48 protein-coding genes and 1 pseudogene (2 of these 49 only partly in view) are annotated in these 57,369 nt (G+C 70.4%); 21 read left to right on the top strand and 28 right to left on the bottom strand.

The genetic code is table 11. From position 1 onward, the window contains the following. The 5 genes from mmuM to argF form a co-directional block, all read left to right on the top strand. On the top strand, positions 1–13 hold the 3' end of the coding sequence (gene mmuM, locus ABTX18_RS28000) for a homocysteine S-methyltransferase (RefSeq protein ID WP_352125531.1). The gene continues 968 nt to the left of window position 1, outside the view; the window shows 13 of its 981 coding nt (coding positions 969–981); its start codon lies off the left edge, out of view; its stop codon occupies positions 11–13. 43 nt (positions 14–56) lie between these two features. Continuing rightward, the gene (locus ABTX18_RS27995; RefSeq protein ID WP_352125530.1) at positions 57–1,577 is read left to right on the top strand and encodes a 3' terminal RNA ribose 2'-O-methyltransferase Hen1; all 1,521 of its coding nucleotides are present in this window, start codon (positions 57–59) and stop codon (positions 1,575–1,577) included. After that, positions 1,574–4,186, top strand: a complete 2,613-nt coding sequence (locus ABTX18_RS27990) for a polynucleotide kinase-phosphatase (protein WP_352125529.1) — start codon at positions 1,574–1,576, stop codon at positions 4,184–4,186. The genes ABTX18_RS27995 and ABTX18_RS27990 overlap by 4 nt, the downstream gene beginning before the upstream one ends. Positions 4,187–4,287: 101 nt before the next feature. Then, positions 4,288–5,520 carry an arginine deiminase gene (locus tag ABTX18_RS27985; RefSeq protein ID WP_352125528.1) on the top strand — a complete coding sequence of 411 codons (1,233 nt, stop codon included), beginning with the start codon at positions 4,288–4,290 and terminating at the stop codon, positions 5,518–5,520. 110 nt (positions 5,521–5,630) lie between these two features. Continuing rightward, positions 5,631–6,635 (top strand): ornithine carbamoyltransferase, encoded by a 1,005-nt coding sequence (argF, locus tag ABTX18_RS27980; protein WP_352125527.1) that lies wholly within the window; start codon positions 5,631–5,633, stop codon positions 6,633–6,635. Positions 6,636–6,671: 36 nt separating this feature from the next. On the opposite strand, the gene ABTX18_RS27975 is transcribed toward argF, so the two are convergent. Next, complete coding sequence (locus ABTX18_RS27975; RefSeq protein WP_352125526.1) at positions 6,672–7,130, bottom strand: ATP-binding protein; 459 nt, start codon at positions 7,128–7,130, stop codon at positions 6,672–6,674. 261 nt (positions 7,131–7,391) lie between these two features. On the opposite strand from ABTX18_RS27975, the gene ABTX18_RS27970 reads away from it, so the two are divergent. Together ABTX18_RS27970 and ABTX18_RS27965 are read left to right on the top strand one after the other, a co-directional pair. After that, positions 7,392–8,219, top strand: a complete 828-nt coding sequence (locus tag ABTX18_RS27970) for an enoyl-CoA hydratase family protein (protein WP_352125525.1) — start codon at positions 7,392–7,394, stop codon at positions 8,217–8,219. Continuing rightward, positions 8,204–10,525 carry a bifunctional salicylyl-CoA 5-hydroxylase/oxidoreductase gene (locus ABTX18_RS27965; protein WP_352125524.1) on the top strand — a complete coding sequence of 774 codons (2,322 nt, stop codon included), beginning with the start codon at positions 8,204–8,206 and terminating at the stop codon, positions 10,523–10,525. Before ABTX18_RS27970 ends, ABTX18_RS27965 begins: the two co-directional genes overlap by 16 nt. 22 nt (positions 10,526–10,547) lie before the next feature. On the opposite strand, the gene ABTX18_RS27960 is transcribed toward ABTX18_RS27965, so the two are convergent. The 3 genes from ABTX18_RS27960 to ABTX18_RS27950 are packed head-to-tail and all read right to left on the bottom strand — an operon-like array spanning position 10,548 to position 13,884. Further along, a complete protein-coding gene (locus tag ABTX18_RS27960; RefSeq protein ID WP_352125523.1) occupies positions 10,548–11,384 on the bottom strand; it encodes a GNAT family N-acetyltransferase in 837 nt (278 codons plus the stop codon). Between the two features lie 42 nt (positions 11,385–11,426). Beyond that, the gene (locus ABTX18_RS27955; RefSeq protein ID WP_352125522.1) at positions 11,427–12,242 is read right to left on the bottom strand and encodes a PaaX family transcriptional regulator; all 816 of its coding nucleotides are present in this window, start codon (positions 12,240–12,242) and stop codon (positions 11,427–11,429) included. A gap of 4 nt (positions 12,243–12,246) precedes the next feature. Then, the gene (locus ABTX18_RS27950) at positions 12,247–13,884 is read right to left on the bottom strand and encodes an AMP-binding protein (protein ID WP_352125521.1); all 1,638 of its coding nucleotides are present in this window, start codon (positions 13,882–13,884) and stop codon (positions 12,247–12,249) included. Between the two features lie 119 nt (positions 13,885–14,003). Here ABTX18_RS27950 and ABTX18_RS27945 point away from each other — a divergent pair, with 119 nt between their 5' ends. After that, positions 14,004–15,131 (top strand): acyl-CoA dehydrogenase family protein, encoded by a 1,128-nt coding sequence (locus ABTX18_RS27945; RefSeq protein ID WP_352125520.1) that lies wholly within the window; start codon positions 14,004–14,006, stop codon positions 15,129–15,131. Then, positions 15,128–15,529: a RidA family protein gene (locus ABTX18_RS27940; RefSeq protein WP_352125519.1), complete on the top strand. Its 402-nt coding sequence runs from the start codon at positions 15,128–15,130 to the stop codon at positions 15,527–15,529. Before ABTX18_RS27945 ends, ABTX18_RS27940 begins: the two co-directional genes overlap by 4 nt. Positions 15,530–15,790: 261 nt before the next feature. Here the strand turns inward: ABTX18_RS27940 and ABTX18_RS27935 are convergent, their stop codons facing one another. From ABTX18_RS27935 to ABTX18_RS27915, 5 genes are read right to left on the bottom strand one after another with little or no spacing between them, the layout of a single operon-like run. Beyond that, positions 15,791–16,924, bottom strand: a complete 1,134-nt coding sequence (locus ABTX18_RS27935; protein WP_352125518.1) for an FAD-dependent monooxygenase — start codon at positions 16,922–16,924, stop codon at positions 15,791–15,793. Between the two features lie 50 nt (positions 16,925–16,974). Then, positions 16,975–17,544 (bottom strand): GTP-binding protein, encoded by a 570-nt coding sequence (locus tag ABTX18_RS27930; RefSeq protein WP_352125517.1) that lies wholly within the window; start codon positions 17,542–17,544, stop codon positions 16,975–16,977. 6 nt (positions 17,545–17,550) lie between these two features. Further along, complete coding sequence (locus ABTX18_RS27925) at positions 17,551–17,973, bottom strand: DUF742 domain-containing protein (RefSeq protein WP_503061216.1); 423 nt, start codon at positions 17,971–17,973, stop codon at positions 17,551–17,553. Continuing rightward, positions 17,970–18,407 (bottom strand): roadblock/LC7 domain-containing protein, encoded by a 438-nt coding sequence (locus tag ABTX18_RS27920; RefSeq protein WP_352125516.1) that lies wholly within the window; start codon positions 18,405–18,407, stop codon positions 17,970–17,972. The genes ABTX18_RS27925 and ABTX18_RS27920 overlap by 4 nt, the downstream gene beginning before the upstream one ends. Continuing rightward, positions 18,404–21,274 (bottom strand): nitrate- and nitrite sensing domain-containing protein, encoded by a 2,871-nt coding sequence (locus tag ABTX18_RS27915; protein WP_352125515.1) that lies wholly within the window; start codon positions 21,272–21,274, stop codon positions 18,404–18,406. The genes ABTX18_RS27920 and ABTX18_RS27915 overlap by 4 nt, the downstream gene beginning before the upstream one ends. Before the next feature lie 403 nt (positions 21,275–21,677). Between ABTX18_RS27915 and ABTX18_RS27910 the strand changes: the two genes are divergently transcribed. The 6 genes from ABTX18_RS27910 to mnhG are packed head-to-tail and all read left to right on the top strand — an operon-like array spanning position 21,678 to position 28,197. Further along, positions 21,678–24,596: a Na+/H+ antiporter subunit A gene (locus tag ABTX18_RS27910; protein WP_352125514.1), complete on the top strand. Its 2,919-nt coding sequence runs from the start codon at positions 21,678–21,680 to the stop codon at positions 24,594–24,596. After that, entirely contained in the window at positions 24,593–25,240 is a 648-nt protein-coding gene (locus tag ABTX18_RS27905; RefSeq protein WP_352125513.1) for a Na(+)/H(+) antiporter subunit C, read from the top strand. The genes ABTX18_RS27910 and ABTX18_RS27905 overlap by 4 nt, the downstream gene beginning before the upstream one ends. Next, a complete protein-coding gene (locus ABTX18_RS27900; protein ID WP_352125512.1) occupies positions 25,237–26,892 on the top strand; it encodes a Na+/H+ antiporter subunit D in 1,656 nt (551 codons plus the stop codon). Before ABTX18_RS27905 ends, ABTX18_RS27900 begins: the two co-directional genes overlap by 4 nt. Next, positions 26,889–27,533: a Na+/H+ antiporter subunit E gene (locus ABTX18_RS27895; protein WP_352125511.1), complete on the top strand. Its 645-nt coding sequence runs from the start codon at positions 26,889–26,891 to the stop codon at positions 27,531–27,533. The genes ABTX18_RS27900 and ABTX18_RS27895 overlap by 4 nt, the downstream gene beginning before the upstream one ends. Then, entirely contained in the window at positions 27,530–27,847 is a 318-nt protein-coding gene (locus ABTX18_RS27890) for an MrpF/PhaF family protein (RefSeq protein ID WP_352125510.1), read from the top strand. Before ABTX18_RS27895 ends, ABTX18_RS27890 begins: the two co-directional genes overlap by 4 nt. After that, a complete protein-coding gene (gene mnhG, locus ABTX18_RS27885; protein ID WP_352125509.1) occupies positions 27,844–28,197 on the top strand; it encodes a monovalent cation/H(+) antiporter subunit G in 354 nt (117 codons plus the stop codon). Before ABTX18_RS27890 ends, mnhG begins: the two co-directional genes overlap by 4 nt. A 69-nt stretch (positions 28,198–28,266) precedes the next feature. On the opposite strand, the gene ABTX18_RS27880 is transcribed toward mnhG, so the two are convergent. From ABTX18_RS27880 to ABTX18_RS27845, 8 genes are all read right to left on the bottom strand, one after another. After that, on the bottom strand, positions 28,267–29,058 hold the full coding sequence (locus ABTX18_RS27880) for an ABC transporter permease (RefSeq protein ID WP_352125508.1): 792 nt from the start codon (positions 29,056–29,058) through the stop codon (positions 28,267–28,269). Beyond that, complete coding sequence (locus ABTX18_RS27875; protein WP_352125507.1) at positions 29,055–30,047, bottom strand: ATP-binding cassette domain-containing protein; 993 nt, start codon at positions 30,045–30,047, stop codon at positions 29,055–29,057. Before ABTX18_RS27875 ends, ABTX18_RS27880 begins: the two co-directional genes overlap by 4 nt. A gap of 90 nt (positions 30,048–30,137) precedes the next feature. Continuing rightward, positions 30,138–30,983: a DUF4097 family beta strand repeat-containing protein gene (locus ABTX18_RS27870; protein WP_352125506.1), complete on the bottom strand. Its 846-nt coding sequence runs from the start codon at positions 30,981–30,983 to the stop codon at positions 30,138–30,140. Between the two features lie 83 nt (positions 30,984–31,066). Further along, on the bottom strand, positions 31,067–31,582 hold the full coding sequence (locus ABTX18_RS27865; protein WP_352125505.1) for a hypothetical protein: 516 nt from the start codon (positions 31,580–31,582) through the stop codon (positions 31,067–31,069). 519 nt (positions 31,583–32,101) lie between these two features. Then, positions 32,102–32,227, bottom strand: a complete 126-nt coding sequence (locus ABTX18_RS27860) for a hypothetical protein (protein WP_352125504.1) — start codon at positions 32,225–32,227, stop codon at positions 32,102–32,104. A 180-nt stretch (positions 32,228–32,407) separates the two neighbouring features. Further along, entirely contained in the window at positions 32,408–33,664 is a 1,257-nt protein-coding gene (locus ABTX18_RS27855; RefSeq protein ID WP_352125503.1) for an arginine deiminase, read from the bottom strand. 44 nt (positions 33,665–33,708) lie between these two features. Next, positions 33,709–35,148 (bottom strand): basic amino acid/polyamine antiporter, encoded by a 1,440-nt coding sequence (locus ABTX18_RS27850; RefSeq protein ID WP_352125502.1) that lies wholly within the window; start codon positions 35,146–35,148, stop codon positions 33,709–33,711. Positions 35,149–35,403: 255 nt separating this feature from the next. Next, complete coding sequence (locus ABTX18_RS27845) at positions 35,404–35,529, bottom strand: hypothetical protein (RefSeq protein ID WP_352125501.1); 126 nt, start codon at positions 35,527–35,529, stop codon at positions 35,404–35,406. 161 nt (positions 35,530–35,690) lie between these two features. Between ABTX18_RS27845 and ABTX18_RS27840 the strand changes: the two genes are divergently transcribed. Together ABTX18_RS27840 and ABTX18_RS27835 are read left to right on the top strand one after the other, a co-directional pair. Then, a complete protein-coding gene (locus tag ABTX18_RS27840; protein ID WP_352125500.1) occupies positions 35,691–35,939 on the top strand; it encodes a LysR substrate-binding domain-containing protein in 249 nt (82 codons plus the stop codon). Positions 35,940–36,125: 186 nt separating this feature from the next. Continuing rightward, the gene (locus tag ABTX18_RS27835) at positions 36,126–36,770 is read left to right on the top strand and encodes a LysE family translocator (RefSeq protein ID WP_352125499.1); all 645 of its coding nucleotides are present in this window, start codon (positions 36,126–36,128) and stop codon (positions 36,768–36,770) included. Positions 36,771–36,973: 203 nt separating this feature from the next. Here the strand turns inward: ABTX18_RS27835 and ABTX18_RS27830 are convergent, their stop codons facing one another. Together ABTX18_RS27830 and ABTX18_RS27825 are read right to left on the bottom strand one after the other, a co-directional pair. Then, positions 36,974–37,498: an SMI1/KNR4 family protein gene (locus ABTX18_RS27830; RefSeq protein ID WP_352125498.1), complete on the bottom strand. Its 525-nt coding sequence runs from the start codon at positions 37,496–37,498 to the stop codon at positions 36,974–36,976. Positions 37,499–37,526: 28 nt separating this feature from the next. Beyond that, positions 37,527–37,976, bottom strand: coding sequence for a DNA/RNA non-specific endonuclease (locus ABTX18_RS27825; RefSeq protein ID WP_352125497.1), 450 nt, complete (start codon positions 37,974–37,976; stop codon positions 37,527–37,529). Here ABTX18_RS27825 and ABTX18_RS27820 point away from each other — a divergent pair. Continuing rightward, positions 37,966–38,199: pseudogene (locus ABTX18_RS27820) on the top strand (ISAzo13-like element transposase-related protein); the annotation flags it as partial. The gene ABTX18_RS27825 and the pseudogene ABTX18_RS27820 sit on opposite strands and share 11 nt — an antisense overlap. Positions 38,200–38,568: 369 nt before the next feature. Here the strand turns inward: ABTX18_RS27820 and ABTX18_RS27815 are convergent. The 3 genes from ABTX18_RS27815 to nhaA form a co-directional block, all read right to left on the bottom strand. After that, the gene (locus ABTX18_RS27815) at positions 38,569–40,269 is read right to left on the bottom strand and encodes an FG-GAP repeat domain-containing protein (RefSeq protein ID WP_352125496.1); all 1,701 of its coding nucleotides are present in this window, start codon (positions 40,267–40,269) and stop codon (positions 38,569–38,571) included. A 323-nt stretch (positions 40,270–40,592) separates the two neighbouring features. Continuing rightward, positions 40,593–42,098, bottom strand: coding sequence for an RHS repeat domain-containing protein (locus ABTX18_RS27810; protein ID WP_352125495.1), 1,506 nt, complete (start codon positions 42,096–42,098; stop codon positions 40,593–40,595). A gap of 225 nt (positions 42,099–42,323) precedes the next feature. Next, complete coding sequence (gene nhaA, locus ABTX18_RS27805; protein ID WP_352125494.1) at positions 42,324–43,640, bottom strand: Na+/H+ antiporter NhaA; 1,317 nt, start codon at positions 43,638–43,640, stop codon at positions 42,324–42,326. Positions 43,641–44,125: 485 nt separating this feature from the next. Between nhaA and ABTX18_RS27800 the strand changes: the two genes are divergently transcribed. Beyond that, on the top strand, positions 44,126–44,311 hold the full coding sequence (locus ABTX18_RS27800) for a hypothetical protein (RefSeq protein WP_352125493.1): 186 nt from the start codon (positions 44,126–44,128) through the stop codon (positions 44,309–44,311). 1,050 nt (positions 44,312–45,361) lie between these two features. Here ABTX18_RS27800 and ABTX18_RS27795 read toward each other — a convergent pair. Further along, positions 45,362–46,891, bottom strand: coding sequence for a helix-turn-helix domain-containing protein (locus ABTX18_RS27795; protein ID WP_352125492.1), 1,530 nt, complete (start codon positions 46,889–46,891; stop codon positions 45,362–45,364). Positions 46,892–47,193: 302 nt separating this feature from the next. On the opposite strand from ABTX18_RS27795, the gene ABTX18_RS27790 reads away from it, so the two are divergent. Then, positions 47,194–50,313 carry an ATP-binding protein gene (locus ABTX18_RS27790; protein ID WP_352125491.1) on the top strand — a complete coding sequence of 1,040 codons (3,120 nt, stop codon included), beginning with the start codon at positions 47,194–47,196 and terminating at the stop codon, positions 50,311–50,313. On the opposite strand, the gene ABTX18_RS27785 is transcribed toward ABTX18_RS27790, so the two are convergent. Both ABTX18_RS27785 and ABTX18_RS27780 read right to left on the bottom strand, forming a co-directional pair. Continuing rightward, the gene (locus ABTX18_RS27785; protein WP_352125490.1) at positions 50,294–51,085 is read right to left on the bottom strand and encodes an ABC transporter permease; all 792 of its coding nucleotides are present in this window, start codon (positions 51,083–51,085) and stop codon (positions 50,294–50,296) included. The genes ABTX18_RS27790 and ABTX18_RS27785 overlap by 20 nt on opposite strands. Further along, positions 51,082–52,059 (bottom strand): ATP-binding cassette domain-containing protein, encoded by a 978-nt coding sequence (locus tag ABTX18_RS27780; RefSeq protein WP_352125489.1) that lies wholly within the window; start codon positions 52,057–52,059, stop codon positions 51,082–51,084. The genes ABTX18_RS27785 and ABTX18_RS27780 overlap by 4 nt, the downstream gene beginning before the upstream one ends. Positions 52,060–52,479: 420 nt before the next feature. Here ABTX18_RS27780 and acnA point away from each other — a divergent pair, with 420 nt between their 5' ends. Further along, positions 52,480–55,197 (top strand): aconitate hydratase AcnA, encoded by a 2,718-nt coding sequence (gene acnA / locus ABTX18_RS27775; RefSeq protein WP_352125488.1) that lies wholly within the window; start codon positions 52,480–52,482, stop codon positions 55,195–55,197. An 85-nt stretch (positions 55,198–55,282) separates the two neighbouring features. On the opposite strand, the gene ABTX18_RS27770 is transcribed toward acnA, so the two are convergent. From ABTX18_RS27770 to ABTX18_RS27760, 3 genes are all read right to left on the bottom strand, one after another. After that, a complete protein-coding gene (locus tag ABTX18_RS27770) occupies positions 55,283–56,206 on the bottom strand; it encodes an FG-GAP repeat domain-containing protein (RefSeq protein ID WP_352125487.1) in 924 nt (307 codons plus the stop codon). A 116-nt stretch (positions 56,207–56,322) separates the two neighbouring features. Continuing rightward, the gene (locus ABTX18_RS27765; protein ID WP_352125486.1) at positions 56,323–57,174 is read right to left on the bottom strand and encodes an FG-GAP repeat domain-containing protein; all 852 of its coding nucleotides are present in this window, start codon (positions 57,172–57,174) and stop codon (positions 56,323–56,325) included. 173 nt (positions 57,175–57,347) lie between these two features. Further along, on the bottom strand, positions 57,348–57,369 hold the end of the coding sequence (locus tag ABTX18_RS27760) for an FUSC family protein (RefSeq protein ID WP_352125485.1). The gene runs 2,006 nt beyond the window's last position; only the last 22 of its 2,028 coding nucleotides appear in the window; its start codon lies beyond the right edge, outside the window — the gene reads right to left on this strand; the stop codon is at positions 57,348–57,350.

The following is a 57,369-nucleotide window of genomic DNA, read 5'->3' as shown; positions in this document are numbered from 1 at the left end:
CACGGGGCGGTGAAAATGCCTGGTGAGGGCGAGGGAAGCTGATCATACTCGGACGTGTGTTCCTGACGATCAGTACGACCGGCACCCCGGAGCGTCCCGCCACCGATCTCGGTTTCCTGCTGCACAAGCACCCCGAGAAGGCGCAGACGTTCTCCACCTCGCACGGCACCGCGCATGTCTTCTATCCCGAGGCGTCCGCGGAGCAGTGCACGGCAGCGCTGCTGCTGGAGGTGGATCCCGTGGCTCTGGTGCGGCGCGGCAAGGGCAAGGGCCGCGGCGGCGCGCCAGACGCGGCGCTCGCGCAGTACGTCAACGACCGCCCCTACGCGGCGTCCTCGCTGCTCTCCGTCGCGATGAGCACCGTCTTCAAGTCCGCGCTGAGCGGCACCTGCAAGTCGATGCCCGAGCGAGTGGCGGCGCCGATGCCGCTGCGGATCGAGGTGCCCGCCCTGCCGGCCCGTGGTGGTGCCGAGCTGGTGCGCAAGTTGTTCGGTCCGCTCGGCTGGTCGCGGGTGGACGCGGTGGCCGTACCACTGGACGAGCAGTTCCCCGAGTGGGGGGACTCGCGGTACGTACGGCTCGTGCTGGAGGGCGAGTTGAGGCTCGCGGACGCGTTGCGTCAGCTGTACGTCCTGCTGCCGGTGCTCGATGACGCCAAGCACTACTGGGTGGCTCCGGACGAGGTGGACAAGCTGCTGCGGGCCGGTGAGGGCTGGCTGGCCGACCACCCCGAGCAGAAGCTGATCACCAGCCGGTATCTGTCGCGGCGCTGGGGGCTGACCCGGCAGGCGATGCAGAGGCTGGAGCTGGTGAGGCTCGCCGAGTCCGACGACCTCGACGTCGAGAGCATCGACAACGCGGTGGACGAGACGGCCGACACCGAGGAGCGGCCGGTGCCGCTCGCCGAACAGCGCAGGACCGCGATCCTGGCGGCGCTGACCGCTGCCGGGGCGAGCCGGGTGCTCGACCTGGGCTGCGGCCAGGGCCAGTTGGTGCAGGCGCTGCTGAAGGACGTGCGCTTCACCGAGATCGTCGGGGTGGACGTCTCGATGCGCGCGCTGACGATCGCCTCGCGCCGGCTGAAGCTGGACCGGATGGGGGAGCGCCAGGCCGCGCGGGTGACGCTCCGGCAGGGCTCGCTCACCTACACGGACAAGCAGCTCAAGGGGTACGACGCGGCGGTGCTGAGCGAGGTCGTCGAGCACCTCGACCTGCCACGGCTGCCGGCCCTGGAGTACGCGGTGTTCGGCGTGGCCCGCCCCCGTACCGTGCTCGTGACCACGCCGAACGTCGAGTACAACGTCCGCTGGGAGACCCTCCCGGCCGGGCACGTCCGGCACGGCGACCATCGCTTCGAATGGACCCGGGCGGAATTTGGGGACTGGGCGGGCGCAGTGGCCCGCAGACACGGGTACGGGGTGGAGTTCGTCCCGGTGGGCCCCGATGACCCGGAGGTGGGCCCGCCCACCCAAATGGCCGTGTTCACCATGACCGCGGCCGACGTGACGGAGAAGCCCACCGAGAACGACCGGACCAGCGAGACCGACAGGACCGAGAAGGAGGCGAAAGCCGCATGACCAGCACCAGCTCCAGCACCGGTTCGAGTGACAGCGACAGCACCAGCACCAGCGACCGCGGCGGGCGTGTCCTGCCGGTGACCGACCTCTCCCTCGTCGTCCTCATCGGGGCGAGCGGCTCGGGCAAGTCCACCTTCGCCCGCAAGCACTTCAAGCCGACCGAGATCATCTCCTCCGACTTCTGCCGCGGTCTGGTCGCCGACGACGAGAACGACCAGAGCGCGAGCCGGGACGCCTTCGACGTCCTGCACTACATCGCGGGCAAGCGCCTGGCCGCCGGACGGCTGACCGTCGTCGACGCCACCAGCGTCCAGCCGGAGAGCCGCCGCCAGCTGGTGCAGCTGGCCCGGGAGCACGACGTGCTGCCCATCGCCGTCGTGCTCGACCTGCCCGAAGAGGTCTGCCTCGCCCGCAACGCGGAACGCCCGGACCGTGCCGGCATGCCCCGTCACGTCATCCAGCGCCACCGCCGCGAGCTGCGCCGCTCGCTGCGCGGTCTGGAGCGCGAGGGATTCCGCAAGGTCCACATCCTGCGCACCGAGGAGGAGGCCGAGCGCGCCGAAGTGGTCCTGGAGCGCCGCTACAACGACCTCCGCCACCTCACCGGCCCCTTCGACATCATCGGCGACATCCACGGCTGCAGCTCCGAGCTGGAGACCCTGCTCGGCAAGCTCGGCTATGTGGAGGGCTCGCACCCCGAGGGGCGTACGGCGGTGTTCGTCGGCGACCTCGTCGACCGCGGGCCCGACAGCCCCGGCGTGCTGCGCCGCGTCATGTCCATGGTCTCGGACGGCAACGCGCTCTGCGTTCCCGGCAACCACGAGAACAAACTCGGCCGTTACCTCAAGGGCCGCAAGGTACAGCAGACCCACGGACTCGCCGAGACGATCGAGCAGCTGGAGCGGGAGGACGCCAAGGACCCGCAATTCCGCGAGCGGGTGCGGCAGTTCATCGACGGGCTCGTCAGCCACTACGTGCTGGACGACGGAAAGCTGGTCGTCTGCCACGCCGGTCTGCCCGAGAAGTACCACGGACGCACCTCCGGACGGGTCCGCTCGCACGCACTGTACGGCGACACGACCGGCGAGACCGACGAGTTCGGCCTGCCGGTGCGCTACCCGTGGGCGGAGGACTACCGCGGCCGTGCCACCGTGGTCTACGGCCACACCCCCGTCCCCACCACCTCCTGGATCAACAACACCATCTGCCTGGACACCGGGGCCGTGTTCGGCGGGAAGATGACCGCGCTGCGCTGGCCGGAGCGCGAGCTCGTCGACGTACCGGCCGAGCAGGTCTGGTACGAGCCGGTGAAGCCGCTGGTCACCGAGGCGCCGGGCGGCCGCGAGGGACGGCCGCTGGACCTCGCCGATGTGCAGGGCCGCCGCGTCGTGGAGACCCGGCACATGGGCCGGATAGCGGTGCGCGAGGAGAACGCGGCGGCCGCGCTGGAGGTCATGAGCCGGTTCGCCGTCGACCCCCGCCTGCTCGCCTACCTCCCGCCGACCATGGCGCCGACGGCCACCTCGCACGAGGAGGGCTATCTGGAGCACCCGGCCGAGGCGTTCGCGCAGTACCGGACGGACGGTGTGGCCCAGGTCGTGTGCGAGGAGAAGCACATGGGCTCCCGGGCCGTGGCCCTCGTCTGCCGGGACGCGGACGCGGCACGGGAGCGCTTCGGGACCGGCGACTTCGGCAAGGACGGCCCGACCGGCGCGCTGCACACCCGCACCGGACGGCCGTTCCTGGACGACCCCGCGCTCACCGAGGCCGTGCTGGGCCGGCTGCGTGCGGCCGTCACCGCCGCCGGGCTGTGGGAGGAGTGGGACACCGACTGGATGCTGCTCGACGCCGAGCTGATGCCCTGGTCCCTGAAGGCCGCCGGGCTGCTCCGCTCGCAGTACGCGGCGGTCGGCGCGGCGTCGGGCGCCGTCTTCCCCACGGCCACCGGTGCGCTCGCGGCGGCCGCGGCACGCGGGATCGACGTCGGCGCGCTCGCCGACCGGCAGCGGGGGCGGGCCGAGGACGCGGCCGCGTTCACCGAGGCCTACCGCCGATACTGCTGGAGCACGGAAGGGCTGGACGGGGTGCGCCTCGCGCCCTTCCAGATCCTCGCCGTACAGGGCCGCTCGCTCGCCTCCGTACCCCATGACGAGCAACTGGCCTGGCTGGACCGGCTGGTGGAGCACGACCCCACCGGTCTGCTCCAGGTCACCCGGCGGCTCGTCGTCGACACCGCCGACGAGGCCTCGGTCCGCTCCGGCGTCGACTGGTGGCTGGAGATGACCGGCCGCGGCGGCGAGGGCATGGTCGTCAAGCCCCTCGGCGCTCTCGTCAGGGACGGCAAGGACCGTCTCGTGCAGCCCGGGATCAAGGTGCGTGGCCGGGAGTACCTGCGGATCATCTACGGCCCCGAGTACACCCGCCCGGAGAACCTGGACCGGCTGCGGGGGCGTTTCCTCGGCCACAAGCGGTCGCTCGCCCTGCGCGAGTACGCCCTGGGCCTCGAAGCGCTGGACCGGCTGGCCGAAGGGGAGCCGCTGTGGCGGGTCCACGAGGCGGTGTTCGCGGTCCTCGCGCTGGAGTCGGAGCCGGTGGACCCTCGGCTGTAACGCATGCTGCCGGGCCGGAACCGGACGCGGTTGCGGCCCGGCAGCAGAACCGGCTGGCGATTCGCCGGGTGAACGGTGTCCCGCGCGGTGAGGATGAGGGCATGGGATTCCATGTCGACTCCGAGGCCGGGCGGCTGCGCCGCGTCATCCTGCACCGCCCCGATCTGGAGCTGAAACGGCTCACCCCGGGCAACAAGGACGCACTGCTCTTCGACGACGTGCTCTGGGTGCGCCGGGCCCGCCAGGAGCACGACGGATTCGCGGACGTGCTGCGCGACCGCGGGGTGGAGGTGCACCTCTTCGGAGACCTCCTCCGGGAGTCGCTGGAGATTCCCGTGGCCCGCCGGCTCGTGCTCGACCGGGTCTTCGAGGAGAAGGAGTACGGGCCGCTGGCCACCGAGCACCTGCGGGCCGCCTTCGAGGAACTGTCCACGGCCGACCTCTGCGAGGCGCTGGTCGGCGGGATGACCAAACGGGAGTTCCTGGAGCGGTTCCACGAGCCGACGTCCGTGCGCTTCCACGTCATGGACCTGGACGACTTCCTGCTCGGACCGCTGCCCAACCACCTCTTCACCCGCGACACCTCGGCCTGGATCTACGACGGCGTCTCCATCAACGCCATGCGGTGGCCTGCCCGGCAGCGCGAGACCGTTCACTTCGAGGCGATCTACCGCCACCACCCGCTCTTCACGGGGCCGGAGGCCGGGGCCTTCCACCACTGGTCGGAGGGGCAGGACGACTACCCCTCCACCATCGAGGGCGGCGACGTCCTCGTCATCGGCCGGGGAGCCGTGCTCATCGGGATGAGCGAACGCACCACCCCGCAGGCGGTGGAGATGCTGGCCCGCGGCCTCTTCGACGCCGGCTCGGCACGGACGATCGTGGCACTGGACATGCCCAAGAGCCGTGCGTTCATGCACCTCGACACGGTGATGACGATGGTCGACGGGGACACCTTCACCAAGTACGCGGGCCTGGGGATGCTCCGCTCGTACACCATCGAACCCGGCGACGGGCCGCGCGATCTCAAGGTCACCGACCATCCGCCCGAGCACATGCACCGCGCCATCGCCGAGGCGCTGGGACTGGACGCGATCCGCGTCCTGACCGCCACCCAGGACGTGCACGCGGCGGCGCGGGAGCAGTGGGACGACGGCTGCAACGTCCTGGCCGTCGAGCCGGGCGTCGTCGTCGCCTACGAGCGCAACGCGACCACCAACACCCATCTGCGCAAGGAGGGCATCGAGGTCATCGAGATCCGCGGCAGCGAACTGGGCCGGGGCCGCGGCGGCCCCCGCTGCATGAGCTGCCCGGTGGTCCGGGACCCGGTGTAGCCGGGTGGGGCCGGAGTAGCCCTCGCGGATGCACTGTATAGCGATGCATTGTGTCGTATAGACTTCCAGGGTTATCGTGTGCGTCCCCGTCCGACCCAGGAGCAGTCACCATGGCCATAGACCTCGCAGGCCGCCACTTCCTCAAGGAGCTGGACTTCACGGCCGAGGAGTTCCGCGGCCTGATCGCCCTGGCCGCCGAGCTCAAGGCCGCGAAGAAGGCGGGGGCCGAGGTCCAGCGGCTCCGCGGCAAGAACATCGCGCTGATCTTCGAGAAGACCTCGACCCGCACCCGCTGCGCGTTCGAGGTGGCCGCCGCCGATCAGGGTGCCTCCACCACGTACCTCGACCCCTCCGGCTCCCAGATGGGGCACAAGGAGTCCGTGAAGGACACCGCCCGGGTCCTCGGCCGGATGTTCGACGGGATCGAGTACCGGGGCGACAGCCAGGAAGCCGTCGAGGAGCTGGCCGCCCATGGCGGTGTGCCCGTGTTCAACGGGCTGACCGACGACTGGCACCCCACCCAGATGCTCGCCGACGTCCTCACGATGACCGAGCACAGCGAGAAGCCGCTGGAGCGCATCGCCTTCGCCTACCTCGGCGACGCCCGGTTCAACATGGGCAACTCCTACCTCGTCACCGGCGCCCTGCTGGGCATGGACGTACGGATCGTCGCGCCGAAGGCCTACTGGCCCGCCGAACCGGTCGTCGACCGGGCCCGCGAGCTCGCCGCCGTCAGCGGGGCCACGGTCACGCTCACCGAGGACATCGCCGACGGCGTGCGCGGCGCCGACTTCGTCGCCACGGACGTCTGGGTCTCGATGGGTGAGCCCAAGGAGGTCTGGGACGAGCGCATCGCCGCCCTCGCGCCGTACGCCGTCACCATGGACGTCCTGCGGGCCACCGGAAACGACGGCGTGAAGTTCCTGCACTGCCTCCCCGCCTTCCACGACCTCGGGACCAAGGTCGGGCGCGAGATCCACGCCCGGCACGGCCTGACGGAGCTTGAGGTCAGCGACGAGGTCTTCGAGTCCAAGCACTCCGTCGTCTTCGACGAGGCGGAGAACCGGATGCACACGATCAAGGCCGTGCTGGTGGCGACCCTGGCCGCGCCCTGAAAGGGCCGCTTCTGATGTGCGGCGGTGTACGCCCGGTTACGGCCGCAGCCGCTGGTGACCGGCCGCCACGGCCGCCGGCTGACCGGTCGCCGGCAGGGTGAACCACACCGCTTTGCCGCGCTCCGTCGTGCGGTGACCGCAGGACGAACTGAGGGTACGGATCAGCAGCAGGCCCCGGCCGTGCTCCTGCCATGGATCGGGCATGGAGTCCGGCTCCGGGCGGGACAGATCGCCCGGCGGGGCCGGGTCGCCGTCATGCACCTCCACCTGGCAACCGGTCGGCAGGAGCTCCACCACCAGCTCGACGGGATGGTCGCCGGGGGTGTGCTCCACGGCGTTGGCGACCAGTTCCGCGGTCAGCAGTTCGGCGGTGTCGCTGTCGGCGTCGAGGTCCGCCAGCACCGTACGGATCAGCGCCCGGGCGATCGGCACAGCGGCTGCCGAATGCGGCAGCGCGATGCGCCAGACGGCGGGTGCGGGGGCATCGGACGGCACGGGGCTTCCGTTCGGAGAGCGGGGAGAGTCCTGGTTTTGCTGGGAATTCTGGACTCGCTGAAAAATTATCGGAGCTCAAAACTTCTTCCTTCAACCATACGAATCCGCACGACCCGGGCAAGGGCCTGCCGACCGGTACGAAGGGGACGTTCGTCACTACGGCCTTACCTCGCCCTTATCGCGTACTCGTGACGGGAGTCACGGGCGAGTGATAAATTCGGGGTCAGGCAGCAGCCCGACGGCCGAAGGGGACCACCCTCGATGAGTCCGTTTCCCAGCTCCGCGTCCCGCACGGAGCACTGGCGCCATCTGCGGGTCACCATGCAGGACGGCGTCGCCACCGTGACCCTCGCCCGGCCCGACAAGCTGAACGCGCTGACCTTCGGCGCCTACGCGGACCTGCGCGACCTCCTGGCCGAACTGTCCCGGGAGCGCTCCGTGCGGGCCCTGGTGCTGGCCGGTGAGGGGCGCGGATTCTGTTCGGGCGGCGATGTGGACGAGATCATCGGCGCCACACTCGCGATGGACACCGCCCAGCTGCTGGACTTCAACCGGATGACCGGACAGGTCGTACGGGCGCTGCGCGAGTGCCCGTTCCCCGTCGTCGCGGCCGTCCACGGGGTCGCCGCCGGAGCGGGCGCCGTGCTCGCCCTGGCCGCCGACTTCCGGGTCGCCGACCCCTCCGCCAGGTTCGCCTTCCTCTTCACCCGCGTCGGGCTCTCCGGCGGCGACATGGGCGCGGCCTATCTGCTGCCCCGGGTCGTCGGTCTCGGCCACGCCACCCGGCTCCTGATGCTGGGCGACCCCGTCCGCGCCCCCGAGGCCGAACGGATCGGGCTGATCAGCGAACTGGCCGACGAGGGCCTGGCCGACGAGCGGGCCACCGCCCTCGCCCGGCGCCTCGCGGACGGTCCCGCGCTCGCCCTCGCCCAGACCAAGGCACTGCTCACCGCCGAGCTCGACATGCCGCTGGCCGCCTCCGTGGAGATGGACGCCGCCACGCAGGCCCTGCTGATGCACGGCGAGGACTACGCCGAATTCCACGCCGCCTTCACCGAGAAACGGCCGCCGAAATGGCAGGGCCGGTGATCCCGCGCACGTTCCCCGACAGCGGGGCGGACCCGCTCCGCCGCATCGCCGTCATCGGCGGCGGACCGGGTGGGCTCTACGCCGCAGCCCTGCTGAAGCGGCTGGGCCCGGAGCGCGAGATCACCCTCTGGGAACGGAACGCACCCGAGGACACCTTCGGCTTCGGGGTCGTCCTCTCCGACGAGACCCTGGGCGGCATCGAGCACGCCGACCCCGCCGTCCACGCCGCGCTCCAGCGCGAGTTCGTCCGCTGGGACGACGTCGACATCGTCCACCGGGGCCATACCCAGACCTCCGGCGGCCACGGCTTCGCCGCGCTCGGCCGCCGCCGGCTCCTGGAGATCCTGCACGAGCGCTGCACCGGCCTGGGGGTGCGCCTCCGCTTCCGCACACAGGCGCCGCCCGCCGCCGAACTGGCCGCCACCCACGACCTGGTGATCGCGGCTGACGGCGTGCACAGCCGGACCCGCGACGCCTACGCGGAGAGCTTCGGGCCCCGCGTCACCACGCACCGCTGCCGGTACATCTGGCTCGCCGCCGACTTCGCCCTGGACGCCTTCCGCTTCGAGACCGCGGAGACCGCGTACGGCGTGATGCAACTGCACGCCTACCCCTTCTCCGCCGACGCCTCGACCGTCATCGTGGAAATGCGCGAAGAGGTCTGGCGCGCGGCCGGATTCGACACCTGCGACGCCGCCCAGTCGACCCGGCACTGCGCCAAGATCTTCGCCGACGCCCTCGGCCACCGGCCGCTGCGCTCCAACAACTCCTCCTGGCTCACCTTCCGTACCGTCGTCAACGAGCGCTGGTCACATGGGAACACCGTCCTCATCGGCGATGCCGCCCACACCGCGCACTTCTCCATCGGCTCCGGCACCAAACTCGCGGTCGAGGACGCCCTCGCCCTCGCCGCCTGCATCGAGGAACAACCCACGCTGCCCGCCGCCCTCGCCGCGTACGAGAGCGAGCGCCGGCCCGTCGTCGAATCGACCCAGCGCGCCGCCGCGGCGAGCCTGCGCTGGTTCGAGGACCTGGGGACGTACGTCGACCAGCCGCCCCGCCAGTTCGCCTTCAACCTCCTCACCCGCAGCCGCCGCGTCACCCACGACAACCTGCGGCTGCGCGACGCCTCGTTCACCGCCGCCGTCGAGGAGGAGTTCGGCTGCGCACCCGGGACGCCGCCCATGTTCACCCCGCTGCGGCTGAGGAGCCTGGAGCTGCGCAACCGCGTCATCGTCTCGCCCATGGACATGTACTCGGCCACCGACGGCCTGCCGGGCGACTTCCATCTCGTCCACCTGGGCGCGCGGGCGCTCGGCGGCGCCGGGCTGGTCATGACGGAGATGGTGTGCGTGAGCGCCGAGGGCCGCATCACCCCCGGCTGCACCGGCCTCTACACCGACGAGCAGCAGGCCGCCTGGACCAGGATCACCGACTTCGTGCACTCAGGGTCACCGGGCACCGCGATCGGCGTCCAGCTCGGTCACTCCGGCCGCAAGGGCTCCACCAAGCTGATGTGGGAGGGCATCGACCAGCCGCTCGACGACGGCAACTGGCCGCTCACCGCCGCCTCCCCGCTTCCGTACGCACCAGGCGTCAACCAGATCCCGCACGCCCTGGACCGCGCCGGTCTGGATACCGTCCGCGAGCAGTTCGCGTCCGCCGCCGCACGCGCCGACGCCTGCGGATTCGACCTCCTGGAACTGCACTGCGCGCACGGCTATCTGCTCTCCGGCTTCCTCTCCCCGCTCACCAACCACCGCACCGACGCGTACGGCGGCAGCCTGGCGGGCCGGCTCCGCTTCCCGCTGGAGGTCTTCGACGCCGCCCGCGAACGGTGGCCCGACGACCGGCCGATGACCGTCCGGATCTCCGCCACGGACTGGGCCGAGGGCGGCACGACGGGCGAGGACGCCATCGAGATCGCCCGCGCCTTCGTCGCGCACGGAGCCGACGCCATCGACGTCTCCACCGGCCAGGTCGTCCCCTTCGAGCGGCCGGAGTACGGGCGCTCCTACCAGACCCCGTACGCCGACCGGATCCGCAACACCCTGTGCGTTCCCGTCATCGCCGTCGGCGCGATCTCGTCCTGGGACGATGTCAACTCCCTGCTGCTCGCGGGCCGCGCCGACCTCTGCGCCCTGGCCCGCCCGCACCTGTACGACCCGCACTGGACGCTCCACGCGGCGGCGGACCAGGGCTACACGGGACCGGGTGCGCCCTGGCCGCTCCCGTACCGCGCGGGCAGCCGGACCCCGCCGACGGGACGCACGGACGCACCGAAGCCGCGGCTCACCCTGGGCTGAGTGGCAGCCACGGGCGCGCCGCTCACTCGCCCGCGCCCTCCGCGCTGACCACCAGCCGGTCCGAGACCGGGCGGTAGCCGATGCGCGTGTACACGCCGTTGCTCGTCGGGTTGGCGAGATCGGCGAACAGCACCACCTCGTCCGCCCCCGCGCTCCGGGCTGCCCGGCTGACCTCTGCGGTCACCGCTGCCGCGTAGCCGCGGCCGCGGTGCTCTGGCGGGGTGTAGACGGGGGCGACGCGCGCGGTTCCCGCGATCCGCAGTGAGATGCCCGCCATCGACACGGGGACGCCGTCGTGCTCCCAGAGCGTCAGCCGGCCCTCCGCCGTCCGCTCGTCGACCGCCCGCGCATGACGTTCGACGCGCCCGGCCGGGCTGCCGATGTCGACGGCGAACGCGGCGTACCAGCGCAGCAGCATGTCCCGGTCCGCAGCAGTCGCGGCCCTCGCCCGGCCACCGGGAGCGGGCGACGGCGGAACCAGCTCGCCCAGCCGGTAGAGCCGGTTCTCCTCGATGACACGGTGCCCCGGCCAGTGGGCCGCCACCGCCCCGGCCGTGGCACGGTCCGCGTTGACACGCGTGAGCCGGCGAGCGGCCATCAACGGAGCCACCGCCTCCGGGGCGAGCCCGTTCAACGACGCGGGATGAGGCGGCGTGTGGATCAGGGTCCCCGCCACCTCGCCGTCGGCACCACGCCACCAGCCCAGCACCGGATCGTGGTCGCCGAAGGAGTGCGGGCCGTGGCGGCGCAGGGCCGCGGTGACGGTCAGCACGACGGTGTTCTCCGTCGGACGGCTGGTGAGCCAGGGTCCCGCCGCGTCGAGGAAGACATCGACGTCATCAGTGAAGGTCCAGGTCATGCGTCCGCATTGTGCCGCGCGCGACTGCCGCGGGGCACGCGGTTATCCGCGCACGAACGCCGCCCCGGCGTCCCGCAGCCGCTCGTGCAGCAGCCCGAACACCTCCGCCGACCTGCCGCCCGGCCACGTCGGGGGCAGCAGCTCCTTCGGCAGCCCCGGGTCCGCGTACGGCACCTGCCGCCAGGAGTCCAGCGCCAGCAGGTAGTCCCGGTACGCCGTCTCCGGGGCCGGCGGCTCGTCCGGGCGGGCCTCCCAGGACCGCAGCACCGGTTCGTGCCGCTCCAGGAAGCCGTCGTGCAGCCGGGCCAGGGCGTCCAGGTCCCACCAGCGCGCCACCGAATCGCCGGTGGCCGCGAAACCCAGATGATCGCCGCGGAACAGCTCGACGTACGGGGCGAGCCCGAGGCGTTCGAGGGTGTGCCGGGTCTCCTCGTGCAGCGCGGCCGGCGCGATCCACACCCCGGGGGCGGCCGTACCGAAGCCGAGCCCGGAGAGCCGTGAGCGCAGCAGATGCCGCTTGTGGCGTTCGGCCTCCGGTACGGAGAACACGGCGAGCACCCAGCCGTCCTCGATGCGCGGGTCCGGATGCCGGTAGATCCGCCGGTCCCCGTCGTCCAGCAGCTGACGGGCGTCGCCCGAGAGCGCGTACCCGGCCGCCCCGCCCGGTGTCCGGGCCGCGACGAGGAGTCCGCGCCGCTTCAGCCGGGAGACCGAGGACCGCACGGCGGGGGCCTCGACGCCGACGGCGCCGAGCAGCCGGACGAGTTCCGCCACCGGCATCGGGGCGTCGTCCGGGGTGCGGCCGTACGCACCGTAGAGGGTGACGATCAGCGAGCGGGGGGTGTGCGGTTCGATCATCTGATCATTCTCGGTGCGTGTCGCCGGATTCCGCACCGCCTTCGTCCTCGCGGAGCCGGAACCGCTGCAGCTTGCCGGTCGCGGTACGGGGGAGTGCGGGCAGGAAGGTGATGAGGCGGGGGCATTTGTGCGGGGCCAGTTCGGAGCGCATGAAGGTGCGCAGCGCGTCGGCCGTCAGGGCGGAGCCCTCCCGGCGCACCACGTACGCCGCCACGATCCGGCCGCGCAGCTCGTCCGCACGGCCCACCACCGCCGCCTCCGCCACCTCGGGGTGGCGCAGCAGGGCGTCCTCGACCTCGGGTCCCGCGATGTTGTAGCCGGAGGAGATGATCATGTCGTCTGCGCGGGCGACGTAGCGGAAGTAGCCGTCGGCGTCGCGCACATAAGTGTCGCCGGTGAGGTTCCAGCCGTGCTGTACGTAGTCCCGCTGCCGCTCGTCCGCGAGGTAGCGGCAGCCGACCGGCCCGCGCACCGCGAGGAGTCCCGGCTCGCCGTCCGGCACGGGCTCACCGTCGAGGTCCACCACCCGGGCCTGCCAGCCGGGAACGGGGACGCCGGTGGTGCCGGGGCGTATCGCCTCGTCGGCGGCGGAGACGAAGATGTGGAGCAGCTCGGTGGCGCCGATGCCGTTGATGATCCGCAGACCGGTGCGCTCGTACCAGGAGTGCCAGGTCGCCACGGGAAGGTTCTCCCCCGCCGATACGCAGCGGCGCAGCGCGGAGAGGTCGTGCCCGTCGAGCTGGTCGAGCATCACCCGGTAGGCGGTCGGGGCGGTGAACAGCACCGAGACCCGGTGCGCGGCCAGGGCGGGCAGCAGTTGCTTCGGGCCCGCCTGTTCCAGCAGCAGCGCCGACGCACCGGCCCGCAGCGGGAAGACGACCAGACCGCCGAGCCCGAAGGTGAAGCCGAGCGGCGGACTGCCGGCGAAGACGTCGTCGGGCACCGGCCGCAGGACGTGCCGCGAGAAGGTGTCCGCGATGGCGAGCACATCGCGGTGCAGGTGCATGCAGCCCTTCGGCCGGCCGGTGGTCCCCGAGGTGAACGCGATCAGCGCCACGTCGTCCGCCGCGGTGTCCACGGCCCGGTACGGGCCCGGCCGGCCCTCGGCCAGCCGCAGCAGGTCGTCGGGTGCGTCCCCGCCGTACGCCGTGATCCGCAGCCCCGGCACCTCCGCCTTCACCAGGTCGTCGACGGACCGCACATCGCACAGCGCATGGCTGATCCGGGCGATCGAGCAGATCGTGGCGAGTTCGGCCGCCCGCTGCTGGGCCAGAACGGTGACGGCGATCGCCCCGGCCTTCAGCACCGCCAGCCAGCAGGCGGCGAGACGGGGCGTGGTGGGGCCGCGCAGCAGCACCCGGTTGCCGGGCACGACCCCCAGGTCCGAGGTGAGGACATGGGCGATCCGGTCGACGAGGTCCCGCAGCTCCCCGTAGCTCATCATCCCGCCGTCGGGCGTACGGAACGCGGGCCGTTCGGGGCCGAAGCGCTCGGTTGTGCGGTCCAGGAGCTCGGCGGCGCAGTTGAGCCGGTCCGGATAGTGCAGCTCCGGCAGGTCGAAGACCAGTTCCGGCCACTGGCCGGCGGGTGGCAGATGTTCCCTGGCGAAGCTGTCGATGTGCGCTGAGGTACTCGGGTCCATCAAGGATCGCCCCCTTGTCGCCCTTGGAGCGTATCGTTTGGGTGACGGCAGTCAACAGTCCGCGATAAAATCAGCGTCCTGAGGGACGGCACCGGGACTTCGACCAGAGAGGCGCCGGTATGACGGCATTCTCGCTCGATCCGGCACAGACCGCCTGGTGCGAGGAGCTGCGCACCCTGGCCGGCGAGCGGCTCCGCCCGCTCGCGGAGAAGGGCGAGCCCGGGCACGTCAACCGCCCCCTGATCGCCGCGCTCGGAGAGCTCGGCCTGCTCGAGCGACTGCTCGGCTCCGGCGCGTTCGACCTGTGCCTGCTGCGCGAATCGCTCGCCCGCGCCTGCACGGAGGCCGAGACCGCCCTGGCGCTCCAGGGCCTGGGGACGTACCCCGTCGTGCAGGCGGGCACCCCCGCCCTCCGGGGGCGCTGGCTCCCCGAGGTCCGCGCGGGCCGTGCCGTCGCCGCCTTCGCGCTCAGCGAGCCGGGGGCCGGCTCCGACGCCGCAGCCCTGGCACTCGAGGCCCGGCCCGTGCCCGACGGCTGGCGGCTGACCGGCGAGAAGTGCTGGATCTCCAACGCCCCGGAGGCGGACTTCTACACCGTCTTCGCCCGGACGACCGAGGGCGCCGGAGCGCGCGGCGTCACCGCGTTCCTGGTGCCGGCCGACCGGCCCGGGCTGACCGGCACCCCGCTGGACATGCTCTCCCCGCACCCGATCGGCGCCCTCCGCTTCGACGGCGTCCCGGTCACCCCCGACGACGTGCTCGGCGAACCGGACCGCGGCTTCCGGGTCGCCATGAACACCCTCAACCTCTTCCGGCCCAGCGTCGGCGCCTTCGCCCTCGGCATGGCCCGCGCCGCGCTCGACGCCACCGTGGAGCACACCGCCACCCGCACCGCGTTCGGCGGACCCCTGGGCGACCTGCAGGCCGTCTCCCACCAGGTCGCGGAGATGGCCACCCGCACGGAGGCCGCCCGGCTGCTGGTGTACGCGGCGGCCGCGGCGTACGACGCGGGGGAGCCCGGCGTCCCACGCCGGGCCGCGATGGCGAAGCTGTACGCCACCGAGACCGCGCAGTTCGTCGTTGATACCGCCGTCCAGCTGCACGGCGCCCGCGCCCTGCGCCGCGGCCATCTGCTCGAACACCTCTACCGCGAGGTCCGCGCGCCCCGCATCTACGAGGGGGCCAGCGAGGTCCAGCGCACCATCATCGCCAAGGATCTGTACGCGAACCGGGAGCCGTCCGCATGAGTCCCCTCCACCGGGTCAACCCCGCCGAACTCTCCCCGCCCACGGGCTTCTCGCACGCGGTCACCGCCGTCGGGAGCCATCTGGTCTTCCTCGCCGGGCAGACCGCGCTGGACCACCGGGGCGACATCACCGGGAGCACCCTGCCCGAGCAGTTCGCCACCGCCCTCGGTAACCTCCTCACCGCCCTGCGCGCGGCGGGCGGCTCCCCGGCCGATCTGGCCCGGGTCACGGTCTATGCCACCGATGTCGCCGACTACCGGGCCAACGCGCCCGAACTGGGCCGGATCTGGCGCCGGCTGGCGGGCCGCGACTACCCGGCGATGGCCGTCATCGGCGCGGCGCGGCTCTGGGACGAACAGGCGCTCGTCGAGATCGACGGCGTGGCGGTCCTGCCCTGACACCGCGAACGCCGGTCCCGCCACGACACGGCGAACGCCCCGTGCGGCCCGTGGCGGTCCTGCCCTGACACCGCGAACGCCGGTCCCGCCACGACACGGCGAACGCCCCGTGCGGCCCGTGGCGGTCCTGCCCTGACACGGCGAACGCCCCGTGCGGCCCGTGGCGGTCCCGCCACGACCCGGGTAACCCAGGGCTAACCCCCCGTGCGGCCCGTGAACCCGGGCCGCACGGGGCGTGGGTCGCTCGGAGCGGTCAGCGCCTCAGTACGGCTGCACCAGCACGTGCGCGGCGCCCGGGATACCGACCTTCAGCAGCTCGTCCTCCTCGGGCGTCGTCTCCCCGCCCGTCTCCTGCTTCAGCACGGCACGCGACATGGCCTGCACCCACATGGCGCGGGGGCGGCGGCGCGCCTCCCAGGCGTCGAGCGCGGCCGGGACGGCCGCCTCGGCGTCCAGCGACTCGGCCAGCACCAGCGCGTCCTCCACGGCCATCGCCGCACCCTGCGCGATGTGCGGGGTGCTCGCGTGCGCGGCGTCACCGGCCAGGACCACCCGGCCGACGTGCCACGGCTCCTCGACGGTCACCTGGGAGATCCGCGAGTACACCACCGCATCCGGTCCGGTGACCGCGGCCAGCGCCTCGGCGACCGGGCCGGAGAACATCGGCAGCCGCTCCTTGAGCTGCTCGTGTGCCTTCTGAGGGTCGGGCCGGAAGTCCTCGGGCTCGGCGAACACCGCGCCCAGGTACATCAGCTCGTCCGTGATCGGCGTGAGCAGCGCCTTGGCGGCCTGCCCGGCGGTGCCCATCACGACGCCGCGCACGTGCTCCTGACGGGGCACGGTGACCCGCCAGTTGGCGAAGCCGGTGTACTCGGGGACGTAGCGGTCGCCGTACAGCCGGGTGCGCAGCGGCGAGCCGATGCCGTCGAAGCCGACGACCAGGTCCCAGCGCGCGGCTGAACCGTCGGACAGGGTGACGTCCACGCCCTCGCCGTCGTCGGCGAGTTCCGTGATGGTCGCGCCGAAGCGGATCGTCGCCCCGGCCGCCGTGGCCGCGGCGCCGAGGATCTGGGAGAGCGCGGCGCGCGGGATGCCGTTGTTGGACGGGGCGTCGCCCATGCGGGGCTGCGGGATCTCGGCCAGGACGTTGCCGGCCGGGTCCGCGATGGTCAGGACCTCCCACTCGAAGCCCGCCTTGATGCAGTCGTCGAGGACGCCGATCTCCCGCATCACGTGCAGGGCGTTGGACGGCTGGATGATGCCGACGCCCAGGGCCTCCAGCTCGTCGCGGAGTTCGGCGACCTCGACGGTGTGGCCGCGCCGGGCCAGGGCGGTGGCGAGCGTCAGCCCGCCGATGCCGCCGCCGTGGATCAGGACGCGCAGAGGTGCTGCCATATCGGTTCTCTCCTGTGCGGAAGTGGTGCGAAGTAGCGGGGGAGGGGCGATCAGCCGGCCGCTACGGGCAGGCTCATCAGGTGGTCCACCAGGGCCAGCAGCACGTCACGGCCGAACGGCCGCTCGCGTACGTCGCCGACCAGCAGGGGGACATGCGGGTCGAGGTCGAGAGCGGCTCTGATCTCGTCCGGGGTGCGGCTGTTGTGGCCGTGGAAACAGTTGATCGCCACGACGAACGGGATGTCCCGGCTCTCGAAGAAGTCGATCGACGCGAAGCTGGTCTCCAGCCGCCGGGTGTCGGCGATCACGACGCCGCCGAGCGCCCCGTTGACCAGGTCGTTCCACATGAACCAGAAGCGCTCCTGGCCCGGGGTGCCGAACAGGTAGACGACGAGCTCCTGGCTGACCGTGATCCGGCCGAAGTCCAGGGCCACGGTCGTCGTGTCCTTCTGACCGACACCGGCCAGGTCGTCGACGCCGATGCTGGCCTTGGTCAGGAACTCCTCGGTGCGCAGGGGTGCGACCTCGCTGACCGCGCCCACGAGGGTGGTCTTGCCGACGCCGAAACCGCCGGCGACGAGTATCTTCACGGCGGCGGGGGCCGCCTGACTGATGGTCATCTTGGCTCAGAGTCTCCCGAGTCCGTCGCGGAGGGCGGCCAGCATTCCCATGTCGGCGCCACCGGCCGCCCGGGCCACCGAAAGGGGCGCGCGGGCGAGCAGCAGGCCCTGGGAGACCAGGTCCGCCAGCAGGATCTTGGTCACCGAGACCGGGAGGTTGAGGTCCGCGGAGACCTCGGCGACAGCGGCGGGGCGCCGGCAGCGGTCCAGGATCATCCGGTGCTCCGGCTGGAGCCTGCCCGGACGGTCCGCCGCGCCGTGCCCGTCCCGCGGGTCGTGCGCGGTCGTCAGCACGGTGATGAGGGTGAAGTCGTCCCGCTCGGGAGCGGTCCGGCCACGGGTGATGGTGTACGGGCGCACCATCGTGCCCGCCCCGTCCTCCCCGTCCTCGTACTCGTACGGTTCCTCGTCCTCCCAGGGCGGGGTCACGCGTGCGGCCCGTCCCCGCCGCCGAAGGCGTTGAAGTCCCCCCGCACCGGGGTGCTGAGCTTCTGGCCGACCTGCTGGACGAGGTTGTGCATGGCGAGCGACATGATCTCGGCGTCGACCTCCTGGGAGGCGACGACGGCCAGGTGCGTGCCCTGGGCGGCGGAGATGATGAAGAGCCAGAGATCCGCCAGCTCGACGATCACCTGGTGCACGCCGCCGCCGTTGAAGAGCTGGCCGACACCGCGGGCCAGGCTCTGCTGACCTGTGCAGATGGCGGCCAGCCGCTCGGCGTCGGACCGTTCGACCGTGCGCGAGTGGCTCACCACCAGACCGTCGTCGGACAGCAGCACGGCGTTCAGGGTCTCGGCCACCGAGTCCACCAGACCGTCGAGCAGCCAGTCGAGGTCCTGGTGAGTGGCGGTTGTCCGTGTCATGACCGTTCTTCTCTCGTGGGGAGGATTGCGGGAGGAGTCGGCGGCTCGTCGGTCGCGCGGGCGGCGCGGGACCGGCGCTGGAAGGCTCCGATGGCGGCGCCGGCGCGGCGCGGGGCCGGCCGGGCCGGCGGGTTCGCCGACCTGTGCGGCGGCTGGACCGCGGCAGGCCCGGAGGCCGGGTCGATCCGCAGTTCGTCCGCGAGGCTCGCCTGTCGTACCCGGCGGGGCAACGGTGGTTCCGCGGCGGGTGCTGCCGGTAGCGCGGGCCGTCCCGGCCCGCTCTCCCGGCCGGTCGTGCCCGCCACCGGGGGTGCCGGATGGTCGGGTTCGGCCACCGGCAGCCGGCCCGGGTGTCCGGTGGCGGGCTCCGGCTGCCGGGGCCCGGGCACCGGCAGACCGGTCCGGCCGGGGACGCCCGCCGCGTACGGCCCCGGGTACGGCTGGTGCGGAGTGATGTACGGCTCCTCGGGCGTCTGGTAGGGCTGGTGCGGTACCGGGTACTGGCCCTCGGCCTTCATGTACGGCTGCTCGGCGTCGGCGTACGTGTCCTGACGGGAGCCGCCGTACGCGGTGTCGCCGGGGCCGCCGTACGCGTTCTGTTCCGTGCCGCCGTACGGGGACGGTGCCGCCGTGGGCGCGGCCGAGCCGTACGTACTGCCCGGCGCGCTGTCGGCGTACGGGGTGTAGGGAGTCACCGGATCGCCGAACGGGTGCTCGACGGGGTCCGGCTGCGGCTGCTCCTCCCGGTCGGGGAAGGGCTCGTCCGCCACCGTGTAGGGCGCACCGGGGGCCTCAGCCTCGAACGGGGCGCCCGAGGCGTACAGCGCCGTGACCCCGGCGAGTGCCTGGCCGCGGCCGCGGCTGGGCAGTGCGTCCGCGTCGGGCGTCGGCGCGGGTTCCGGGACCGGTGCGGCGCCCGCCTCCTCGGGGGAGGGCACGGCCACCGGACCGGAGTGCGGACCGGGGACGGTGAGCGCGTCGGGGACGAGCACGACGACGCGGGTGCCGCCGAAGGCCGACTGGCGGAACTCCACCCGCAGGCCGTGCTGACCGGCGAGGCGCGCGATCACGTACAGACCGAGCCGGATGTCGTCGGAGTGCGCCAGCACGTCCATCCGGGGCGGCCTGCTCATCAGCTCGTTGGCCTCGGCGAGCTGGTCCTCGTCCATGCCGAGCCCGCGGTCCTCGACCTCGATGGCCAGGCCCCGGCTGACCCGGGCCGCCCTGACCTCGACGGGGCTGGGCGGCTTGGAGAAGGTGAGGGCGTTCTCGATCAGCTCCGCGAGCACATGGGAGACCGGGCCGACGGCCCGCTCCGCGAGCCACGGCGCGCCGTCCAGGTCCAGCACCACGCGCCGGTAGTCCTGCACCTCGCCCTGGGCGGAGCGCATGACGTCCAGCAGCGGTACGGGCTTGCGCCAGCGCCGGTGCGGGGAGCCGCCCGCGAGGATCACCAGGTTCTCCTCGTAGCGCCGCAGGCGCGCGGTGAGGTGGTCGAGGTCGAAGAGACCCTCCAGCACCTCGGGGTCCTCGTGCTTGCGCTCCAGCTCGTCCAGCTTCTTCAGCTGCTGGCCGATCAACTGCTGGGTGCGGCGCGCGATGCGCTGCAGCAGCCGCTCGAAGCCGCGGTGCTGGTCGGCCTGTTTGACGGCCGCCTGCAGGGCACTGGTGCGGGCCAGGTCGAGGGCGTTGCCCAGCTGCGTCAGCTCGTCGGCCTTCCCGCCCTCCTCGCGGCCCTGACCGATGGCACGGGCCTCGGCCTCGACATCGATGCGTTCGCCCTTGCCGAGCCGCTCGACGACGTCGGGCAGCGCCTTCTCGAGCTCCTCGGCACGCTCCTGGAGCCGGCCGATCCGGCGGCGCAGATTGCGGGTGAGGCGCCAGGTGATCCAGATGACCGCGATGACGGCGAGCAGACCGACCACCGTAGTGAGGACGACCCTGATCAGCAGCGAGATGACGCTGTCCTTGCCGTTCGCGACGACGAGGTCGGTGCGGTGCTCCATCAGCTTCATCAGCTGCGGTGTGAGCTCGTCCATCGCGCCACGCCAGGTCTTCTCCTCGGCGCCGAGGCTGACGAAGCCGGCCTTGTCCGCTTCGGCGGGGCGCAGGACCTGGTTCTCCACCTGGGTCTTGGTCTTCCACGCCGAACTGGCGGAGATCTCCTCCCACATGGCCTTCTCGTCCGCCGGAAGGAAGGGGACGACCTTGGCGGCGTACTGGAAGGACTGGCCGGAAACGGCCTGGCGGACCTGCTGGAGGTCCTCCCTGCTCAGCTTGCCCCGGGACCAGCCGCGGGCCAGCAGGGCGTCCGTGCGCGAGATCATCTCCTTGGCCCAGAACAGGTCGACCAGGGGCTGCGAGAGTGTGGTGATCTCGCCGTTGTCCACATGGCTGAGCGCGGTGAAGAGCTTCAGGTCGACGGCGATCAGGTCCGTGTAGTAGCGGTACACGGCCTTCTGCTGATCGTTGTCGCCCTCGTCGACCAGGGAGCGCTGGGCCGGGAGTTGGGTGATCGCCGTACGTGCCTGGACGACCGCGTCCCGGACCTCGCCCGGGGCGTCGTCGGTGGCGATGTCGGAGAGGGACTGGAACGTGGTGATCGCTGCGTCGGTGAGCTTGCGCTGCTTGCGCAGCGCCTCGGTGGCACCTCCGTGGCGGGCCAGAGCTTCGGCGCTCAGCCGCCGCTCCTCCTGCAGGTTGTAGTACACGATGTTGGACGGCTGGCCGGCTTTCTGGGCCAACTGCCCCTGGGCCGCTTGCCTCTGGAAGTCGAGCAGAGTCTGACCACTGGTGACGGCCCAGAGGGCGGCCAGTGCTACGCCGGGGACGATGGCCAGTACGAGCAGGGCCGTCCGCAGCGACATTGTGGTCGAGCCGCTCCGCCTTGACGCGCGCGTGCGCAGGGCATGCTCCTTGACGATGGAGCCAGCCTCGCGACTGGCCAAATCCGTTGGAAACTTCGACAGATAGATATTAGTCACACTGCAAAAATGAAAAGGAAGCGGGCTCACATGTGCATCACCGATCACGCACAGAACCATCATCAACGCGCGGAGCTGTCCGGAAAGTGACGTTACGGTGCCGGCCGCAGGGAGCGGACGCGGCGGCTCGGGGCGATACGGGTGGTGCCACGGCCTCCTGCGGACAAGGCGGATGACGGCGCATCACGGTCCCTACGGCGCGCCCTACGGGTGAAGCGGGGGCGGCGATATATCTGTACTTAGTGCCCCTTGCCCGTTCTGTCGCCACTCCCTCCGCACCGACCGTATGACCGCACTCGTCATCTGCCACTTCGTCCTGGCCACGTGCGCACGCCCGCTGGTGCGGCGCCTGGGCGCGCGCGCCTTCGTGGTTCTCGCGCTGCCCCCGGCCGCCACCACCTGCTGGGCGTTCGCCCAGTGGGGCACGGCCGCCTCCGGCGCCTCGGTCACCTGGTCGTGGACCTGGATCCCCGCGTACGACGTCTCCGTCGCCCTGCGCCTGGACGCCCTCGCCGAACTCATGGTGCTGCTCGCCGCGGGCGTCGGCACGCTCGTCCTGCTCTACTGCGCCTCCTACTTCAGCGACGACACTCCGCAACTGGCGGGATTCGCGGGGAACCTGCTTGCCTTCGCCGGAGCCATGCTCGCCCTCGTCCTCAGCGACGACCTGATCACGCTCTACGTGTTCTGGGAGCTGACCACCGTCTTCTCCTACCTGCTGATCGGATACGACAGCGAGCAGCGCCACAGCCGCCGCTCCGCACTCCAGGCGCTCACCGTCACCACCCTCGGCGGACTCGCCATGCTGATCGGCTTCCTGATCATCGGTCAGGCGTCCGGCACCTACCGCGTCTCCGCGATCGTCGCCGACCCGCCGCACGCGAGCCTCGCCGTCTGCGTGGCCGTGGTGCTCATCCTGTGCGGGGCCCTGACGAAATCGGCGATCTGGCCGTTCAGCCTCTGGCTCCCGAACGCCATGGCGGCACCCACCCCCGTCAGCGCCTATCTGCACGCCGCGGCCATGGTCAAGGCCGGCGTCTACCTGATCGCCCGGCTCGCGCCGGGCTTCGCCGACGTACCCGTATGGCGCCCCGTCGTGATGATCCTGGGTGGCGCGACGATGCTGCTCGGCGGCTGGCGGGCCCTGCGGCTCAACGACCTGAAACTCGTCCTCGCCTACGGCACCGTCAGCCAGCTCGGCTTCCTCACGCTGCTCGCCGGAGTCGGCAACCGTGACGCGGCGCTGGCCGCCGCCGTCATGATCCTGGCCCACGCCCTGTTCAAGGCGCCGCTGTTCCTCGTCACCGGCATCGTCGACCACGCGGCCGGCACCCGTGACCTGCGCAGGCTCTCCGGCGTCGGGCGGTCGCTGCCGCACGTCTGCGCCGTCGCCGTGACCGCCGCCGCCTCCATGGCCGCACTGCCCCCGCTGCTCGGCTTCGCCGCGAAGGAGGCCGCCTTCGACGCACTGCTGCACGGCGACACCGCCGACCGCTGGGCGCTGGCCATCGCGGTGGCGGGGTCGACGCTGACCGTCGCGTACACCGTCCGGTTCGTCTGGGGCGCCTTCTGGCGCAAGCCCGGTACCGCCGACACCCTGGTCCACCGGGTCGGCTGGGTCTTCCTCGCCCCGCCCGCGCTGCTGGCCGCCTGCGGGCTGGCCCTGGGCCCCGGCGTCGGCTGGACCGACCGGCTGCTGAGCGCGTACGCGGACGCCTTCCCCGCCCCCGCCCACCCCTTCCACCTCGCTCTCTGGCACGGATGGGGCACCGCCCTGCTCCTGTCGGCCGTCGCCACGGCCGGCGGTGCGGTGCTCTTCGCCGCGCGCGGCCGGGTCACCCGGATCTCCCGGGGGATCGCCTGGCCCACCGCGGACAGCGTCTTCAACCAGTCGCTGCTGGGACTGGAACGGCTTTCCCTCCAGATCACCGGGTTCGTCCAGCGAGGCTCCCTGTCGGTCTACCTCGCCACCACCCTGCTCGTGGTGCTCGCCGGCCAGCTCACCGTGCTCGGCGTCGACCGGCCCTGGCGCGGGGCCGCGGCCCCGCGGCTCTGGGACGTACCGCTGCAGGGAGCCCTCGCCGTGCTGACCTCCGCGGCGGCGCTGTTCTGTCTGACCGTCAGCCGGCGCATGAAGGCCGTGGTGCTGGCCGGGCTCACCGGATACGGCACCGCGCTGCTCTTCGTCATCCAGGGCGCACCCGACCTGGCGCTCACGCAGTTCTGCGTGGAGACCGTCTCGATGATCGTGTTCGTGCTGGTGCTGCGGCGGATGCCGGTGCACTTCCAGGAGTCGGTGAGCACCTGGCGGCGGACCGTCCGCATCCCGGTGGCGCTGGCCGCGGCGGCCACCGTGAGCGTCGTGGTGTGGGTCGCGGCGGCCGCGCGCACCGCGAAGCCGGCGGGCGCCGCCATGGTCGAGGAGACCGCGCACCACGGCCTCAAGGACGTGGTGGCCACCATCCTGGTCGACCTCCGGGCCTGGGACACGATGGGGGAGTCCGCCGTCCTCGCCGCAGCCGCGATCGGCGTGACGAGCCTCATCTACCTCCACCGCCGCGCCGAGGGAACGGCGGCGCCGCTGGAGAAACGGGGACGCACCGCCTGGTCGATGACCACGCCCCCGCTGACGGGAGTGCCGCCGGGCGACGAAGGGGGGCCCGAGCGCGGCTGGCTGGCGGCCGGTGCCACCCTGGCGCCCGAACACCGCTCCCTCGTCTTCGAGGTGGTGGCCCGGCTGCTCTTCCACCCCATCCTGGTGCTCTCGCTGTATCTGCTGTTCTGCGCCGAGAACATGCCCGGCGGCGGATTCGTCGCCGGACTGGTCGCCGGGGTCGCCCTGATCACCCGCTACCTGGCGGGCGGCCGCTTCGAACTCGCCGAGGCCGCGCCCCTGCAACCCGGACTGTTCACCGGACTCGGCCTGTTCATGTCCACCGGAGTGGCGCTGCTCGGCCTCACCGACGGAACGGTCCTGCACGCCTGGACCCATCACGGACACCTGCCGCTGATCGGCGACTACCACCTCGGCACCCCGGTGATCTTCGACTGCGGGGTCTATCTCCTGGTCCTCGGCGTCGTGCTCGACATCGTCCGGGCCCTCGGCGCCAAGGTCGACCGGCAGATCGAGCGGGCGGCCGCCGTCCAGGCGGCGGCCGGGCACACGGCCGGACCCGCGCCCGGCACGGGAGGCGCCACCCCGTGACCGTCAGCGCCTCGCTCCTCGCCACCGCCGCGGTCCTGTGCGCGGTCGGCGGCATCCTCATGCTCACCCGGCCCCTGACCCGGATCCTGCTCGGCGCGGTGATCGCCGGCAACGGCATCAACCTGCTCGTCCTGTCCGCCACCGGAACGGCCGGCCGAGAGCCCCTGCTGTACGGCGTCGAACTGGGCCGGGTCACCGACCCGCTGCCCCAGGCCATCGCCCTCACCGCGATCGTCATCACGCTGGCCACCACCGCGTTCCTCCTCGCCATGGCCTACCGCAGCCACCAGCTGACCGGCACCGACGAGGTGCACGACGACGACGAGGACCGGCGCATCGTGCTGCGCGCCGAGGTGCTGGGGGAGCGCGACGAACTGCGCGAACAGTTCCGCGCCGAGTCCGGCCGCACGCCCGAGGAACGCCGCCGCTACCGCGAGGACCTCCGCCGGCTCCGCGCCAGACTGCGCGCCGACCGCGCCCTCCAGGCCCGCGGCAGGGACGCGAGCGGCGACCTGTGGCACGACGTCCTGGGCGCGGACCCGGACGACTACGCGGACGCACGACGCCAGAACTCCACCGACGCCGGCGAAGCCCCCAACACCCCCGAAGCCACCGACGACGCGAACCGAGGAGACACCGGGTGAACGCACTCGTCCCCCTGCCGGTGCTGCTGCCGCTCTGCGCCACCGGCCTGAGCCTCGCCTTCGGCACCCGGCTCAAACGGTTCCAGCGCTTCATCAGCGTCGCCGTGCTCACCGCCGTACTGGGGCTCTCGATCGCCCTGATGATCGCCGCCGACCGGAACGGCCCGCTCAGCGTGCACCTCGGCGACTTCGCACCGCCGCTCGGCATCACCCTGGTCGCCGACCGGCTCTCCGGCCTGATGCTCACCGTCTCCTCGGCCGTGACCCTCTGCGTCCTCGTCTACTCCCTGGGCCAGGGCATGGCCGACCGGGACGAGGAGACACCGGTCGCCGTCTTCCACCCCGCCTATCTGATCCTGGTCGCCGGGGTCTCCTGCACCTTCCTCGCCGGCGACCTCGTCAACCTGTACGTCGGCTTCGAGATCATGCTGGTCGCCAGCTTCGTCCTGCTCACCCTCGGCGGCACCGGCCCCCGGATCCGGGCGGGTTCCACGTACGTGATCATCTCCCTGTTCTCGTCCATGCTCTTCCTCACCGCCATCGCCATGACGTACGCGGCCACCGGCACCGCCAACTTCGCCCAGCTCGCCGGCCGCCTCGCCGGGCTCCCGCTGGGCGTCCAGACCCTGATCCAGGCGACGCTGCTCACCGTCTTCGCCATCAAGGCCGCCGTCTTCCCCCTCGCGGCCTGGCTACCCGACTCCTACCCGACCGCGCCGGCGCCCGTCACCGCCGTGTTCGCCGGGCTGCTCACCAAGGTCGGCGTCTACTGCATGCTGCGCACCGAGACCCTGCTCTTCCCCGGCAACCGGCTCGGCGACCTGCTGTTGGCCGTGGCCCTCGCCTCGATGACCGTCGGCATCCTGGGCGCCGTCGCCCAGACCGACCTCAAGAGGCTGCTCTCCTTCACCCTCATCAGCCACATCGGCTACATGGTCTTCGGGATCGGCCTCGCCACCCGGCAGGCGTACAGCGGCGCCATCGTCTACGTCGTCCACCACATCACCGTCCAGACCACGCTGTTCCTGGTGGCCGGACTGATCGAACGGCGGGGCGGCACCACCGAACTCACCCGGCTCGGCGGCATCGCCCGCGCCGCTCCGCTGCTGGCCGTCCTCTTCTTCGTGCCCGCGATGAACCTGGCCGGCATTCCGCCGCTCTCCGGCTTCATCGGCAAGCTCGGACTCATGCGGGCCGGTGTCGCCGACGGCAGCGTCTGGGCCTGGGTGCTCGTCACCGGATCGGCGGTGACGAGCCTGCTCACGCTGTACGTGATGGCCAAGGTCTGGAACCTGGCGTTCTGGCGGGCAGCACCCCCCGGCCAGGCCGCGCACGGCACGGTCCTGGAGTCCGACGAGGACAGCGACGACGACGACAGCGACGCGGGCCCCGACCGGATGCACGGCACCGGCGACGAAGGAGTACGCCCCCGCCACGAGCCGGCCGGGCGCGCGGTCGCGGCCACCTTGCACGGCCATGCCGTCACGACGACGACCACGCTTCCGTACCCGATGATCTGGGCCACCGCGGCGACGGTCACGCTCGGCCTCTCCTTCACCGTGTTCGCCGGACCGCTGACCTCGTACACCGACCGCGCGGCCGCCGAACTCCTCGCGCGCGCCCCCTACACCGAGGCGGTGCTCGGCCGGTGAAACGCCTGATCAGGTTCTCCTGCCGGAACAAGGACCTGCCCCCGTTCAGCTGCGAGTTCGCCGGCCGCCGGCCGCGCGTGCTCGACCTCCCGCTGCTCGCCTGGCTCACCCTCATCTGGGTACTGCTCTGGTCCAGCCTGAACTGGGCCAACGTACTGACCGGCGCCGTGCTCGCGGCGGCCGTCTGTCTGGCGTTTCCCCTGCCGAAGGTCGATCTGGGGCTCCGGCTGCACCCCTGGGGCATCCTGCGGCTGGCCACCCATCTGCTCTACGACATGTACACCTCCGGCGTGAGGGTCACCCGGCAGATCTTCGGAGACCGCCCGCACCGCGCCGCCGTCATCGCCGTACCGCTGCGCTGCCGTTCCGACCTGATGCTCGCCGCGACCGCCGTCGCGGTGTCGAACGTGCCGGGCGGATCGATCGTCGAGGTGCGCCGCGCCACCGCCACCGTCTTCCTGCACGTCCTCGACGCCGACCGGCCCGCCGCGCTGGACGCGGCCCGGCAGTCCGTCTGGCGCATGGAGGAGCTGACCGTCCGGGCCTTCGGCACCCGCGACGAGATCGACCGTGTCACCGGACCGCCGCCGTCCGCACCGCACAACGGTGAGCGGCCGGGCCACCAGGAGGAGGGCACATGAGCGTGCCGGAGACCGTCGACCGGGTCCTGCTGACCACGGCCGTCGTGCTGATCGTGGTCGCCGGGGCATGCCTGCTGATCCGTATCCGGCGCGGCCCCTCCATGCTGGACCGGGCGATCGCCCTGGACGTCTGCGCGGCGCTCATCATCGCGGGGCTCGGCGCCAAGTCGGCCTTCGCACGGGACCCGTTCTACTTCCCGATCATGCTGGTGCTCGCCTTCCTCGGCTTCACCGGTTCGGTCGGCATCGCGCGCTTCATCGCGGTGCGCGACCGGCCGACGGGCCGCCCGCCAAACGACAAGGAGGTGCGATGAGCGTCTGGTTCCAGATCCTCGACACGCTGGGCGCCGCCGTGCTGCTGATCGGCGCGGCCATCTGCCTGCTCGGCGTGATCGGCATGCTGCGGCTCCCGGACGTGCTGTCCCGCAGCCACGCCGCGACCAAGCCGCAGTCCCTCGGCATGCTCCTCGTGCTGGCCGGAGTCGCGCTGCGGCTGCGCAGCGGCATGGACCTCGCGACGCTGGCCCTGATCGGCTTCTTCCAGATGATGACAGGCCCGGTGGCCGCGCACCTGGTCGCCCGCTCCGCGTACCGCACGGGCCAGATCGACCACAGCGAACTGCTCTTCGACGAACTGGACGAGCAGCTCACCGAGGAGAGGTGAGACACGTGCGCGTGCCGCGGCCCGTCCGGGCCGCGGCACGCGCACGTGTCTCACCTCTTCCGCCGCTCGCTACTTCGGGTCGTTGTTGAACTTCGAGGTGGACCAGAGGTAGCCGAGGACGGTGAGGGCCACGCACCAGGCGACGGCGAGCCAACCGTTGTGGCCGATCTCGGTGCCGAGGAGGAGTCCGCGCAGGGTTTCGATGGCGGGGGTGAAGGGCTGGTACTCGGCGATCGGCTGGAACCAGCCGGGCATGGTGTCGACCGGGATGAAGGCGCTGGACAGCAGGGGCAGCAGGATCATGGGCAGTGCGTTGTTGCTGGCCGCCTCGGCGTTCGGGCTGATGAGGCCCATGCCGACGGCGATCCAGGTGAACGCGGTGGCGAAGAGGACGAGCAGTCCGAAGGCGGCGAGCCATTCGAGGACGGTGGCGTCGGTGGACCGGAAGCCGATGGCGACGCCGACCGCCCCGACGAGGATGACACTGGCGATGCACTGCAGGACACTGCCGACGACGTGTCCGACGAGGACGGAGCCGCGGTGGATGGCCATGGTGCGGAAGCGGGCGATGATGCCCTCGGTCATGTCGTTGGAGACGGAGACCGCGGTGCCGATGGTGGTGCTGCCGATCGTCATCAGTACGAGTCCGGGGACGATGTAGGCGATGTAGTCGGAGCGGTCCGCGCTGCCGCCGCCGATGCCGGCGCTCATGACGTCGCCGAAGATGTAGACGAACAGCAGGAGCAGCATGATCGGGGTGAGGAGCAGGTTCAGGGTGAGGGAGGGGTAGCGCCGGGCGTGGAGGAGGTTGCGGCGCAGCATCGTCGACGAGTCGCGGACGGTGTGGGCGAAGGTGCTCATCGGGCTGTCTCCTTGGACGGGGCGGTCTGGCTCGGCACGCTGGAGCCGGTGAGGGCGAAGAACACGTCGTCGAGGTCGGGGGTGTGGACGGTGAGTTCGTCGGCTTCGATGCCGGTGGCGTCGAGCCAGTCGAGGATGGCGCGCAGTTCGCGCTGGCTGCCGTCGCTGGGGATCTGCAGCGACAGGGCCTCGTCGTCCCGGGTTCCCTCGCGCAGGGCGATGGCGGCGGAGCGGTAGGCGTCGGGGTCGGTGAAGCGGAGGCGGACGTGTCCGCCGGGGATGAGGCGCTTCAGTTCCTCCGCGGTGCCTTCGGCGGCGATTTTGCCGTCGTTGAGTACGGCGATGCGGTCGGCGAGTTCGTCGGCTTCTTCGAGGTATTGGGTGGTGAGGAGGACGGTGACGCCGTCGGTGACGAGTGCGCGGATGATGCCCCACATGGTGTGGCGTGAGCGGGGGTCGAGGCCGGTGGTGGGTTCGTCGAGGAAGATGATTCTGGGGTTCCCGACGAGGGTCATGGCGATGTCGAGGCGGCGTTTCATGCCGCCGGAGTAGGTGGAGGCGGGCTTCGATGCGCTGTCGGTGAGGTCGAAGCGTTCGAGGAGTTCGGCAGCGACGCGCCTGCCTTCTTGCTTGGGCAGGTGGTGGAGGTCGGCCATGAGGAGCATGTTCTCCTCGCCGGTGATGAGGTTGTCGACGGCGGAGAACTGTCCGGTGACGCCGATGGCTGCGCGTACGGCTTGGGGGTCGGTGGCCAGGTTGTGGCCGCCGACGTGCAGGTCGCCGGCGTCGGCGGTGACGAGGGTGGAGAGGATCTTCACGGCGGTGGTCTTGCCGGCACCGTTCGGACCGAGCAGCGCGAAGACGGTACCTGCGGGGATGCGCAGGTCGATGGCGTCGAGGACGACCTTGTCGCCGTAGGACTTGCGCAAGCCGACTGCGGAGACGGCGTCCGGCAACGAGCGACCGGCGGCCTTTCTGGGTGTGGGCATGACAGACGAAGGCATGGAGCCCTCCCGTTCGAAGACTGAAAGCGGCTGGTGTCTGGTGGCTGGGCGAGCTGCGGGCTGCTGCTGCGGAGGTCAGGCCTTGGCGCGGCGGATGTCGATGTTGCCGAACCGGGTGCGGGCCTGGACCTTGACGGTGTCCTCGGCCTTGTCGGGTGCTTCGGAGGCGGTGAGGGTGTTGCGTACCTGGCCGGAGCCGGAGTTGACGTCGAGCCAGGCGGCCGTGCCCTCGCGGACGCCGACCTCGATGGCTCCGTAGCTCGTCTCCAACTGCACGGTGCCACGGGCGACTTCGCCGACGCGCAGGGTGCCGTGCGCGGTCTTGGCGGTGACCGATTCCTCGGCGCGGGTGATGTCGATGTCGCCGTTGGATCCGCTCACCCGCAGCTCGCCGGTGACGGAGCCGACGGTCGTGGTGCCGTGCGAGTTCTTCAGGACGGCGGGGCCGTCGACCAGGCCGACGCGCAGGCTGCCGGAGCTGGTGGTGATCTCGGCCTTGCCCTCGACCCGGTCCACGGTGATCGAGCCGTGCGACGCGGTCAGATTCAGCGGGCCGGTGGAGTCCAGGCGGACGTCGCCGGACGAGGTCTTCACCCGGACCTCGCCGAGCCGGCCCTCACCGAGCACCTGCGCCCAGGAGCCGGTCATGTCGATGCGTGAGTCCGTCGGCAGCTCGACCGTCACGTCGACGGTGCCGGTCCGGCCGATCAGGTAGCGCTGCTTGGGCGTCCGGATGGTCAGTACGCCGCCGGCGCACGTGACCTCGGTCTGCTCGGCCGCCCGGATGTCCTGGTCCTTCTTCGGGTCACGGGGCCGCACGTCGACGACGGTGTCCTGGCGGTCGCCCGCGGTGAACTGGATGGATCCGGCCTCCACATGGGCCGTGACCGAGATCGCTTCGAGGGTGTTGAAAGAAGGCATGGCTGTCCCGTCCTCGTGGGTCGTGGTGGCGTCCCCGCTGGTGGGGTGCGGTGTGGGATGAAGTCGTGCGGACCGGGGTGCGGCTAGCGCACCCAGCCCGTGTAGCCCTGTCCGAGCGTCTGGCTCTTCTCCGTCGTGCGCCGCCCGGCGCCGTCGACCGCGGCCGATACGGCCCGCACCAGCCACGCGTTGACCGACAGGCCCTCGCGGGTGGCGGCCTCCTCGGTGCGGGCCTTCAGGTGGGCCGGCAGCCGCAGATTGACGCGGGCGGTGCCCCCCTCGTCGCCCTCCGCCGGGGCCGGGCTCCCGAGCGGTTCGGCGGGCGCGGAGGCCGGCTCCGCAGCGCTACCGCCGGAGGGCGGCAGCGTCACGACGAAGTCGGGGTCGAGCCCGCGCAACCGTACGTCGACCGAACCGGGGGCGAGCTCGCGGGTGATCTCGTCCATCGCGGCGGAGAGCACGTTGAGCAGAGTCAGCCGGGTCGCCGACTCCAGCGGAGCGGTGAGCCTTTCCGCCAGCTCGCGGGCGTCGTCGCCGCCGGCCTCGGCAGCCACCGCGAGTTCGCGGCGGAGGGTGTCGACATACGGGGTGAGGTCCATGACGCCATCATGGCATCACAGTGGCACCATGTGCAAGCACCCTGGCGCAACCTCTGAGCAGTCTCCGCATGACATGCCCCTGACCTGGGGAAACGTGACGGCGTCATCCGGGTGAGGGTGGCATCGGTAGGTCTGGCATCCCTGCGATGACGCCATTTGGCGCCACGTGACGCCATGTGACGCCATGTGGTGCCACGTCCAGGTGTCAGCGCCTGGCCGGTCTTGACGAGGCGTTCACGGAGGTTCACCCGCGCTTCGCGTGCGGCCGGGTTCACGTTCCCCAGCGATGACTCCGCGCTCCGGGAACTCACATCCGTGCACGCGCTGGGAGACGGCAAGTGAACACCCTGGTCATCGCCAGTGGCGCCGACGGCATCGGCAAAGCACTCGCCGAGCTCTGCGTCGGCCGGGGCGACACGGTCGTCGTCATCGGCCGGAACCCCATGAAGGGCCGCCGCTTCCTCGACGCGGCACGCGCGGCGGGCGCCGCCGGGCGGGCCTTCTTCGTCACGGCCGACCTCAGCCCTGCTCGCGGAGACCTCCCGCGCCGCCGAGGGGATCGGGGCCGCGTTCCCGGCGGTCGACGCGCCGGTGCTCCGCGCCCGCCACTACCGCTCCCGCCGCACGCAGACCGCGCGAGCTCACCGACTTTCTCCTGGCGGGCGGTCGACGCCTTCCGCAAGGGCGGGCAGCGCCTGCCACGGAACGCGCCGTCGCGGACCGTGACTGTGCGCGAGAGCTGTCATCCGGGCACGTCATCCGAGGGGCAGTCCGATTTCGGTGCGTGCTGCGGCGCCGGAGACGAAAGCGAACCGGCGCGGACAGTCAGAAGGTCACCGCGTCGCGGATCAGCGGGCAGGTCATGCAGTGTCCGCCCCCTCGGCCCCGGCCCAGCTCCGCTCCGACGATCGTGATGACCTCCACTCCGGCTTGCCGCAGCAGGGCGTTGGTCTGGGTGTTGCGGTCGTAGGTGAAGACGACGCCCGGCTCCAGTGCCACCGCGTTGTTGCCGCTGTCCCACTGCTGGCGCTCGGAGGCGTACACGTCTCCGCCCGTCTCGATCACCCGGAGCCGTGGCAGGCCCAGGGCGCGGGCCACGACCTCGGTGAAGGGGGTGCTGCCCTCGTCGGTGACCTCGATTCCGGGCACCCGGTCGGATGGCCGCAAGGAGAAGGTGTGGACGCCGTCCATGATGCGTGGGTACAGCGTCACGATGTCCCGGTCGGCGAAAGTGAACACCGTGTCGAGGTGCATCGCCGAGCGCAGCTTCGGCATTCCTGCGACGATCACGTGCTCCGCCGCGCCTTGTGCGAACAGGGCGGCCGCGACCTGTGTGATCGCCTGCCGGGAGGTCCGCTCGCTCATGCCCATGAGGACGACGCCGTTGCCGACGGGCATGATGTCCCCGCCCTCGAAGGTGGCCCGGCCCCAGTCCTGCTCCGGATCACCCCACCAGATCCTGCTGCCCCGGAAGTCGGGGTGGAAGGCGTAGATCGCCTTCATCAGCAGGGTCTCGTCGTGCCGGGCGGGCCAGTAGAGCGGGTTGAGCGTCACTCCGCCGTAGAGCCAGCAGGTGGTGTCGCGGGTGTACAGGGTGTTGGGCAGCGGCGGCATCAGGTACTCCCGCCCGCCCGAACCTTCGCGGGCCAGGCCGAGGTACGCCGAGTGGAACTCCTGCGGCAGGTCGGCGGTGGCCAGGCCGCCGATCAGGTACTCGGCGAGCCGACGCGGGGCGAGGGTCTCGAGGAAGGCGCGGGTGTCGTCGACCAGGCCGAGGCCCACCTCGTTCGCGTCGATCTTCCGGTCGAGCAGCCAGGACCGCGCCTCCGGGATCGTCATGGTGGCCGCGAGCAGCTCGTGCAGCTCGATGACCTCCACCCCTCGGCCGGTGAGCTGGGCGACGAAGTCGGCGTGGTCCCGCTGGGCGTTCTCCACCCACATCACGTCGTCGAACAGCAGATCGTCGGAGTTGCTCGGGGTCAGCCGCCGGTGCGCCATCCCGGGGGCGCACACCAGGACTTTGCGCAACCGACCCACTTCGGAGTGGACGCCGAGGGCGGAACCAGGGGCAGTGCTCGTCACGGTGGGCCTTTCACTCGATGACACCATGGGGTCGGAAGGCGCTGTCACAGCTCGATCCAGCCGACGGCCAGCGCCGCCAGACCGACGGCGGCACCGGCGACGGTCACGGCGCAGATGGCTGCTTCGCCCGGGGAGAAGACCCGTCGTCCCTGCTCCCGGCGGGACTTGACGAAGAGGACGGTCGCCGGTGCGTAGAGGATGAAGGAGACGAGGACGAACTTCAGTCCGGCCGCGTACAGCAGGAACACGGTGTAGGCCGTCGCCACCAGCGCGACGACCAGTTCGCCCCGCGTGGAGCGCCCCACCACGTCCGGGAGGCCCGGCCGTCTCGCGATCTTGGCCGCGAAGGCGGCGGCCAGCAGGAACGGGATCAGGCTCAGCGCGCTGGTCAGGTCCAGGGCGAAGTTGAAGGCGTCCTCGGAGAACAGCGTCACCACCAGCACCACCTGGCTGAGACAGGTCGTCATGAGGAGCGCGTTGTCAGGGACGTCGGCTGCCGTCGACCGTGCCAGGAAGCGGGGCATGTCCTTGTCCTTGGCGGCGACGAAGAGGACTTCGGCGGCCATCAGCGTCCAGGCGAGGTAGGCGCCGAGCACGGAGACGATGAGGCCCACGCTGATGAAGACCTCTCCCCAGGTGCCGACCGCCGACTCCAGCACTCCGGCCATCGAGGGCTGCCGCAGGTCGGCGATCTCGGCCATCGGCAGCAGGCCGTAGGAGACGATCGTGACGGAGGCGAAGACGGCGAACACGCTGAGGAATCCGAGGACCGTGGCCCGCCCCACGTCCTCGCGGCGCTTGGCGTGCCGCGAGTACACGCTGGCTCCCTCGACGCCGAGGAAGACGAAGACGGTGGCGAGCATGGTGCCCCGGACCTGGTTGAACAGGGAGCCCGCGTAGTCGGCGCCGAAGAAGTTGTCCGCGAAGACGGATGGCTCGAAGTAGAACAGCGACAGGATCACGAAGAAGACGATGGGCACGATCTTCGCCGCCGTCACGATCCGGTTGATCGCCGCGGCTTCCTTCACGCCCCGGCGGATCAGCAGGAAGAACCCCCACAGGCCGGCCGATGAGATCACCACGGCGGTCACGGTGTCGCCGTCCCCGAGCACCGGAGCGACCGCACCGACCGTCGACATGATGAGGACCCAGTAGGTGACGTTGCCGACGCAGGCGCTGGCCCAGTAGCCGAAGGCGGCGAAGAAGCCGAGGTACTCGCCGAAGCCCGCCTTCGCGTACGCGTACACGCCCGCGTCCAGGTCCGGCCGGCGCACGGCGAGGGTCTGGAAGACGAAGGCGAGCATCAGCATGCCGGCTCCGGCGACCGCCCAGGCGATCAGCGCCCCCGCGACCCCGGTCTCCTGCGCGAAGCGCCGCGGAAGCGAGAACACCCCGGCGCCGACCATCGAACCGACGACCATGGCGGTCAACGTCAACAGGGTCAGCTTGACTGCTGGTCGCGCCGCGGCCTCGGTATCGCTCATGGTTTCCCTCGTCCGTTCGACTGGCGCGGGCGGGCGGCCGTCCCGCACTCCGTTCGAAGAGGGGACCTGGCAAGCTTATGCGGGAGTATGTCCGGGAAACGGGGATCTCGTTAGGTGAGTCTGCCGTTGAGGAGGGGCAGGCAATGCCGGCGAAGGCCCCGGACATGCTCGGCGTTGTACTACCGAACTCGCAGCCGAAGGTGGGGGACAGGGGGTGGGAGGCATGCGCGTCGGCCCGCGTTTTGCAGACCGGGTTCAGGCCGCCTCGGTCACTGCGGGCGCCGCCGCCGTGAGCGGGCGGGTTCCGGCCGCCCGGCGGGTCGCCGGGCCCATGGCGCAGGAAGCGGCCAGGAAGAGAGCCCCGAGGAGGAGCCGGCCCATGGTTCCCCCGCCTATCAGTCGGTGGCTCCGGTGACGAAGACGCGCATGGGAGGACTCCGATTCAACTACGGCGAAGGGGATGGTGCGTCTTCGGCCCGGGCCGGGCCATGGGGGCGGTGGGGTCCCGGACGGCTTGTGCCGGCCGCGCGCGGGCCGGGCGAATGCAGATCGTCGACGGCCTCCGGCGGTTGCGTGCGGGCGATGTCGACCTTCTGGTCGTGAGCCTGCCGCACCACGAGCCCGACATGGTCACCGGGCCGGTCCTGTTCTCCGAACCCCGGGTGCTGGGGGTCTCGTCCGGCCACCCGCTCGCCCGTCGTGACAGCGTTTCGCTGGAGGACCTGGAGCCGGAGCACCCCCCTTGGGGCGTCTGCCGAGCAGGACGAACAGCAGGACGAGCCAGGCCGTGAACAGGGTGGGGCAGGCAGGGCCCGGCACACCTGATGGTGAGTCAGCGAACAGGGCGCATAAAAATACCGAACAGCGAAGCCATATGCTGAGCCGGGCGAGGGAGGTTCGCAGCTCGTGCGCCACCCCGCCCTCCGCAACCGAGCACCCTCCGTACGGGGTTCTCGAACGAACAAGGAGGTTGACCGGTGATCACTCTGACCGCAGTCGGAGGAGTGGCCCTGGTCGAACTGGGCATGGCGTTGACCCCCGGACCGAACATGATTCACCTCGCCTCCCGGGCGATCACCCAAGGCCGCCGGGCGGGCCTGGTCAGCCTCAGTGGGACCGCCGTGGGATTTGTGTGCTATCTGCTGGCCGCAGCTGCGGGCCTGTCCGCGATGTTCGCCGCCGTGCCGGTGACCTTCACGGTGGTCAAGCTCGCCGGGGCCGCCTACCTGGCGTACCTCGCCTGGGACATGCTCAAGCCCGGCGGCCGTTCGCCCTTCGCCCCTGCGCAGGGCCTGCCCCCGGTCTCAGACCGCCGCCTGTTCTCCATGGGGCTGCTGACCAACCTGCTGAACCCCAAGATCGCCCTGATGTACGCCGCACTGCTGCCCCAGTTCCTGGACCCGCAGGCAGGGCCGGCCTGGGGGCAGCTGCTGCAGCTCGGGGCGGTGCAGATCGTCGTGGGAATCTCCGTGAACGCCCTGATCATGCTGAGCGCGGCACGCATGTCGAACTACCTGGCCACCCGGCCCCGCGTCCTGACCGCCCAACGCTTGACGGCAGGCGGTCTGCTCGGTGCCTTCGCCCTGCACACGGCGCTGTCCCGCGACGTCGTCTCCACCTGAGTCGGTCCCACGTCGCCGCTGGCGCCCGAGGCGTAGTCGACGGAGGTCAGGTTGCCGCCGAAGTCAGGGGCGTAGGCGAAAGTTCTTCTTCTCTTGTGCGTGTCACCGGAGGTGGACCGGACCGGCCTGACGCAGTCGGGACCCGCCCCCTCATGCAAGCAGGCCCCGACCCATCATCCGGTACGGGCCGACCCTTGAGCCCTTTAGCCGACGGAGACTACGGCTTCAGGTCCCGGAAAGTTCGGAGGGATCCCATGCGGTACGGCCGCCCCTGAGCACAGCCAGGCGAGATAGCTCGAGAGGCTGCCATCGTAGTGGAACCAGTCGTCATTCCTCCCGGCCACAACGACTGTCCATTCATTGGGCTGCCCTTGTGTGCGCCAGTGGAATTCGTCCCCGTCTATCGAACCGCCCCACACCAGCAACCCTCCCGATTCCGGGAAGGCAGGGTAACCCCCGAACATTTCCTTCTGTGCCATACCCTCGGCAAGGGCGATATTCTCTCTGGCCTCCTCGACGAATCCCGCTTCGTCACCTGGGGCCGGCGACGTCACTGTGAGCCAGTGCCCGATCTCCAGGCGAGGGTACGACTCCGCCAAAGTGATGTACTCGTCTGGCAGTCGAGTCCCCAACCCGTCGAAGACCACCTGCCAATCGATGCGCCTTGGTACCTCGAGACGCTGCGCGACCAGTCCCGGCAGCGCAGCCTCTAGGAGTTCGATACTCAACAGCCACCTCCATTTACGTTCTTGTTTTCTATCCGTACTCTGAACAGGTTACGCTTGGGGTCGATGCCGTCATGGTGATCGCAGTCGGCCGGTCCACGTTCAAATCGCCATACTCGAGGACTGCACCGTATGTGACGGGTTCCGTGGCGAGGGCGTCCGCCATTCTGTTCTCACACACTTTCATTCCGCTTACGTTGAAGCGTCGGTAACCCGTGAAGATGTTTTCCGGGATGTTTGCCCCGTTGAATCTGTCTCCGATGATGTGAGACCGGTTAAAGAGAGCCTGGCCTTTCGAGTCCCTCACCCCGACGGGGAACCCCTGCGGGGTGAACACATCATCTGTGTCGCGCGATCTCGGAGGCTTGAGGTCGCGCGACACATAAGGGCTGTCGCTCCTGTGGCGTTCCCGTTCATGAGCGGGACATACACATACCGCTCTTCTCTTGGCTGGGATTCGCACCTGAAGCTGGGTCAGCATCGGCACCGATCACGACACCGCGGCGTTCGCCGTCGCCTCGATCCGACGCTGGTGGGACGCCCGCGGCAGGCACGACTACTCCGGCGCCCACCGGCTGCTGATCACCGCCGACGGCGGCGGCTCCAACGGCTACCGCACCCGCGGCTGGAAGACCCAACTCGCCGAGCTCTCTGCCGAGACCGGGCTTGAGGTCACGGTGTGTCACCTTCCGCCCGGCACCTCGACCATCACCGGATGGCTGGATCGATAGGGAGCGTGGGGGTGGCGGGCGATAACGCAGTCATGGCGGTTCAATACGTCAGCCACTCCGTACCGGGGATCAAGTCCTCGATCCAATCTTGGCCTCGCATGGCCCACTGAGGGGCAAGGAACAGGGGGCGACAGCAGGCGTGATCACCGTTCTGGTGGCAGCGCAGGATCAATCCCGGACTGAGGAGATACGGCTCCCGACCGTCCCGCAAGGTCACGCTCCGCACGACCAGCAGAAACGATCAGTTACCCAGCACGACATGCTGTGAGTGGCTTTCTGGATGGGTGATGTAGGCCGGCGTTTCGTGGGAAGCGCCGACCTTTCGGGTGTGCGGCGGGCAGGTCAGGTGAGCGCGTTGTAGATCGTCCAGCCGACGCCGATGTGGGTCCGGGTCCGGAAGGGCGCGTTGGCGTTGCGGGTGCCGGAGTAGAGCCCCAGGGCTCCGCTGCGGTCGGTGGCGAGCAGGTCGTTGATGCCGTCGCCGGTCGCGTCGCCGGTGCTGACGAGGCGGGTGTACGTGTTCCAGCCGCCGCCGACGCGGATGCGGGCGGCGTAGGGGGATTTGATGCTGGAGGTGCCGCGGTAGAGCCAGAGAACGCCGGTGGTGTCGCGGGCGAGCAGGTCCGCTTTGCCGTCGCCGGTGAGGTCCGCTCCGCCGGCGAGCTGGTTGTAGGTGTTCCAGCCGCCGCCGATGCGGGTCCGTGCGGTGAAGGGGGTGGTGGTGCTGTCGGTGCCGCGGTAGAGCCAGAGAACGCCGTCGTGGTCGCGTGCGATCAGGTCAGCCTTGTGGTCGCCGGTGATGTCGCCGGGCCCGGTGAGCTGGGTGTAGGTGTTCCAGCCGCCACCGACCTTGCTGCGGGCGGCGAACGGGTGGCTGATGTCGCCGGTGGCTTTGTAGAACCAGAGGATTCCGGCCTTGTCGCGGGCGACGAGATCACCCGTTCCGTCTGCCTTGAGGGTGGAGAGCTTGGTGAGGGTGTTGTACGTGTTCCAGCCGCCGCCGACCTGGGCGCGCCGGGTGTAGTGGGCGGGGTCGCTGGTCGTGCTGGCCTGGTACTGCCAGAGCACTCCGGAGCTGTCGCGGCCGTAGAACGCGGCCCGGTCGGCGGTGAAAACGAGGGTCTGGGGCCTGTTGCTGAGCTGGGTTCCGTTGGGATCGAGGGTCTGGAAGATGCCGGCGAGGTGTCCGGCGGGCAGGCCCCAGGATGCTGTGAAGCGCAGGTAGTCGCTGGTCTTGAGCGTGCCGGCGGGCCAGGTCTGCTCGGATATCTCCAGGTACACGGAGCCGTCGGCGCCGAGGGTCCAGGGACGGGTGCTGTAGGTGTTTCCGTCACTGGAGTACTGGACGTGCACGTCGCGGGCCAACTGGGCGGAGGTGTAGCCGGCCTTGGCGATCTGCTGCGCGGTGAACAGCAGCCGGAGCCGGGTGGAAGCCGGCGGGGTGCTCAGCTGCATGAGGGTGTCCAGACGGACCTCCGCAGCTCTTTCCGTTCCGGCCGCGACTGTGTACCTGTCCGGCGACTGCCAGTACGGGATCACGCTCGGCTTCCTTATGTGGATGCTGGCGTGCGCGGGATTGATCGGTATGCGGCTGCCGGTGGCGCCGTCGATGTAGTAGGCGTTGATATTGAGTCCATCGCCCACGTATCCGTCCGCGGTGACCTGGACGTGCAGCGAACCGGGTTCGAGATTGGCGCCGGGTATGCCGTCGTGGTCGCTGTCCTCCTTGCCGAAGCGGAAGGTGGCCAGGGAGTCGGAGGCGTAAACGGGCTCATGGGCCAGGACGGTCCCGGTGTCATCGGTGACGGTCAGGTGGGCCGCGTTCTCGGTACCTACATTGAGCTCGACGAAGCTGTCGGCGGAGGGCGGCGTGGTGAGGGTGATGTCGATGTCCTCGGGGGTACCGACCGTGTCGATGGTGTCCGAGGTGTGGAGGGTCATGGCGACTGCGACGGCGTTGGCCGTCGTCAGCGGAGTCAGGCCGAGTGCTGTGCCGAGGAGTGCCCCGGTGAGAGCGGCGCGGTGCCGCTTGGTGAGACGCATGACGAACCCTTTCGGAGTCAGCTGCCCGTCGGTGGCCAGGTAGCGGAGTAGCAGTGTCGTTCAGTCGGGGCGTGTTGGGAGAGGTATCTGGTGGAAGGCAGCGACGAGCCGTCGTGTTGTCAGGCCCTGCCCAGGGCCTGACAACACGAGGTCAGGTCAGCTCAGAGATCCGCGATCACTCCAGCCGCTGTTCCTACTATGGCTCGGCCGGCGAGGTCGGAGTGGAGCATGAGTTGCCCGGTGGAGGTGGTGGCCCAGATGTCGGCTTTGGCCTCGCCGTTGGCGGCGGGCACTGCCTCGATCAGCGGCCGGTTGGTGGGAGTTCAGACGGTGCCGATAAGGGACGAGGTCGTCGGGTCGATGATGCTGGTGCCGTCGCCGTTCTTGGCGAGCAGGCGGTTGCCGTCGGCGTCGTAGAGGTAGCTGGTGGTCTTGCCGCTCTCGGTGAGGGTGGCGAGGTGACCTTCGGCGTCCCAGGTGAGGTCCTGGCTGCGGGTGCCGATGACGCGCTTGGTGGTGTTGCCCGCGTTGTCGTAGGTGAAGGAGGACTTCTGGCCGTTGTTCACTCCGCCGCTGACGGTGGCTTCCTGGACGGCGTGGGGCAGTCCGGTCTTGGCGGCGGGGTGGGTGTAGGTGGTGGTGGCGTCGGTGCCCGTCTGGGTTCCGGTGCCGTGCTCGACGAGCTTGGTGCGGTTGCCCAGGGCGTCGTAGCCATAGGTCTGCCAGTACGTGTCCGGGCCGCCCACCGTCGTTGCGGAAGGAGCCGTCGAGCAGTCCGTCTTGGCCGTCCATGCCTCGGTCAGACGGCCGAGCGTGTCATTGCTGAAGCACTGGGTGTCGACGGTCCTGGCGGTGTCCTGTCCGCTGGCGGTGATGATGCCGGCGACGTTGCCTGCCTGGTCGTAGTTGTAGGTGCTGTCGTCGATGCGCTGCGGCGCCAGGTCCCGGTCGGCGGTCTGCCGGGTCATGAGGCCGGTGAACTCGTCATAGATCTGGGACTGGTAGACCTGCTTCCCCAGTACGCCGAACTCGGTGCGCGTGGGGCGGGAGAACACGTCGTAGAGCGTGTTGGAGACGAGTGTTGCGCCGGCTCGGCTGGTGCGGATCGGCAGGTCATCGCCGTTGTAGTTGACCGTCACTCGTTCCGAGGTGACGTCTCCGATCGCCGGGTTCATCGTCCAGTCGAGGAGCCCGGTTTCGGCGTTGTAGCCGTAGGTCCATCCGTAGCTTCCTGCCAGGCTGCCTGCGCCTGTGGGGATGGTGACGGTGGTGGAGGTGGGCTGGTAGCGGTCGGTGAATCCGCCGGTGGCGGTGGTGTAGGCAGCGCCGTCCGTGTAGCGGGTGCTGGAGGTCAGCTGGCCCTTGGCGAGCGTGTCGTAGGTCCACTTCGCCAGCGAGGTGCTGCCCTGCTTCAGTTCCGTCTGCCGGCCGAGTTTGTCGTAGACCGTGGTCAGCGTGGTGCCGCGCTCGTCGGTGCTGCTGGTTGCCTGGCCGGCGTTGTCGTAGCCGGTGGTGACCAAGCCCTTGTCCGGGTCGTCTGCCTTGATCTGCTGGCCGCGGCCGTCGAAGGTGTAGGTCCACTCGTTGCCGGACGGGTCGGTGACCTTGGCCGGCTGGTCGTACTTGCCGTAGCTGTACGTCGTCTTCTGCGACGTGGTGCGCGCGGCGTTCGTGTACTCCAGGAGATCCGTGGTGCGACCGAGTGCGTCCACGATGGTGGTCGTGGCGGTGGCGCCCGACGGGGGGATGACGGTGGTGCGGTCGCCGTCGTAGGTGGTGGTGGTGCGCCACTGCTCGTCGCCGAGCTTGCGGGAGATGGCTGCGGTCACCCGTCCGAGCGTGAAGCCGCACCACAGCCGGTGCAGAGACGTCTATGCCCCTGTGTAAGTACAGCAACGAACGGGCGGTGACCAGCATCATCCGGAGTCCGGTCGCTGCTGACAGTAGGCAGAGCAACTGCGCGGCGTCGGAGTGAAGTGCGGCGCCGGCCCAGAGGGACACAGCGGTGAGGGCGAGCCAGGCGGCTGCCTTGGCCAGGTACGCGTGGCGCTGGTTCATCTTCCACCGCCCGGGTTGTGCTGGTAAATGTCCGGAATGCCGTCGTGGTCGTCGTCCAGGTCTTCTGCCTTGCACAGGCGCCGGTAGATGCGGTCACGGCGTTTGAGGAGGATGGCTGCGACCGTGGCGGCGGTGAGGGAAGCCACGAGGACCGCGGCTTTGATGTGATCGGCCTGGGCCGGGTCGGGGAAGGAGAGTTCCCCGATCAGGAGTGCGACGGTGAACCCGATGCCGGCCAGGACCGAGAGGCCCAGTACGTCGGCCCATGCCAGGTCCGGGTTGAGCCGGGCCCGGGTGAAGCGGGCGGTGAGGTAGGTCCCGGCGAAGATCCCGACGGTCTTGCCCACCACCAGACCGACTATGACGCCCAGTGGCTCCGGGCGGGTGAACACCGCCTGCAGAGCCGCCGGAGAAACGCTGACACCTGCGGCGAACAGGGCGAACAGCGGGACGGCGACGCCTGCGGAGAACGGCCGCAACAGATGGGCGGTGCGGTCGCCGGGCGAGACCTTCTCGGCCCGCCGCCCCTCACCAGGGCCGTCCGGGGTGGTCCGGAGGATCAGCCCCATAGCGACCCCGGCGACCGTGGCGTGGATGCCGCCGTTGTACATCAGCACCCAGGTGACGACGCCCAGCGGCACGTACCACCACCAGCCGCGCACCCTCATGCGCTGCAGCAGCCAGAAGAGGACGAGACCGGCAACAGCGCCGGCCAGGGCCAGCAGGTTCAGATCACTGGTGAAGAACACAGCGATGATGAGAATGGCGCCGAGGTCGTCGACGACCGCCAGCGTGAGCAGAAAGGCGCGCAATGCGGAGGGCAGACTCGTGCTCAGCACCGCGAGTACGGCCAGTGCGAACGCGATGTCGGTCGCCATCGGAACGGCCCAGCCGGTCAGGGAACCGCCCGACGCCGACGAGACGGCGACGTACAGAACTGCGGGCACCGCCATGCCGCACAGGGCGGCGGCGACGGGCAAGGCCGCTGCGGCCGGAGTGCGGAGCTCCCCGACCACCAGTTCCCGCTTCAGTTCGATTCCGGCGACCAGGAAGAACACGGTGAGCAGACCATCCGAGGCCCAATGCCCCACAGACAGGTCCAGGCCCAGCCCCGGGATCCCGAGGTGGGCATCACGCATCGCCTCGTAAGCCCCGCTCCACGGGGTGTTCGCCCACACGAGGGCGACCAATGCGGCAACGAGCAGCACCAGGCCGCCGACCGTTTCGGTTCGCAGTGCTTCGGAGACGGCTCGGCGTTCGCCCCAGGGCAGCAGCCCAAGCAGCGTCGGACGTTCACGTTCGGCGTCGGACAAGACGTACCCCTCCGGGAGATGGACGACTGACGGAGACACCTGTCCCCTGAACGCCGACCAGACTTCCCGGCACACCAGCGCGAATTTTGACGCGTTGCTCACACCCTACCGAGCCCGGCCCGCCGCCACTCGGCCAGTTGAGCGAGCGCATGGGCAGCGGCCGCGTTACGCGCCTGGTCGCTGCTGCGAGCTCATCGACGATCACGGACGAGTTCCGCACAACGTCAAGACGCAACCGAAGCAATAGCGGGCGGCTTCGTGCACGCGTGAAAGGGCCAGAAGCGTCACGCGTACGCCGCTGGGATCCGCACCGAGACCGTGATCACTGTGTGGGGAGCCCCTCTGCGGCTCTTTCCGTCTCCTGCAGCACGACATCACCCGGGCCGTTGTCCGCGGTGTCCGGCACCGGCGACGCCCTGGACACCACCAACAGGACTGCTGTCATGACAAGGACGGGGCCGGTGAGGTGGCCCGGGGTGAGGAGGATGAAGATCAGGGCTCGCTGGCTGTTGCCGGCTGGAGTCGCGCTGGTCGCCGTGGCGCTCGGGGGTGAACACGCCGTCGAGAACGATCCGGTAGTCACCTTGAACGTGGTGCAGGAGGCGCCGGACGGCGCCTGCACAGTGCGCCGGCGGGACCCGCTCAACCGGCTCGACCCGCTGGAACGATGAGGTGGTGTTCAGCGGCGACGAGCCCGTGCTGGAACGGCTGCGATCCGGCGACAGGGTTACGGGCACGGTGTGGCATGGCGACGTGGTGGCCGTAGCCGCCCAGGGGGACGGCAGCCGGCAGGCGCAGACCCGGGAGATGATGCTGCCGGGTTCACCATTCTCGGGATCTTCATGGGCGTCAGCGGCGCCTTGGGCCTGCTGCACGCATGGCCCTGCCGTATCACCTCTCGGCGTACACGTGTTTCCGACCAGTGGTTGAACCCTGCCGCCTGGCTGGTCTCCGTTCTGATCACCGGGGCCTTCCTCCTGCGCGCGGCCTACGCCCCCGTCTGGTCCGCATGGGTCTGCGGTGCCGTGGCGGACGGTCGCCCTTCTCTGCGGGGTGTATCAGCAACGTCGCAGCAGCGGGCACTGAGGGCGAGCTCGGTCGGGGCGTTCGCGACCTCGATGTGGGCGTCACACAGCGGAGCAGGGTGTGCGCGGGCCTGCCAGGCCATGGCCTCGGCGACCTCGTGGGCGGCACCCGGAAGGCTCAGCGAGGAGCTGTGCTGCTTTGTCGGCCCCGCCGCCGGGTATCGCACGCCTGAGGTGCCCCTGGATGTCATGGCTCGTCATGATCATGGTTCGGCAGCCAGGGGGTTCGGGGTGTGTCGATGTGGCGACGCCCACCGTCCGGCTCCCCTGGCGCCTCAAGATCCAGCACCAGCGGTGTGCGGGCCCGGGGCTGTACCGTGCTGCCTCGAAATCCCCGGGGAGTTGATGTTCACACTAGCGGGGAGCGTCAGATTGGCGCACCTAATGCCCGCAGTGCCCGCTACGCGCAAAGGTCATTCGTCACGATTACCTCATGCAGGCTGCTGACCTGCGGAGACTGCCACATGCTCACTTTCCACACGTTTTACGATGACTCATCCGGTGAAGAACGCAGTGCCGGAAGCCGTCGCTCCTGGTTCAAAGTCCCAGAAAAGTCCCAGGGAATCCGTCACACCCCGCCTCAACTCGCATTTATGCAGTTCAGAAGGGGTGTGACGGTGGCATTTTTGCGGGCTTTCAGATGTCCCGGAAGATCTCGATCTGCGCCCCCACCGAGTTCAGCCGCTCCGCCAGTTCCTCGTAACCACGGTTGATCACATACACGTTGCGCAGTACGGAGGTCCCCTCGGCCGCCATCATCGCGAGCAGCACCACCACGGCCGGCCGCAGGGCCGGCGGGCACATCATCTCTGCCGCGCGCCAGCGGGTCGGGCCCTCGACCAGGACCCGGTGCGGGTCCAGGAGTTGGAGGCGGCCGCCGAGGCGGTTGAGGTCGGTGAGGTAGATCGCGCGGTTGTCGTAGACCCAGTCGTGGATCAGGGTCTGGCCGTGGGCCGAGGCGGCGATGGCCGCGAAGAACGGCACGTTGTCGATGTTGAGGCCCGGGAACGGCATCGGGTGGATCTTGTCGATCGGCGCCTCCAGTTTGGAGGGCCGGACCGTCAGATCCACCAGGCGGGTGCGGCCGTTGTCGGCTGCGTACTCCGCCGTGCGGGCGCAGTCGACGCCCATCTCCTCCAGGACCGCGAGCTCGATCTCCAGGAACTCGATCGGCACGCGGCGGATCGTCAGCTCGGACTCCGTCACGACGGCGGCGGCGAGCAGGCTCATCGCCTCGACCGGGTCCTCGGAGGGGGAGTAGTCGACGTCCACGTCGATGGTCGGCACCCCGTGCACGGTCAGCGTCGTCGTGCCGACGCCGTCCACCTGTACACCCAGGGCCTCCAGGAAGAAGCAGAGGTCCTGGACCATGTAGTTGGAGGACGCGTTGCGGATGACCGTGGTGCCGTCGTGGCGGGCGGCGGCCAGCAGCGCGTTCTCGGTCACGGTGTCGCCGCGCTCGGTCAGCACGATCGGGCGGCCGGGGGTGATGGAGTGGTCGACCTGGGCGTGGTAGATGCCCTCGGTCGCGGCGATCTCCAGCCCGAAGCGGCGCAGCGCGATCATGTGCGGCTCGATGGTTCGGGTGCCGAGGTCGCAGCCGCCCGCGTACGGCAGCTTGAAGCGGTCCATGCGGTGCAGCAGCGGCCCGAGGAACATGATGATCGACCGGGTCCGGCGGGCGGCGTCCGCGTCGATGGCGTCCATGTCGAGCTGAGCCGGCGGGACGATCTCCAGATCGGTGCCGTCGTTGATCCAGCGGGCGCGCACGCCGATGGAGTTCAGCACCTCCAGGAGGCGGTAGACCTCCTCGATCCTGGCCACCCGGCGCAGCACCGTACGTCCCTTGTTGAGCAGCGAGGCGCACAGCAGCGCCACACAGGCGTTCTTGCTGGTCTTGACGTCGATGGCCCCGGAGAGCCGGCGCCCGCCGACCACCCGCAGGTGCATGGGACCGGCGTAGCCGAGCGACACGATCTCGCTGTCGAGCGCTTCACCGATGCGCGCGATCATCTCAAGGCTGATATTTTGATTGCCGCGCTCGATGCGGTTCACGGCACTCTGGCTGGTGGCGAGCGCCTCGGCGAGCTGACTCTGTGTCCAGCCCCGGTGCTGACGGGCGTCACGGATGAGCTTGCCGATACGTACGAGGTAGTCATCTGACATACCGAAAGGCTATCTCAGATATGAGATGGGACTGTTGTGGGGGTGTGGTGTTCGGGTGACGGCTGGGGTGGGAACTGCGGAAATGGGGCGCGGCTGAGGGGCGCGGCTCAGCGCCGGACGTGCTGTCCACCCCCAGGATCCGCCCGCCCCATCGGTTCGGCACGCGGAGTGCGTCCATCGGGCCGGTAGGGAACCTGTGGACGGAGCGCTTCACCGCGATGCTCCCGGTGTCCTCGACGACGCCCGAACCGACTTCGGCCCGCGGGGAGTTGCCCGTGCCGGGCCTTGGCTAATCTGCACGGGTGACCACCGACCTGACCCTGCTGCCGCGTGTCGCCTATAGGGGACAGGAGCTCACCGCGCCCCGGCTCCGCGGACTCCTCGCGCTCCTCGCGGGCGACCTGCGCACGGGCTGCAGCAGCGGGCGGCTCGTGGAAGGGCTGTGGCCGGACGAGCTGCCGGAGCGGCCGGGAAAGGCGGTCCAGGTCCTCGTGTCCAGGGCGCGGTCGCTGCTGGGAGCCGACGTCATCGCCAGTACGCCGACAGGATACCGGCTCGCCCTGCCCGAGGAGCAGGTCGACGCCTCCGCCCTGCTGCTGCACGCCGCCGCGAGCGCGGACCGGGCCAGGGCCGGCGACCACGCCGGATCGCTCGCCGCGGCCGAGGCCGGGCTCGCGCTGTGGGCGGGCACAAAGGAAGAGGCCGGCGCCACCGACGACCCCGTGGCGGCGCTGCGCGCCGAGCGCGCCCCCGTCCGTGGCACGCTCGTCCGCGCCCGGGCCCTCGCGCTCGCCCGTCTCGGGAGGCACGCGGAGGCCGCCGGACCGCTGGCCGCGGCCGCCTCCGCGCACCCGCGCGACGAGGAGGTGCTCGCCGAACTCCTGCGCGGCGAGGCGGCGACGGCGGGCCCGTCGGCCGCGCTCACGCGGTACGAGGCCTACCGGGGCGAGCTCCGCGACGAACTCGGCACGGACCCGGGGGCGGCGCTCAAGGCCGTACAGCACGAGCTGCTCCGCGGCGAGGCGCCGCCGGTCAGGCACGGCGTACCGCACGAGCCGAATCCGCTGCTCGGCCGGGACGAGGACATCGCGGCGGTGCAGAGCCTGCTGCGCACCTCGCGCGTCGTCACCGTGGCCGGCCCCGGCGGCCTCGGCAAGACCCGGCTCTCGCACGCCGTCTGCCGCCGGGCCGAACAGCGCGTGGTGTACTTCGTGCCGCTCGCCGGCGTCACCGCGGACACGGACGTGGCCGCGGAAGTGGCCTCCGCGCTCGGCGCGGGCGCCATGAGCGGGCAGGGCGCGGCCGACCCGGCGGCCGCCGTCCTCGGCGTGCTCGGCTCCGGGCCCGCGCTCCTCGTCCTCGACAACTGCGAGCAGGTGATCCGGGGCGCAGCCGATCTCGTACGGGCCCTGGTCTCGTCCTCGAATAGCCTGCGGGTGCTCGCCACCAGCAGGGCCCCGCTGGGGCTCACCTCGGAAGCGGTGTACGCGCTGCCGGAACTCGGCACCGGCACCGCGGTCGAGCTGTTCACGCAGCGGGCCAGGGCCGCCAGACCCGGCGTGGAGCTGCTGCCGGACGCCGTGGCCGAGCTCTGCCGCCACCTCGAAGGGCTGCCGCTCGCCGTGGAACTGGCGGCGGCACGGGTGCGGGTGCTGTCAGTGCCGGAGATCGCCCGCCGCCTCGGCGACAGGTTCGCGCTCCTGCGCGGCGGGGCCCGGGACGCTCCCGAGCGCCACCGCACCCTGCACGCGGTCGTCGACTGGAGCTGGAACCTGCTGGAGGAGGACGCCAGGGCGGCGCTGCGCACGCTGTCCGTCTTCCCCGGCGGCTTCTGTGGTGAGGCGGCGGAGCACTTCCTCGGCGACGACGCGCTGTTCCTGCTGGAACAGCTGACCGATCAGTCGCTGCTCACCGTGGCCGACACCCCGGCCGGCGCGCGGTTCCGGATGCTGGAGACCGTACGGGAGTTCAGCGCGGCCCGTCGCGCGGAGGCGGGGGAGGACGAGGAGGCCATCGGCCGGCTCCTCGCCTGGGCGCGGGACTTCGGAGTCACGCACCACGACTGGTTCTTCAGCCCGCGGCCGCGGGCCGCCTGGGAGCGGATCAGGCCCGAGCAGGACAATCTCGTCCTCGCCCTGCGGCACGCCCTGGCCCGCGAGGACGCCTGCACCGTCGCCGCCCTCACCGCCGTCCTCGCCGCCCTGTGGTCCACCGACTCCGGCTTCCCCCGCCTCGCCGCCCTTGCCTCGGACACCGGCCCGCTCCTCTCGCACTACCACCCCGAACCCGCGCACGTCGAAGTCGCCCGCGCCGCCGCCGCGATGTGTACGGCGGGCCTGTTCATGGCCCACGGGCCGGTCGCCGTACGACAGCTCGTCACCCTCCGCCGGCTGCCCACGGCTCCACCGGACACCCTCCTGCGGGCCATCGCGACCGTGCTGGGCGCGATACCCGAGATGCTGCCTCCCGGCCACGACGCGTTGCGCAGGCTCTGCGCCGGCGAGCAGCCGCTGGTCGCCGGAGTCGCCGAGTCCATCGCCACGTACGTCTGGGAGTACGAGCACGACATCGACCGCGCGCTCGCCTCGGCCCGCCGGATACTCACCGAACTGGCCCCGGTCGAGAGCCCGTCCATGCAGCTCATGGGGCACTCCCGGCTCAGCGAGCTGTGCCTGCGGACGGGGCGCGGCGAAGAGGCCTACGAGCACCTCCGGGCGACGCTCGAGGTGGTGCCGCGGCTCGGCGACGGGCACGACTACCTCTTCATCCGCAGGAGCCTCGTCCTCGCCTGTCTGCACCGCGGCGATCCCGAGGAGGCCGAGTACTGGCTGCGGCAGGCGGAGCACGACAACACCCCGCAGCAGGACTCCTTCTACCGGCCGGACCTCGCAGGGCGGGCCGAGATCGCGCTCGCCCGCGGGCTGACGGAGGTCGGGCTCGGCCTGTGGCGAGGCGCCGTCGAGCGGATGTCCGAGGCCGGCGCGGAGCGGGGCGAGGACCTCTGGCTCGATCCGTCGGCACTGCAGTTCCAGTCGGCGGCGGTGACGGCGCATGCCCACGCCGACCGTCTCGGACTGGTCGCGGAGCCGCTCGCCCGGCTGCGCAAGGGGCTGGAGACCCTGCTCTCGGGTCCGTCCGGCTCGCCCTGGCAGCTCCCGGTGTTCGGGACGGTGCTGCACGCCCTCGGCCTGGCGGGGCTCGCCCCGGGCGGGGACGATGCCGCGGCTGTACGGATGCTCGCACTGGCCGAACGGCTCGGGGTGATGCGTGACTTCCAGCCGACGATGTCTGCGGACCGTGCCCGGGAGGCGGCCGAGAACGCCGACCGGGCGGCCTACGCCGACGCGATGTCGGAGTATGCCGCCCTGGATCGTGACGAGCTGTGGGACGCGGCCCGTGCGCTTACTTCGGGTCGCGGTTGAACTGGGCCATCGACCAGCGGTAGCCGAGCACGGACAGGCCGACGCACCAGGCGATCGCGATCCAGCCGTTGTTGCCGATCTCGGTGCCGAGGAGGAGTCCGCGCAGGGTCTCGATGGCGGGGGTGAAGGGCTGGTACTCGGCGATCGGCCGGAACCAGCCGGGCATCGTGCCGGCCGGGATGAAGGCGCTGGAGATGAGCGGCAGCAGGATCAGCGGCATGGCCATGTTGCCGGCGGCCTCGGCGTTCGGACTGGCCATGCCCATCCCGACCGCGATCCAGGTGAGCGCCGTGGCGAACAGCGCGAGCAGCCCGAACGCCGCCAGCCACTCCAGGGCCGTGGCGTCCGTGGAGCGGAAGCCGATGGCCACGGCGACCGCCCCGACGAGGAGCAGGCTGGCGAGTACCTGCAGCACACTGCCGACGACGTGCCCGACGATCACCGAGCCGCGGTAGATCGCCATCGTGCGGAAGCGGGCGATGAGGCCCTCGGACATGTCGGTGGAGACGGAGACCGCGGCTCCGATCACGGTGGATCCGATGGTCATCATCAGAATGCCCGGAACGATGTAGGCGATGTAGTCGGAGCGGTCCGCGCTGCCGCCGCCGATGCCGGCGCTCATGACGTCGCCGAAGATGTAGACGAACAGCAGGAGCAGCATGATCGGGGTGAGGAGCAGGTTCAGCGTGAGGGAGGGGTAGCGCCGGGCGTGGAGGAGGTTGCGGCGCAGCATCGTCGACGAGTCGCGGACGGTGTGGGCGAAGGTGCTCATCGGGCTGTCTCCTTGGACGGGGCGGTCTGGCTCGGCACGCTGGAGCCGGTGAGGGCGAAGAAGACGTCGTCGAGGTCGGGGGTGTGGACGGTGAGTTCGTCGGCTTCGATGCCGGTGGCGTCGAGCCAGTCGAGGATGGCGCGCAGTTCGCGCTGGGAGCCGTCGCTGGGGATCTGCAGCGACAGGGCCTCGTCGTCCTGGGTTCCCTCGCGCAGGGCGATGGCGGCGGAGCGGTAGGTGTCGGGGTCGGTGAAGCGGAGGCGGACGTGTCCGCCGGGGATGAGGCGCTTGAGTTCGTCGGCGGTGCCTTCGGCGGCGATTTTGCCGTTGTTGAGTACGGCGATGCGGTCGGCGAGTTCGTCGGCTTCTTCGAGGTATTGGGTGGTGAGGAGGACGGTGACGCCGTCGGTGACGAGTGCGCGGATGATGCCCCACATGGTGTGGCGGGAGCGGGGGTCGAGGCCGGTGGTGGGTTCGTCGAGGAAGATGATTCTGGGGTTGCCGACGAGGGTCATGGCGATGTCGAGGCGGCGTTTCATGCCGCCGGAGTAGGTGGAGGCGGGCTTCGATGCGCTGTCGGTGAGGTCGAAGCGTTCGAGGAGTTCGGCGGCGACCCGTCGTCCTTCCTGCTTGGGCAGGTGGTGGAGGTCGGCCATGAGGAGCATGTTCTCCTCGCCGGTGATGAGGTTGTCGACGGCGGAGAACTGTCCGGTGACGCCGATGGCTGCGCGTACGGCTTGGGGGTCGGTGGCCAGGTTGTGGCCGCCGACGTGCAGGTCGCCGGCGTCGGCGGTGACGAGGGTGGAGAGGATCTTCACGGCGGTGGTCTTGCCGGCACCGTTCGGACCGAGCAGCGCGAAGACGGTACCGGCCGGCACCGCGAGGTCGATGCCGTCGAGGACCGTCTTGTCCCCGTAGGCCTTGCACAGTCCCTTGGCCGCGATGGCGAGAGAGTGCGGAGTCGTTGTCGTCATGCCGAGGAGGTTGCGGCAGGCCGCATTCAGCGCGGTTTCACGACGGTTTCAGCGCTCTGAAACCGTCGGTGGAGCGGTCCTGAAACCGTCGGTGGAGCGGTCCTGAAGCCGTCGGTGGAGCGCCCTGAAACCGTTGGTGGAGGGCCGGCCCGGGGGGTCCCCTGCCTCCGGTGGCAGCGCTGCGCCTTCGGCGCGCGAGTTTTGGGCACGCCCTGACATGACCCGTCAGCGGCCATGTACTAGAGTTATCTCGACATCGAGATATATGCCGAAGGCGCACAGAGGGCCGCCGCACAGTAAGGGTTACCTAACTAACCCTTACCTTAGCGGATGGCCGGGTGGCCGAAGGCGGCACCACGCGGCGCCCGCCGAAGTGAGGCGCGGCGCGGAGTTACGCGCACATTGATGAAGGAGACTGTCGTGTCGGCGAACAGCTTCGACGCCCGCAGCACGCTGCGCGTGGGCGACGAGTCGTACGAGATCTTCAAGCTGGACAAGGTCGAGGGCTCCGCGCGCCTCCCTTACAGCCTGAAGGTGCTGCTGGAGAACCTGCTCCGCACGGAGGACGGCGCGAACATCACCGCCGACCACATCCGGGCGCTCGGCGGCTGGGACTCCCAGGCTCAGCCCAGCCAGGAGATCCAGTTCACGCCGGCCCGCGTGATCATGCAGGACTTCACCGGTGTGCCGTGTGTCGTCGACCTCGCCACCATGCGTGAGGCCGTCAAGGAGCTCGGCGGTGACCCGGCGAAGATCAACCCGCTGGCCCCGGCCGAGCTGGTCATCGACCACTCCGTCATCGCCGACAAGTTCGGCACCAACGACGCGTTCGCGCAGAACGTCGAGCTGGAGTACGGCCGCAACAAGGAGCGTTACCAGTTCCTGCGCTGGGGCCAGACCGCCTTCGACGAGTTCAAGGTCGTCCCCCCGGGCACCGGCATCGTCCACCAGGTCAACATCGAGCACCTGGCCCGCACGGTCATGGTCCGCAACGGTCAGGCGTACCCCGACACCCTCGTCGGCACCGACTCGCACACCACGATGGTCAACGGCCTCGGTGTGCTGGGCTGGGGCGTCGGCGGCATCGAGGCCGAGGCCGCGATGCTCGGGCAGCCGGTCTCCATGCTCATCCCGCGCGTCGTCGGCTTCAAGCTGACCGGCGAGCTCCCGGCCGGCACCACCGCCACCGACCTCGTGCTGACCATCACCGAGATGCTCCGCAAGCACGGCGTCGTCGGCAAGTTCGTCGAGTTCTACGGTGAGGGCGTCGCCGCCACCTCCCTCGCGAACCGCGCCACCATCGGCAACATGTCGCCGGAGTTCGGCTCCACCGCCGCGATCTTCCCGATCGACGACGAGACGCTGAAGTACCTCCGTCTCACCGGCCGCGACGCCCAGCAGGTCGCGCTCGTCGAGGCGTACGCCAAGGAGCAGGGCCTCTGGCTCGACCCGGCAGCCGAGCCCGACTTCTCCGAGAAGCTGGAGCTCGACCTCTCCACGGTCGTCCCCTCCATCGCCGGCCCGAAGCGCCCGCAGGACCGCATCGTCCTCGCGAACGCCAAGGCCAAGTTCGCCGAGGACGTGCGCAACTACGTCACGGACGACATGGAGGCGAGCAAGGAGTCCTTCCCGGCCTCCGACGCCCCGGCCGTGTCCCCCAACGGCGTCCCGTCCAACCCGGTCACCGTGACCGCCCCCGACGGCACCACGTACGAGCTGGACCACGGCGCCGTCACCGTCGCCGCGATCACCTCCTGCACCAACACCTCGAACCCGTACGTCATGGTCGCCGCGGCGCTCGTGGCGAAGAAGGCCGTGGAGAAGGGCCTGACCCGCAAGCCGTGGGTCAAGACCACCCTCGCCCCGGGCTCGAAGGTCGTCACCGACTACTTCGACAAGGCGGGCCTGACCCCGTACCTCGACAAGGTCGGCTTCAACCTCGTCGGCTACGGCTGCACCACCTGCATCGGCAACTCCGGCCCGCTGCCGGAAGAGGTCTCCAAGGCGGTCAACGACCACGACCTGGCCGTGACTTCGGTGCTCTCCGGCAACCGTAACTTCGAGGGCCGGATCAACCCCGACGTCAAGATGAACTACCTGGCGTCCCCGCCGCTGGTCGTCGCGTACGCCATCGCCGGTTCGATGAAGGTCGACATCACCAAGGACGCCCTCGGCGCCGACCAGGACGGCAAGCCCGTCTTCCTCGCCGACATCTGGCCCACCGAGGCCGAGGTGAACGACGTCGTCGCCAACTCCATCGGCGAGGACATGTTCAACAAGTCCTACCAGGACGTCTTCGCGGGCGACGCCCAGTGGCAGGCGCTCTCGATCCCGACCGGCAACACCTTCGAGTGGGACGCCGAGTCGACGTACGTCCGTAAGCCCCCTTACTTCGAGGGCATGACGATGGAGACCACCCCGGTCTCCGACATCACGGGCGCGCGCGTCCTCGCGAAGCTGGGCGACTCGGTCACCACCGACCACATCTCCCCGGCCGGTGCGATCAAGGCCGACACCCCGGCCGGCAAGTACCTCACGGAGCACGGCATCGAGCGCCGTGACTTCAACTCCTACGGCTCGCGCCGTGGTAACCACGAGGTCATGATCCGCGGCACGTTCGCCAACATCCGCCTGCGCAACCAGATCGCGCCGGGCACCGAGGGCGGCTTCACCCGCGACTTCACCCAGGCCGACGGCCCGGTGTCGTTCATCTACGACGCCTCGCAGAACTACCAGGCCGCCGGCACCCCGCTCGTCATCCTGGCGGGCAAGGAGTACGGCTCCGGCTCCTCCCGCGACTGGGCGGCCAAGGGCACCGCGCTTCTGGGCGTCAAGGCAGTCATCGCCGAGTCCTACGAGCGCATCCACCGCTCGAACCTCATCGGCATGGGCGTCCTCCCGCTCCAGTTCCCCGAGGGGCAGACCGCCGAGTCCCTGGGCCTGACGGGCGAGGAGACCTTCTCCTTCACCGGCGTGACCGAGCTGAACGACGGCACGACCCCGCGCACGGTCAAGGTCACCACCGACACCGGTGTCGAGTTCGACGGCGTCGTCCGCATCGACACCCCCGGTGAGGCGGACTACTACCGCAACGGCGGCATCCTGCAGTACGTGCTCCGCAGCCTGATCCGCAAGTAGGCACCAGCGGCAGTACGGCGAGAGGGCCGCACCCCCGGCGACGGGGGTGCGGCCCTCTCTCATGCTGCGGGAGTGACTACCGGGCTCAGAAGAGGAAGCGGTAGCTGTTCCAGCCGCTCGCGCCGATCTTCACGCGGCCGCCGAAGGGGGCCGAAGCGTTGCCGGTGCCCTTGTACAGGTACAGCGCGCCGGTCTTGTCGCGGGCGACGAGGTCGGTGCGGCCGTCCTGGGTGATGTCACCGGTGGAGACGAGCTGGTTGTACGTGTTCCAGCCCGCTCCGATCTTGGTGCGGGTGGTGAAGGGGGTCTTGTAGTTGCCGGTGCCCTTGTAGAGCCACAGGACGCCGGCCGCGTCGCGGGCGACGAGGTCGTTCCTGCCGTCGCCGCTCAGGTCACCGTTGCCGGCGATCTGGTTGTAGATGTTCCAGCCGCTGCCGACCTTGTAGCGGCTCGTCAGCTTGCCCGTGCCGAGGCCCAGGTAGAGGTAGAGCGAGCCACCACTGTCACGGCCGAGCAGGTCGCCGGCGCCGGCGCCGCCGATGTTTCCGGGCGAAACCAGCTTGTTGTAGATGTTCCAGCCGGTACCGACCTTGGACGGCGTCGTGGCGTCGAAGTTCAGGTACCCGAGGTATCCGTTGGACTCGCGGAACCAGATGCCGTCGGCGTCACCGCTGGTCTTCGGCACGTTGGAGACCTGGAGGAGGCTGGAGACACCGTCCCAGCCCGAGCCCGTGTGCTCGCGGGAGGTGATTCCGCCCTTGCCGTTCGAACGGTACGCGTACACGTCGCCGCCGGTGGTGACGCCGAGCAGCGCGAAGTTGGGGGTGACGGTCGCGGCGGCGGCGGCCGTCGTCGCCGCGGCCGGTGCTTCGGCCGGCGAGCCGAGCGACGGCTGCGGGGAGTCGGCGGCGACGGCGGAGGTGCCGGTGCCGACGAGGGCGGCGGTCATCGCCGCGGCTGCCACGCGGGCGGCTATGCGTCTGTGCTTACGGCCAGAGGTTTTGGCCACGAAGTACTCCATGGATCTAGATGAAGGGTGGCCCGCCCGTCCCGAGCTGGGAGGGCAGGCCACGGGTTTCATCCGAATCCTGTCATGACTTCGGTTGTGAAACCTTCACTTTTTGGTCAGAAGATAAGACGGTAGGTGTTCCAGCCACCGGTACCGATCTGCACGCGGGCCCCGTACGGGGCCGCGGCCTTGCCCGTGCCCTTGTAGAGGTACAGCGCACCCGCGGCGTCGCGGCCGATGAGGTCGGTCCTGCCGTCCAGGTCGATGTCGCCGGGGGCGAAGACGGTGTTGTACGCGTTCCAGCCACCGCCGACCTTGGTGCGGGCGGTGAACGGGGCCTTGTAGTTGCCGGTTCCCTTGTAGAGCCACAGGACGCCCGACTTGTCGGCGGCGACGATGTCGCTCTTGCCGTCGCCGGTCAGGTCGCCGTTGCCCGCGAGTTGCGTGTACGCGTTCCAGCCACCGCCGACCTTGTACCGCTGGGTGACGGTGCCGTCGCCGTAACCCAGGTACAGGTACAGGTTTCCGGCGGCGTCGCGGCCGAGGAGGTCACCGGCCTCGCCGCCGCCGACGTTGCCCGCGGAGACGAGCTTGTTGTAGATGCCCCAGCCGTGGCCGACGTTCTTGAGGTCGGAGTTGTCGTTGGCGGCGTAGCTGAGCGCGCCCGCGGCGTTGGTCTGCCAGCGGCCGTCGGGGAGACTGTCCGCGTTGCTGTCCACGAGGCCGAGGAACTTGGTGTCCTTCCAGCCCGTGTCGAACGGGACGCGGGCCTGCAGGCCGCCTTCGCCGTTCGGCGCGTAGTAGTACGAGGCGCCCGTGCTGTCCACGCCCGTGATGCCGTACATGGGCGCATCGCCCACCTCCGCGGCGAAGGCGGACGCGCCGGTGCCGACGAGGGCCGCGGTTATCGCCGCGGCGGCGAGACGGGTGGTCGCCCGCCCGGACAGACGGCCGGAGATCTTGGCCACGTGTGTGCTCCATGGGTGGTGGGGTGAGGCGTGACGCGCCGCGGGATACGGGGACACGCCACGGAATTGAGGGTGATCCTTTCACGAGTCCCTCACCGCTCCAAGGGTTTGACGGAAAGGGGCCAAGGTCACATCTCCGCCCGGCCGCCCGGGCGTTGCGGCAAGAGCCCAGCTCAGGGCCGGGCGGAGAAAGCG

The organism is Streptomyces sp. NPDC096323, assembly GCF_040302845.1.
Lineage (GTDB): Bacteria > Actinomycetota > Actinomycetes > Streptomycetales > Streptomycetaceae > Streptomyces.
This window is presented reverse-complemented; position numbering and strand designations above follow the sequence as displayed.

Coding starts and splice junctions, on each gene's coding strand:
- ABTX18_RS27935 (WP_352125518.1), bottom strand. CDS start 16,924: ATGGCAGCACCTCTGCGCGTCCTGATCCACGGCGGCGGCATCGGCGGG.
- mnhG (WP_352125509.1), top strand. CDS start 27,844: ATGAGCGTCTGGTTCCAGATCCTCGACACGCTGGGCGCCGCCGTGCTG.
- ABTX18_RS27955 (WP_352125522.1), bottom strand. CDS start 12,242: ATGATCGAACCGCACACCCCCCGCTCGCTGATCGTCACCCTCTACGGT.
- ABTX18_RS27910 (WP_352125514.1), top strand. CDS start 21,678: ATGACCGCACTCGTCATCTGCCACTTCGTCCTGGCCACGTGCGCACGC.
- ABTX18_RS27785 (WP_352125490.1), bottom strand. CDS start 51,085: ATGAGCACCTTCGCCCACACCGTCCGCGACTCGTCGACGATGCTGCGC.
- ABTX18_RS27795 (WP_352125492.1), bottom strand. CDS start 46,891: ATGTCAGATGACTACCTCGTACGTATCGGCAAGCTCATCCGTGACGCC.
- ABTX18_RS27950 (WP_352125521.1), bottom strand. CDS start 13,884: ATGGACCCGAGTACCTCAGCGCACATCGACAGCTTCGCCAGGGAACAT.
- ABTX18_RS27940 (WP_352125519.1), top strand. CDS start 15,128: ATGAGTCCCCTCCACCGGGTCAACCCCGCCGAACTCTCCCCGCCCACG.
- ABTX18_RS27800 (WP_352125493.1), top strand. CDS start 44,126: ATGAAGATCAGGGCTCGCTGGCTGTTGCCGGCTGGAGTCGCGCTGGTC.
- ABTX18_RS27990 (WP_352125529.1), top strand. CDS start 1,574: ATGACCAGCACCAGCTCCAGCACCGGTTCGAGTGACAGCGACAGCACC.
- ABTX18_RS27880 (WP_352125508.1), bottom strand. CDS start 29,058: ATGAGCACCTTCGCCCACACCGTCCGCGACTCGTCGACGATGCTGCGC.
- ABTX18_RS27850 (WP_352125502.1), bottom strand. CDS start 35,148: ATGAGCGATACCGAGGCCGCGGCGCGACCAGCAGTCAAGCTGACCCTG.
- ABTX18_RS27965 (WP_352125524.1), top strand. CDS start 8,204: ATGGCAGGGCCGGTGATCCCGCGCACGTTCCCCGACAGCGGGGCGGAC.
- argF (WP_352125527.1), top strand. CDS start 5,631: ATGGCCATAGACCTCGCAGGCCGCCACTTCCTCAAGGAGCTGGACTTC.
- ABTX18_RS27865 (WP_352125505.1), bottom strand. CDS start 31,582: ATGGACCTCACCCCGTATGTCGACACCCTCCGCCGCGAACTCGCGGTG.
- ABTX18_RS27840 (WP_352125500.1), top strand. CDS start 35,691: ATGCAGATCGTCGACGGCCTCCGGCGGTTGCGTGCGGGCGATGTCGAC.
- ABTX18_RS27960 (WP_352125523.1), bottom strand. CDS start 11,384: ATGACCTGGACCTTCACTGATGACGTCGATGTCTTCCTCGACGCGGCG.
- ABTX18_RS27915 (WP_352125515.1), bottom strand. CDS start 21,274: ATGTCGCTGCGGACGGCCCTGCTCGTACTGGCCATCGTCCCCGGCGTA.
- ABTX18_RS27945 (WP_352125520.1), top strand. CDS start 14,004: ATGACGGCATTCTCGCTCGATCCGGCACAGACCGCCTGGTGCGAGGAG.
- ABTX18_RS27780 (WP_352125489.1), bottom strand. CDS start 52,059: ATGACGACAACGACTCCGCACTCTCTCGCCATCGCGGCCAAGGGACTG.
- ABTX18_RS27930 (WP_352125517.1), bottom strand. CDS start 17,544: ATGACCATCAGTCAGGCGGCCCCCGCCGCCGTGAAGATACTCGTCGCC.
- ABTX18_RS27845 (WP_352125501.1), bottom strand. CDS start 35,529: ATGGGCCGGCTCCTCCTCGGGGCTCTCTTCCTGGCCGCTTCCTGCGCC.
- ABTX18_RS27890 (WP_352125510.1), top strand. CDS start 27,530: ATGAGCGTGCCGGAGACCGTCGACCGGGTCCTGCTGACCACGGCCGTC.
- ABTX18_RS27870 (WP_352125506.1), bottom strand. CDS start 30,983: ATGCCTTCTTTCAACACCCTCGAAGCGATCTCGGTCACGGCCCATGTG.
- ABTX18_RS27875 (WP_352125507.1), bottom strand. CDS start 30,047: ATGCCCACACCCAGAAAGGCCGCCGGTCGCTCGTTGCCGGACGCCGTC.
- ABTX18_RS27970 (WP_352125525.1), top strand. CDS start 7,392: ATGAGTCCGTTTCCCAGCTCCGCGTCCCGCACGGAGCACTGGCGCCAT.
- ABTX18_RS27815 (WP_352125496.1), bottom strand. CDS start 40,269: ATGCGTCTCACCAAGCGGCACCGCGCCGCTCTCACCGGGGCACTCCTC.
- ABTX18_RS27985 (WP_352125528.1), top strand. CDS start 4,288: ATGGGATTCCATGTCGACTCCGAGGCCGGGCGGCTGCGCCGCGTCATC.
- ABTX18_RS27825 (WP_352125497.1), bottom strand. CDS start 37,976: ATGCTGACCCAGCTTCAGGTGCGAATCCCAGCCAAGAGAAGAGCGGTA.
- ABTX18_RS27920 (WP_352125516.1), bottom strand. CDS start 18,407: ATGACACGGACAACCGCCACTCACCAGGACCTCGACTGGCTGCTCGAC.